Genomic DNA, 57,509 nt, shown 5'->3' on the forward strand with positions numbered 1-57,509 from the left:
TTCTCATCAATGGCCGCAAGTCCGGTCAAGGCCAGGGGCGTTCTAAAAAGCTGGCCGAGCAGGAAGCTGCTAAAAACGCATTTGAAAAGGAAAGTTCTTCATGTTTTTAAAGGAAATTGAAATTCAGGGCTTCAAGTCGTTTGCTGATAAGACTAAAGTTGTCTTTGATCAGGGAGTGACAGCGGTTGTTGGGCCAAACGGTTCCGGCAAGTCCAACATTACAGAGAGCCTGCGCTGGGCCTTGGGAGAGTCCAGTGTGAAAAGTCTGCGGGGCGGCAAGATGCCCGATGTGATTTTTGCGGGAACAGAAACCCGCAAGCCACTTAATTACGCATCCGTGGTAGTGGTTCTGGACAACAGTGACCAATTTATCAAGGATGCTGCCAATGAGATTCGGGTGGAGCGTCACATTTACCGCAGCGGTGATAGTGAGTATAAGATTGACGGCAAAAAAGTCCGTCTGCGCGATATCCACGATCTCTTCATGGATACTGGGCTGGGACGAGATTCCTTCTCCATCATTTCCCAAGGGAAGGTCGAGGAAATCTTCAACAGCAAGCCGGAGGAACGCCGGGCAATTTTTGAAGAAGCTGCTGGAGTGCTTAAGTATAAGACACGTCGTAAGGAAACGGAAAGCAAGCTTAGTCAAACTCAGGATAATCTGGACCGTCTGGAAGACATTATCTACGAGCTGGAGAGCCAGGTCAAGCCCTTGGAGAAGCAGGCTGAAACTGCTAAGCGTTTCTTGAGTCTGGATGGCCAGCGCCGAGAGCTTTACTTGGATGTTTTGGTAGCTCAGCTGACAGCTAACAAGGAAAAGTTGACCCAGTCTGAAGAAGATTTAAGGAATATCCAGCAGGAGCTGGCAGCCTACTACAGCAAGCGCGATGAGCTGGAAGTTGAAAACCAAACCTTGAAGGCCAAGCGCCATGAGCTCAATCAAACTTTGTCTGATGATCAAGCTAGTTTGCTGGAATTGACCCGCTTAATCAGTGATTTGGAGCGGCAGATTGACCTCTCTAAGCTGGAGTCCAGCCAGGCAGCGACGAGCCGCCGGGAAAATGAAGAGCGCTTGGCTGCTCTGTCAGAAAAACTGGCTCAGATAGAAAGCAACATAGAAGACAAGCAGGCTGAATTGAGCCAAATAGCTGCCAAACTGAGTGACAATGAGCAGTCTATCGCTGCTTTGGAAGCAGAATTAGCAGACTTTTCAGATGATCCAGACCAGCTGATTGAGCATCTGCGTGAGCAGTATGTCAAGCTCATGCAGGAAGAGGCAAATCTTTCTAATGACTTGACTTCTCTGGAGAGTCAGCTGGCTAGTGAGCTTAAATTGGCTGAGAGCAAGAAGGCTGACTATGCTAAGCTACAGGCTGATTTGGAGGCTAGTCAGATTCAGGAGCAGGCTGGTTTGGAGGAGTTGGAAATTGCTCGCCAAGCTCTCAAGGGCCTACTGGCTGACTACCAAAGTCAGATCCAGTTAGTAGAGAAGCTAGAGGCAGATTATAAACATCAGCAGACTAAGATGTTTGAGCTTTTGGACGACCTCAAAAACAAGCAGGCACGTTCCAATAGCTTGGAGGCCATTCTCAAAAATCACAGTAATTTCTATGCTGGTGTTAAGAGTGTGCTACAAGAGGCTGGCCGACTGGGCGGTATTGTAGGAGCAGTCAGCGAAAAGCTCAGTTTTGATCCTCACTATCAGACAGCGCTGGAAATTGCCTTGGGAGCCAGCAGTCAGAATATCATCGTAGAAGATGAGGCGGCTGCGACTCGGGCTATCGAATTTCTGAAGAAAAATCGGGCTGGCCGGGCAACCTTCCTGCCTTTAACAACCATCAAGCCGCGTCAGCTGCCTGACCATAACCGTGCTACAATTGAAAAAAGTGCTGGTTTTCTGGGGCTGGCTTCTTCCTTGGTCAGCTATGAGTCATCGTTAGACAGTATTTTTCAAAATCTGCTGGGAACGACTGCTATTTTTGATACAGTGGAGCATGCCCGAGCAGCAGCTCGCCAAGTGCGCTATCAGGTTCGCATGGTGACTTTGGATGGAACAGAGCTTCGGACTGGCGGTTCCTATGCCGGTGGTGCCAACCGCAATAACAATACCATCTTTATCAAGCCGGAGCTAGATGCTCTGCTTGAAGAGATTAAGCAGAAAAATATCAGCTTGAAAGAGCAGGAAGAAGCAGTGCAAATTCTGCAAAACCAGCTAAGTCAGGCTAAGCAGGTATTGGAACAAATCAAGACAGATGGTGAGCAGGCTCGCTTGGCTGAACAAAAGGCTAATCTAGCCTACGAACAGTTAGCCAAGCGCGTAGAAGAACTCACAAGTCTGAAAAATCTACAGGAACAGGAGTTGGCTGGTCAGTCTGGTTTGGATATTTCAGAAGAGAAAGACCGACTGCAGACCCGCTTGACCGAAATTGAGCAAGAAAAAATGGACATCACTGCAGAAATAGAGCAGGTTAAGTCGAACAAAGATGCAGTTCAGGCTCGTTTTGACAAACTTTCCTCTCGTTTAGCTGAACTCAAGCTCCAGCGAACAGAGCTGACCTCCAATCAACGCTTTGAAAAGAATGACTTGGAACGTCTGTCCGAGGAAAAAGCCAGCCTTGCAAAAGAGCAGGCGACCTTGGAGCTCTTGATGGAGCAAAAGGAGCAGTCCAGCCTGCAAAAGGTGGACATTACGATTTTGGAAGAGCAATTAGACACTGCCAAGCAAGAAAAGACTGACCTGGATCAAAGACTGATTCGTCTGAAATTTGAGCTTGAAGATTTAGAAGGTCAGTCTGATGATATTGCTAGTCGATTGGAGCAAGCCCGTCATCAAAATGAAGAATTGATTCGCCGGCAAGCCAAGGCAGAGGCAGAAAAGGATAAGCTCATGGATGTCATGCGCCGTCTGGCAAGCAATCTGACAGATGACTATCAGATGAGTTTCGAAGAAGCAAGCAGCCAGGCTCGTCCGTTAGAAAGTTTGCCAGCTGCTGAAAGCCAGGTGAAGGATTTGGAAAAAGCCATTCGAGCTTTAGGTCCAGTCAATCTGGAAGCAGTTGAGCAGTTTGAAGAAGTCAGCAACCGTTTGAACTTCCTCAACGAGCAACGAGACGATGTCCTATCAGCCAAAAATCTGCTCTTAGAAACGATTGAAGAGATGAATGACGAAGTCAAGGAACGCTTTAAATCAACCTTTGAAGCCATTCGTGAAAGCTTCAAGGTGACTTTCCGTCAGATGTTTGGCGGTGGTTCGGCAGACCTGATATTGACAGAGGGAGACTTGCTGACTGCAGGTGTAGAAATTTCCGTGCAGCCACCGGGCAAGAAGATCCAGTCGCTTAATCTGATGAGCGGTGGCGAGAAGGCCTTGTCAGCTTTGGCTCTACTCTTCTCAATCATCCGTGTTAAGACCATTCCTTTTGTCATCTTGGATGAGGTGGAAGCAGCGCTGGACGAGGCTAATGTTAAACGCTTTGGGGATTATCTCAATCGATTTGACAAGGACAGCCAGTTCATTGTGGTCACTCACCGTAAGGGAACCATGTCAGCTGCAGACTCTATTTACGGAGTTACCATGCAGGAGTCTGGTGTTTCCAAGATTGTCTCGGTCAAGTTAAAAGATTTAGAAAGTATGTAAAATGAGTATAAAATTAGTAGCAACGGATATGGACGGCACCTTTTTAGACAGTAAAGGTCAGTTTGATATGGACCGTCTCAAGCAAGTTTTGGCTCGCTTCAAAGAAAAAGGCATGTATTTTGCTGTAGCCAGCGGGCGCGCCCTCTTGTCGCTGGAAAAGCTGTTTGAGGAAGTGCGCAATGAGATTATTTTTATTGCTGAAAACGGCAGCTTAGTTGAATTTCATGGCGAGGATCTCTATGAAGCAACCATGCCACAGGACTTTTATCTTAAGGTTTTTGATAAGCTGCAGGAATCTCCCTATGTTAATGTCAATGAGCTGCTTTTGACGGGCAAACGTGCCTGCTATGTCTTGGAGACTGTAGATCCGACCTATCTTTCTTTCAGTGCTCATTATAATGAAAATATTCAAAAAGTAGCTAGCCTCGCTGATATCAACGATGATATTTTTAAGTTTACGACCAATTTTGCTGAGGACCAAGTCGCAGCTGGTGAAGCTTGGGTCAATGAGAATATTGACGGAGTCAAGGCCATGACAACCGGCTACAAGTCCATTGACATCGTTCTGGACCATGTGGATAAGGGGGTTGCCATTGTCGAGCTGGCCAAGAAGCTAGACATAGATCTTTCTCAGGTTATGGTCTTTGGTGATAATCTCAATGATTTGCACATGATGCAGGTGGCTGGCTATCCGATTGCGACTGAAAATGCTCGTCCTGAGATTTTAGAAGTCGCCAAGGAAGTCATCGGCCACCATGATGCTCAGTCGGTTATCACTTACATGGAGGGATTATAATGGCAGATATAAAACTGATTGCTCTGGACTTGGATGGAACTCTCCTGACTTCAGACAAGAAGATTTCTGAGCGTAATTTAGCAGCTTTAAAAGCAGCTCAGGCCAAGGGAGTTAAGGTAGTTCTGACTACTGGCCGCCCTCTTAAGGCCATGGACTTTTTCCTGCATGAGCTGGGAACAGACGGTCGAGAGGATGAGTACACCATTACTTTTAATGGTGGTCTTGTTCAGCGCAACACTGGAGAAATCCTTGATAAAACAGTCTTTTCTTATGATGATGTGGCTCGGATTTACGAGGAGACAGACAAGCTCTACATACCGCTTGATGCTATCTGCGAAGGACTTGTCTATCAGATTCAGTCCGATCAAGATTCGCTTTATGCTCAGTTCAATCCTGCTCTGACCTTTGAGCCTATTGATTTCAGTGATTTGTCTAGTCAGCAGACTTATAATAAATGTGTCACTGCTTATGCTCAAGAACCACTGGATGCTGCTATTGAGCAAATTTCACCAGAATTATTTGAGCGCTATGAGATTTTCAAATCTAGAGAAATGCTACTGGAGTGGTCACCGAAAAATGTTCATAAGGCTAATGGCTTGGAGAAACTGATTGCCCATTTAGGGATTGAGAGAAGTCAGGTCATGGCCTGTGGTGATGAAGCCAATGATCTGTCTATGATTGAGTGGGCTGGTCTGGGAGTGGCCATGCAGAATGCAGTAGCCATTGTTAAAGAAGCAGCCAATGTGGTGACACCTATGACTAATGATGAGGATGCAGTGGCTTGGGCTATTGAAGAATATGTACTAAAGGAGGATTAGCCGATGGGATTATTTGACCGCCTTTTCGGCCGAAAAAAACAAGAACCGCCAATTGAAGAAGTTGTCAAGGAAGCATTGGAAAACATTGGCGAGCTTGAAGAAGAAACAGCGCCTGCTCCAGAAGCAGGAGAAAATCTTGAAGCGGAAGCTGTTCAGTCCTATCAGGACGAGCAGCAACTTGATGACCAAATTTCGGATACAAAAGATAGTTTGGCTGATGTTGAAGAGCCAGCATCTCAAGCCATCCAAGAAGAAAGCAAGGAGTCTGAGCATGAAAGAGAAATTATTACAGAAAATCAAGAAGTGGCTCAAGGAGCAAGTCAGACTGAAGAAACTCTAGAAGAGCATCATGCTGAGAGCATTGACGAAACGGTAGAAGAAGTTGTTGAACAAGCAAAGCTGTCGGATGAAGCATCATCTCATAACGAGCATGAAGCAGTTTCTTATGACGAGGTAGGAACTGATTCAAATAATGAGTTCGAGCTAGAAACAGAAGCTGAGTCACTAACAGAATCAGAACAGGTCGAACAAGCAGCTGATGTTGCTGAAGAATCAGAAGCTACAGAAGAGCCTACTGATCTTCCTCAAGAGGAATCCACTCAGGAAAAATATGACCGCAGCCTAAAGAAGACTCGGACAGGATTTGGAGCACGACTTAATGCCTTCTTTGCTAATTTCCGCTCAGTAGATGAAGAGTTCTTCGAAGACTTGGAAGAGCTGCTCATCACTAGTGATGTAGGGGTGCAGGTAGCTTCCAGTCTGACTGAGGAACTACGCTATGAAGCCCGTCTGGAAAATGCTAAAAAACCAGCTGCTCTGCGCCAGCTGATTATTGAAAAATTGGTGGACATTTATGAGAAAGATGGCCGCTTTAATGAAAAAATCAATTTCCAAAATGGTCTGACTGTCATGCTCTTTGTTGGGGTTAACGGAGTCGGTAAGACGACCTCTATCGGTAAATTAGCCTATAAGTACAAACAACAAGGCAAGAAAGTCATGTTGGTAGCAGCAGATACATTCCGAGCTGGAGCAGTAGCTCAGCTGGCTGAATGGGGTCGGCGCGTAGATGTTCCAGTAGTAACGGGGCCTGAGAAGAGCGATCCTGCCAGTGTGGTATATGACGGTATGGAGCGTGCTCAGGCAGAGCAGGTTGATGTTCTTATGATTGACACGGCTGGCCGCCTGCAAAATAAGGACAATCTCATGGCGGAACTGGAGAAAATTGGCCGTATTATTAAGCGGGTGGATCCAGAAGCGCCACATGAAACTTTCCTAGCTCTCGATGCTTCAACCGGTCAGAATGCTCTGGTTCAGGCCAAGGAATTTTCTAAAATTACTCCAGTCACAGGAATTGTACTGACGAAGATTGATGGAACAGCTCGAGGTGGGGTTGTGCTAGCCATTCGTCAGGAATTGGATATCCCAGTGAAGCTGATTGGCTTTGGAGAAAAGATTGATGATATCGGTGAGTTTAACTCGGAGAACTTTATGAAAGGCCTGCTTGAAGGCTTGGTATAAAACAAAAAACCAGTATGAGTACTGGTTTTTTTATGAACAATTTTTAAATTTTATTTGTTTGGAGACCACTGCCAGTCAGCTCCAAATTCTCTAAGGAGTTCAAAGGAAGCATCTGGTCCCATAGAACCGACAGGATACTCATGAAGAGGCACTTCGTTGCTACGCCAGAGCTCTTCAATCTGATCAATCAGCTCCCAGCTGGAGCGCACTTCATCCCAGTGGCTGAAGTTGGTTGAGTCATTGTTAAGAACGTCAAAGATTAATTTTTCGTAAGGATCAGGGGAAGCGCCACTAGCTGTTGCGTCTGTTCGATAGTCCAGAGAGAGAGGAGCTAAGCTGAAGCGCTCGCCAACCTCTTTGCCATTCATGCTGAGAGAGAAGCCCTCAGTTGGCTGGATGTGAATGGTCAGAACATTTGGTGCTAACTCCTCACCAAAGATGGACTCCATTTGCTTAAAGACGATATTGACAAGAGTGCCTTTTTCAGTGAGGCGTTTACCAGTCCGGAAGAAAAATGGAACATCACGGAAACGCTCGCTATTTACGAAGAAAGCTCCTGAAGCAAAGGTTTCAGTCATGGAGTCAGGATTGACATTAGGCTCACTCCGGTAGGAGATGTATTTCTTACCTTTGACCGTGCCTGACTTATACTGACCGCGGATAAAGAAGCGTTTTAGGTCTTCTTTATCGGGCTGTACCAAGCGCTCAAAAACTTTGACTTTCTCTGCCCGAATGTCCTCTTTGCTGAAGCTTTTCGGCTTGTCCATAGCTAAGAGTGACAGGAGCTGCAGAGTATGATTCTGTACCATATCGCGTAGAGCACCGGACTGGTCATAGTAGCCGCCACGTTCTTCGACACCTAGCTTTTCGGCAAAGGTAACCTGGACATTGTCAATGTAGTCACGATTCCAGATGTTTTCAAAGAGAAGATTGGCAAAACGAATAGCGAAAATGCTCTGAATCATTTCCTTGCCTAGATAATGGTCAATACGGAAAATCTGCTCCTCATCAAAGGCCGCTAAGAGTTCTTCGTTAAGTTGGCTGGCAGTTGCCAAGTCTGTCCCGAAAGGTTTTTCGACAATCAAACGTTCAAAGCCTTTGCCGTCTACGATATTTTCAGACTTGAGGTGTTTGGCAATGGTACCGAAAAATTGCGGAGCCATGGACAGGAAGAAGAGTTTATTGTGCTCGGCTTGGTACTGCTCATTGAGTCGATTTTGAAGCTTGCGCAGCTCAATGTAGTGCTCGGTATCCTGCACATCATGACTTTGATAGTAGAAGTGGCTGGCAAACTCTTGGGCTTGCTCTGGACTGTCAGCTAAATCAGCGATTGCTTCGACAACTACAGACTCAAAATACTCCTTGCTCCAAGGCCGGCGGGCTGTTCCAATAACAGCAAAATGCTTGGAAAGATTGCCAGACTTATAGAGTCTGAAGAGGGAGGGATAGAGTTTTCTTTTGGCCAAGTCACCGCTGGCTCCGAAAATTGTAACAATAACTTTTGAAGACATCCTGATACCTATTTTCTAAATGATGTCTCTATTTTATCACAATTTTTCTAAAGATTGTATTCAGAAATTCGGTTTCTGAAAAGGGAGATAAATAGAAAGAAATTGACCGCTGCTTGAAACATATTCAAAGATAAAAAATGAGGCTTAGACACGATTGTGCCAGCCTCGTTTTCTTTATTCAAATACCCGATAAACGTAAGGATTGTCCGGTTTTTCTACCTTATCAAAGCTTTCAACTTCTAGAGTTGGCAGGCTTTGCCCCAAACTTTTATGGTAGTGCATGGTAATTTTTCCCTTGGCATGAATCCAAGTATTATTCTCGAAATGCTGGGTATTTCCAGTCGTCAAGAGGCCATAGACACCTGAGTCGGCGATACAATGGATAATACCGAAGCGAAAGAGAAATTGGCTCTTCTGGTCGCTGGGGTCATTGTAGACAAAGCCGGTGAACTCCAGCGTTTTGCCTACAAACTCGTCGGGATAATCATAGATGACCTCCATGATTTCCATGTAGTTCTCAGTTGTGACCTGAATGGTATCTTGCTTGACATATTTCTTGGCGGCTGCCCGCATTTCTTTTTCGTAAGCTCCTTTGGTAAAGTAGGTGCTAGTGTCAGGCTTCAGGTATTGACTGGTAGTGCCTTCGTCCTGCTGAATAGCAGTTGAAGTTCCTTCAGCTAGTGGAAAATGAAATCCTTTGGCCGAAACTGTTGTCGAATCCAAGGTAACAGTTGGAAAGAAAATTCCCACAAAAAGCGGAATGACAAGGAGCATCACGCTGCCTAACTTGGCCCAGCGAGTATTTAAATGACTGTGGACCTCCATCTTCTTCATCCAAATAATGAGCTGCACAACTGCCAAGATAAAAGATAGAATCATAGACAAGTAGGCCAGATAGGAGTAGTGGAGATTGATATATTGGTTGAGCTTGCCTGTCAGCTGCAGGTACATGGTGATCTCAAAGTAGCCAACTAAGATTAGAAATCGAATCATAGCACCACCCCCACAAGCCAAGAGTAAAGAAAGACAACGACAGTAACCAGGCTGATAAATTGCCAGATAAAGCGTGTCTTAAAGTAGTTTTTCATCATCAGCAGATTCTTGACATCTAGCATAGGCCCAATGACCAAGAAAGCTAAGACTGGCGATAAGCCGAAACTAGCAATCAAGGAGCTTCCAATGAAAGCATCAGCTTCACTGCAAAGTGAGAGCAGGAAGGACAGCAGCATGAGCAGAAGAATAGCAACAGCTGGTGTTGAGCTGATGGAGGTCAGGATTCTGGTTGGCACATAGACCTGGACTAGGCTGGCAAAGAGACAGCCAAAAACCAGATAACGACCTGTATCGAAAAATTCGTCAATGGCCTGCACAAAGACCTGAAAAAGCTTTTGTCCCTTACTGAGATGTGAAAAGTCATGTTCATGGACTGCTTTGCGATTTTCTTTTTGAATATTGCTATCCGCAAAGAAGCCCAGAAAAATCCCTAAAAGAATAGCCACGACCATAGAACCTAAAGCACGAAGCAGAGCCATTCGGAGGGAATTTCCAAAGGCTGAGTAGGTCGCAAAGAGCACGATGGGGTTGATGACTGGAGCCGTTACCAGAAAGGGCACAGCCGTGTAACTGGGAACTTTCTTTTCTAGAAACCGATTTATAATGGGGACGATCCCGCACTCGCAAGAGGGGAAGACAAAACCAACCAAGCTTCCAAAGAAAATCCGAGTCCATTTGTTCTTGGGCAGGAAACGATAAACCTTGTCTGGCGTGACATACACCTCGATAAAGCCAGAAATGATACTTCCGATTAAGACAAAAGGCAGGGCCTCAATGATAATGGAGAGAAAAATGGCACCAGCTTGCAGGACACTGGCCGGTAGCTGAGAGAAGAAGTTCATTCTTTCTTATCCTTCTCATTTTTAGATTTTTTCTTGTCTTCCTCAGGGAACTCTACCTTTTCCATCTTGGGCAGGGTCGCAAATTCCTCGAACATTTTGTCCAAATCATCTGATCTAGTAAATTTAACAGCCATAAAGGCACCTCATTTCTAAAATAATAATTCTATTATACTACCAATTATCAAAAAATGAAATTTTGAGACATAAGAGACCCTTTGTCGTTAATTTACCCTAAATTTTTTTGTACAAATAGTACTAAATAGTTCTAAAATAGCCTATCTTTCAAAGCACTTGTGATATAATAGGATTGTTATGGAAAATATAAATATTGAAAAAATTGCCCAGAAATTGGGCCTTAAAGAAAGCCAAGTATCACAGGTTCTAGATCTGACCGCTGAGGGAAATACAATTCCTTTTATTGCTCGTTACCGTAAGGAAATGACAGGAAATCTGGATGAGGTCGAAATTAAGGCAATCATTGACTTAGATAAGAGCATGACTGCCTTGGCAGAGCGTAAAGCGACGGTCTTAGCTAAGATTGAGGAGCAGGGCAAACTAACGGATGCGTTGCGCTCTGAGATTGAGGCTGCTGAAAAGCTGGCTGATGTGGAAGAACTTTATCTGCCTTATAAGGAGAAACGCCGTACCAAGGCTACAATTGCCCGTGAAGCAGGTCTCTTTCCTTTGGCCCGCCTAATCCTACAGGATGCGGCTAACTTGCAGGAAGAAGCTGAGAAACTGACTAGTGAAGCCTTTCCGACAGCAGAAGCTGCTCTAGCAGGAGCAGTGGATATTCTGACTGAAGCGATTTCCGAAGACACCAAGTTACGGGCTTGGACCTACCATGAGATGCAGACCAATTCTCTTATCGTGTCCAGTCTCAAAGACGGTGATTTGGATGAAAAGCAGGTCTTCCAGATTTATTATGATTTTTCCGAAAAAGTAGCGACCATGCAAGGCTACCGTACCTTGGCTCTTAACCGTGGTGAGAAGCTAGGTATTCTCAAGGTTGGTTTTGAGCACAATCTTGATAAAATCCTGCGCTTTTTTGAAGTACGTTTCAAGGTGAAAAATGCCTATATTAGTGAAGCTATCCAGCAAGCAGTTAAAAAGAAAATCATTCCAGCCATGGAGCGCCGTATTCGGACCGAGCTGACTGAGGTGGCTGAGGATGGAGCGATTCAGCTCTTCTCAGATAACCTCCGCCATCTCCTCCTGATTGCTCCTCTCAAAGGTCGCGTAGTACTGGGCTTTGACCCAGCCTTTCGGACAGGAGCCAAGCTGGCTGTTGTTGATGCGACAGGCAAGATGCTGACGACTCATGTTATTTATCCCGTTCCACCAGCAAAGCCAGCTCAGATTGAAGCTTCTAAGAAAGAGTTGTCAGAGCTGATTGAGCAGTTTGGCGTGGAAATCATTGCCATCGGAAACGGAACTGCTAGCCGAGAAAGTGAAGCTTTTGTAGCAGAAGTCTTGAAATCTCATCCAACTGTCAGCTATGTCATCGTCAATGAGAGCGGGGCGTCTGTCTACTCTGCTAGTGAACTGGCTCGTCATGAGTTTCCAGAGTTGACCGTTGAAAAGCGCTCAGCTATTTCCATAGCCCGCCGTCTGCAGGATCCATTGGCTGAGCTGGTCAAGATTGATCCTAAGTCTATCGGGGTTGGTCAGTACCAGCATGATGTCAGCCAGAAAAAACTGTCTGAAAGTCTGGACTTTGTCGTTGATACAGTGGTTAACCAAGTCGGGGTCAATATCAACACAGCAAGTCCTGCCCTGCTTGCCCATGTAGCTGGTCTCAATAAGACTATTTCAGAAAATATTGTCAAATACCGGGAAACGGAAGGCTTGATTCGGTCTCGCGAGGCCATCAAGAAAGTGCCGCGTCTAGGCGCAAAGGCTTTTGAACAGGCGGCCGGCTTCCTGCGTATTCCTGAAAGTGATAACCTGCTAGACAATACAGGCGTTCACCCAGAGTCTTATAAGGCAGTGGAGGAGCTCTTTAAGCGTCTGGAAATCAGCAGTTTGGATGAAGCTGCCCAAGTCAAATTAAAGGCTGTTCAGACTGCTAGTTTGGCTGCAGAGCTAGGATTGGGAGAAGAAACCCTCAAAGATATTATTGCTGATTTGCTCAAGCCTGGCCGGGATTTGCGTGATTCCTTTGACGCGCCAGTTCTGCGGCAGGATGTCTTGGATATCAAGGATTTGCGCATCGGTCAAAAGTTGGAAGGTGTTGTCCGAAATGTTGTCGATTTTGGAGCCTTTGTGGATATCGGTATCCACGAAGACGGTCTTATTCATATCTCCAAGCTGAGCACGGACTATATCAAGCACCCTAGTCAGGTCCTATCTGTTGGCGACTTAGTCACAGTCTGGGTGGATAAACTGGATGTGGAGCGGGAGAAGGTCAACCTCTCTCTGATAGCACCAAATGAATCTAACTAACTATGTCAAGCGGGTTTCGCTTGAGGATTTTGGCTGGGAATTCCGCCACCAAGCTTATTGGAACAAGCGTCTCCGCACTACAGGGGGACGCTTCTTTCCTAAAGATGGTCATTTGGATTTCAACCCAAAAATCTATGAAACTTTTGGGCTGGAGACCTTCCGAAAAATTGTTCGCCATGAGCTGGCTCACTATCACCTCTATTATCAGGGTAAAGGATACCGCCATGGGGATCGAGATTTTAAAGAACTGCTCAAGCAAGTTGATGGTCTGCGCTACGCTCCTTCCTTGTCCGACTCGCAATCTTTTCTCGTCTATGAATGCCTGAGCTGCGGAGCACTTATCCGTCGTAGACGTAGAGTCAATCTTCAAAAATACCGTTGCGGACGCTGTATGGGCAAGCTCCGTTTGTCAGAGAAAGCTTGATAGATTAGCGAGAGAGTTCCTTGAAGAACTCTCTTTTTCAAAAGAATGAATATTCTAATCCATAATCAGCCTTTGGCCCGATTGTTTTCTCATGAAATATGGTAGAATAAAGTAAATATGATCATTGAGGTCTCTATCATGAACGTGAAATTCTATAAGTTGAAAAAGAATCGACTGATTTCCGGTGTCTTGTCCGGTCTATGTGATAAATTTGATTTTGATCTGAGCCTGGTGCGCTTCCTCTTTATTATCTTTACTGTGGTCAATTTCGGCTTGGGAATTCTCATCTATATCCTGCTGGCTATGGTTATGCCCTATAAAGAAGACATAGAAGAAGAAATGTATGGAACCGGCCCGCGCAAACGAAAAGAAGCTGAAGCTATCAAAGACGATAAAGACGGTTGGTTTTGGTGATTCTTAATAAAATAGAAAATTTCGGGATGCGCTCCCGATTTTTTACTTGAAGTAGGGAATGTTTTAGTAAGACATTTCTATGCCGTGATTTATTTTCTGCTTGCTTCTTTTAGAAAAAATCTAAAAAAGAAGCAGGATAGAAAACCAGGTAAATTGACACTTAAAAACATCACCAAAATATTAGCAATTTATCCAAGGAGGAAATATGACAGAAATTTGGAATGCCTATGACTTAAATCGAAATCAACTCCCTCATCTCCTGGTTCGAGGAGAAAAAATTCCTGAAGGACAGTTTCATCTATGTGTTAATGTCTTGGTTCGCCATCTGGATGGTGATATTCTCTTTATGCGGCGGTCAGCCAATAAAAGTCTCTATCCTGGCTATTATGAGTTCGGAGCGGGAGGCAGTGTGCTGGCTGGAGAGGATAGCCAGACAGCCGCCTTACGTGAATTAAAAGAGGAAACTGGTCTGGTTCCTGACAGCATCAGACTTTTGGAGCAGGTGTGCTCTGTCAATGATCAGTGCCATTTCGACTACTATGAGGTGGTTGTGTCTGGCGATAAGAGTCAAGTCCGCTATCAGGAAGGCGAAACAGATGCTCATGTCTGGTTGCCTCTGAAAGAGGTCCCAGATTTTGTAGAAAACCATCCTTGTTTTAAGAACCAAAAGAAGATTCTTAACAGCCTGCTTGACTAAGACCGTGGCTGTTTTTCTATTTTTACTAAAAAGTTGATTTAAATCAAAATATTTTTTCGCTCTAAAATCAATCTTAAAGATTCTTTTGAGGTAAAAATTTGCTATAATAGAAGCAGACAAATTTGAAGGGAGAAGACAATGTCAGTAAAGGTCAAAGACCTCTTAAAAATGTCTCGTCTGTCTCAGGAGTACGGAGATAAAGTTTTACTGGAGAAAGAAATTAAAACTTCAGATATTTCTCGGCCTGGACTTGAAATGACTGGATATTTTGATTTTTATACACCCGAGCGGATACAGCTGATTGGGATGAAAGAGTGGTCTTATCTGATGAAGATGAGCTCTCATAATCGCCATCAAGTACTGCTGAAAATGTTCCAGCCTGAGACGCCGGTGGTTATCATTGCTCGAAATTTAGAGATTCCTAAAGAAATGATTGATGCGGCTGATGAGAAGCAGGTTGCTATTCTTAGAAGCAAAGCCTCTACTAGCCGCTTGTCTGGAGAAATTTCCAGTTATCTTGATTCTCGGCTGGCTGAGAGGACCAGTGTTCATGGGGTTCTGATGGATATTTATGGCATGGGGGTTCTCATCCAAGGGGACAGTGGAATTGGTAAAAGTGAGACAGGGCTTGAATTGGTTAAGCGTGGCCATCGTTTGGTTGCGGACGATCGAGTGGATATCTATGCTAAGGATGAAGTGACCCTTTGGGGAGAGCCGGCTGAAATCCTGCGACACCTATTAGAAATTCGTGGTGTTGGTATCATAGATGTTATGAGCTTATACGGAGCCAGTGCAGTTAAAGATTCTTCTCAAGTTCAGATAGCTGTTTATTTGGAGAATTACGACACTCAAAAAACTTTTGACCGTCTAGGTAATGATACAGAGGAGCTGGAGGTTGCCGGTGTCAGAATTCCACGTATTCGGATTCCTGTAAAGACTGGCCGCAATATCTCGGTCGTAATTGAGGCTGCGGCGATGAACTATCGAGCTAAGCAAATGGGCTATGATGCTACTAAGATCTTTGAAGAGCGCCTCACCGATTTAATTAGCCGGAATGAGGTGAAACATGATTGATCCAGTAGCTATCCAACTAGGGCCTATCAGTATTCGCTGGTATGCCATCTGTATTGTCACGGGCTTAGTTTTAGCCGTTTATCTTGCCATGAAAGAAGCTCCGCGTCGGAAGATTATTCCTGATGATATTTTGGATTTTATCCTAGTGGCTTTTCCCGTAGCCATCGTGGGTGCCCGGCTTTATTACGTGGCCTTCGAGTGGGATTATTACGGTAAGAATCTGATAAAAATCATTGATTTCTGGAATGGCGGAATAGCAGGTATTGCTATTTACGGCGGGCTGATAGCTGGTGCTATCGTTCTCTACTTTTTTTGTAGGAGAAGGCTGATTCACCCAGTTGATTTTCTGGATATTGCAGCACCAAGTGTGATGATTGCCCAGAGTATTGGTCGCTGGGGAAATTTTGCCAACCATGAGGCCTATGGTGCGGCAGTTAAGAGTTTGGACTATCTGCCTAGCTTTATTCGTGAAAATATGTATATCGAAGGCAGCTACAGACAGCCAACTTTCCTCTATGAATCTCTATGGAACCTACTTGGTTTTATCTTGATTATTGTTCTCCGCCGTCGGCCTAAGTTGCTGAGACAGGGAGAAATCGCCGCCTTCTATCTAATTTGGTATGGATTTGGTCGGATGATCATTGAGGGGATGCGGACAGACAGTCTCATGTTTGCTGGTCTGCGTGTTTCCCAATGGTTATCTCTGATTCTTATTTTTGTCGGAATCGGCATCATCATTTACCAAAGAAAAAAGAAAGCCCCTTACTATCAAGAATAAGAAATAATAGATCCGTTGACTCTTTTATAAGAGATGTCAGCGATGAAAGGAGAGAAATATGATAATTGAAATTGCTTATGCTTTACTGGCAGTTGCCCTTATTATCTTCGTGATTTACTTGACGATAACAGTCAAAAATCTGGGCGAGAAAGCTGGTAAGATGCTAGATGAAACAGAAAATACCATCAAGGTCTTGACTTCTGATGTCAACGTGACCCTTCACCAAACCAATGATTTACTGGCCAAGGTCAATGTCTTGACTGACGACATCAATCAAAAAGTCGCAACTATTGATCCTTTGTTTACAGCTGTAGCGGACCTGTCTGAGTCTGTTTCAGATTTAAACGTTCAGGCGCGCACGCTGAGTAAAAAAGCTGTGTCTGTTGGCAAGGGATCTGTCAAGACAACAGCTGGTTTATCTGCTTTGCGTTTTGCTTCAAAATTGTTTAAAAAATAAGAAAGAAGGTCTATTATGGGAAAATTTTCATCACTGTTATTGGGCGCCGTTACAGGTGCAGCTGCTGCCTATTTTCTGACCAGTAAGAAAGGAAAGGAAACGACAGATAAGGTTCGGGACTTTGTTAAGGAATACCAAGAAAATCCTGATGATATTCACGAAGCTGTCGTTCAGTCTGCTAAAGACTTTTCAAATCAAGCTGTCAGCGCAATTCAACAAACCAAGGAAAAAGTTGAGAAAGGCGAGATTACAACTGAAACAGTCATCGAATCTGTCAAAGAAACGACAAAATCAGTCGTGGACTACTCGCAAGATAAGTTTAACGAAATCAAAGAAAAATTTGATAAAGAAGAAAGTAACTTTGCAGAGGAAGAGCCTGTGATCTTCCAAGAGGAAGAAGAGGAACCTTCAGAAGAAATCATAATTGACTTCGGAGCAGAAGCGACAGAAGGTCAAGAAGAAAAGACTGCTGAAACTGATAATCAAGAAGAAAAATAAAATAAAGAAGATTAGCAAAATTGCTAGTCTTCTTTGTTTGCAAGAACGAAAAAAAGAACCGAGGATAGAAAGCATCTTCGGTTTTTTCTTATATTTTAAAATCGTAGAATCACAAGGTTGGTTTATTTGCTAGTTTGGCGTTTCTTTGCGAACAGGCGATAAGATTGAATGCTAATCAGGCTAGAAGCAATGGCCAAAGTGAAGGACATAAATGTATTCATTTTTAAACTCAAAAATACAAAGCTAAACAAAACTGTCAAGACACAGAAAACAGCAATATTTAAGAAGAAAAAGAGTTCGCTTAATCTTGGTGATGTTTCTGCTTCAGGTAGGTATTCTTGATAGAGTGGTGTTTGTTCAGATTCAATTTCTTGGTAGTAGTAGTCAGTTGGGTCATCATATTGTTGGTATTTTCTTACGTGCATAATTCTCTCTCCTTACAGTACCCTCTAATTCTACCATTTTTTTGCAGTTTTAAATATTACAAAAGGATTACAAAACGAATAAATTCGAATGAAAAACCACTCCTTTATATTTTTTTGCTATAATGGTTGTATGAAAAAGATAATTATTACAGCAACAGCTGAAAGTATAGAACAAGTTGAGGAACTTTTAGAGGCAAATGTCGATCGAATTTATGTCGGTGAGAAAAATTATGGCCTTCGGTTGCCTCATAATTTTAGTTTAGACGAATTAACTCGAATTTCTGACTTGGTTCACCAAGCAGGAAAAGGGTTGACTGTTGCGGTGAACGCGCTCATGCATCAGGAAATGATGGATAATATTAAGCCTTACCTTGATTTCTTGCAGGAGATTGGGGCAGATTATATTACGGTTGGAGATGCTGGTGTTTTCTATGTGCTGCAGCGCGATGGCTATAAATTAAAAACCATTTACGACGCATCGACCATGGTTACCAGCAGCCGTCAGATTAACTTTTGGGCTAAGAACGCTGGTGTTTCAGAAGCTGTCTTGGCGCGTGAGATTCCTTCTGCTGAGCTTTTTAAGATGCCAGAAATTCTGGAAATTCCTGCTGAAGTCTTGGTTTACGGAGCTAGTGTCATCCATCACTCCAAGCGTCCTCTTTTGCAGAATTACTATAATTTTACTCGTATCGATGATGAGAAGACGAGAGAACGAGACCTCTTTCTGGCGGAACCAAGCGATCCGCAGAGCCATTACTCGATTTTTGAGGACAATCATGGTACTCATATTTTTGCCAATAATGACTTGGATTTGATGACCAAGCTGATAGAGTTGGTTGACCATGGATTCTGCAACTGGAAGCTAGAAGGTCTATACACGCCAGGCCACAACTTTGTTGAGATTGCTAAGATTTTTGTCGAGGCGAGGGATTTGATTGAAGCAGGCAAGTTTAGCTCAGATCAAGCCTTTGTTCTGGATGAGGCGATTCATAAACTGCATCCGAAAAATCGTTTTCTCGATACAGGATTTTATGACTATGATCCCGATATGGTAAAATAAACATTGAAACTAGAGCTCCTTTTAGGAGTTCTTTTTTGAAAACAAAAATAATATTTCTAAAACATGAGTAAAAAATAGATGTTTCAAACTATTTTTTGAATTAATTCGAAAAATCCGAAAATTAGAATTGTGAAAATAATTCAAAGAACCTTGCTTTTAGGGGTAAATTACTATAAAATAATAAGGATTAGACATCAACACTTTTATATTGCAAATAGGAGAAAATGATGGCAAGAAAATTGAAACGACCAGAAGTGTTATCACCTGCTGGTACTTTGGAAAAGCTAAAAGTAGCTGTTCGATATGGAGCAGATGCTGTTTTTATTGGCGGACAGGCCTATGGACTGCGCAGTCGGGCTGGGAACTTTACCTTTGAACAGATGGAAGAAGGGGTTCAGTTTGCGGCTCGTTATGGTGCTAAGGTCTATGTCGCGGCAAATATGGTCATGCACGAGGGGAATGAAGAGGGTGCTGGTGAGTGGTTCCGCCGTTTGCGAGATATCGGGATTGCGGCTGTCATTGTTTCAGATCCGGCTTTGATTGCTATTGCAGCATCGGAGGCTCCTGGTCTGGAAATCCACCTATCGACTCAGGCCAGTGCGACCAACTATGAAACGCTGGAGTTCTGGAAAAATCTAGGACTGACTCGCGTTGTCCTAGCTCGCGAAGTTTCTATGGCTGAGCTGGCAGAAATTCGCCGACGGACTAACGTTGAAATCGAAGCTTTTGTTCATGGAGCCATGTGTATTTCCTACTCCGGCCGCTGTACGTTATCCAATCACATGAGTATGCGCGATGCCAATCGTGGAGGCTGCTCGCAATCCTGTCGTTGGAAATACGACCTCTATGATATGCCTTTTGGACAAGAACGTAAGAGCTTGAAAGGTGAAGTTCCAGAAGAATTTTCCATGTCCGCTGTTGATATGTCCATGATTGACCGCATACCAGACATGATTGAAAACGGAGTGGATAGCTTGAAGATTGAGGGACGGATGAAGTCTATTCATTACGTTTCTACTGTGACCAACTGCTATAAAGCAGCTGTGAATGCTTATCTAGAAAGTCCTGAAAAGTTCGAAGCTATCAAGCAGGATTTGGTCGATGAGATGTGGAAGGTTGCTCAACGTGAATTGGCTACAGGATTCTACTATCATACTCCAACTGAAAATGAGCAGCTTTTCGGAGCGAGACGTAAGATTCCAGAATACAAATTTGTAGCAGAAGTAGTAGCCTATGACGCAGACAGTCAGACAGCGACTATTCGTCAGCGAAATGTTATTCATGAAGGGGATCAAGTTGAGTTTTACGGACCAGGCTTCCGTCATTTTGAAACCTTTATCACAGACCTTCGAGATGCTGAAGGGAATAGAATTGATCGGGCTCCTAATCCGATGGAGCTTCTGACTATTCACTTAGAGCAGCCAGTAGAGGCAGGTGATATGGTGCGGGCTCGCAAGGAAGGCTTGATTAATCTATACAAGGAAGATGGCACTAGCGTGACCGTCCGAGCTTAATCTTATATTCATAGGTGGCTTTTTAATCTAAAAGTCATCTTTATGAATACAGGTTTTCAGAGAGGAAGTAGCATGATCCAGGTTTACGGAGATATTCTTGATGAGGAGACTCGATGCCAGCATTATCACAGTGAGAGAGATATCATAGCCCTTAAGTGCTTTGCTTGTCAGAAATACTATCCTTGCTTTCTCTGTCATGACCGCTACGAAGATCATGCTTTTCTGGCCTATCCTGTGAGACGGTCAGAAGATCGAGTAGTCCTTTGCGGCCATTGCAGGACTGAGCTGACTATTTCTCAGTACCTTGGCTGTGAGGATACCTGCCCTTTCTGCGCTCATCCTTTTAATCCTGGATGCAAGAAGCATCGATCAATTTATTTTCAGACAAATAAATAACTCTTCCATCCAGCTGGATGGAAGAGCTATCTTTTGAAACGACGATTGGTGATGCGAATGTCCTTCTTTTGGGCTTCACGGATATTATTGGGTACGAGACTGATTCGCTTTATGTCCTGCACGCGGATAATAGTGGTCATACTTTTCTTGAAATTCTTGATAATCAGCTGCAGGCGCTCGCGATCGTATTTAACAATATCGCCAGTGAAGCTTTTATCCAGAAAGATAACGTGGACACCAGATTGTTTTCGCAGAGCTAGCTCGATGGTACGCAGGATGCGGCCGCTGTCCTCTGGTCCTTGTTCATTCTTTTTGCCACTGATAAATTCGTTGGCTCTTTGTAAAATCATTTCGAGATATTTTTTCATAGCTAAAATCTCCATAACTTGTTACAATATATTATATAACAAAATTCCCTAAATTGTAAATTCTTTTACGAATTATTAGTTGGAAAATAAAACAAGAGGTGAAATATGGCAGAATTTACATTCGAAATCGAAGAAAAACTTCTGGTCCTGTCTGAAAATGACAAGGGCTGGACCAAGGAGCTCAACCGCGTTAGCTTTAACGGAGCACCAGCTAAGTATGATATTCGGACTTGGAGTCCAGACCACAGCAAAATGGGCAAGGGAATTACACTATCTAATGAAGAATTCCAAGTTCTCGTGGATGCATTAAAAAACTGATAGAGAAAGCTCTATCAGTTTTTTCTATTTCTCTGAAAAGTAGGGATGGAATTTCAGACTCTTAAAAATAGGAATGCTGATGATGGTGATGACAACCATTTTTAGCAAGTCTGGCAGGATAAAAGGAGTAAGACCAACCGCGACCGACTTAGAGAAATCAAAGCCTCCCAAAAAATGGAGTCCTAGGATACCACCGACAAAGACGAGAGCATCACCCAATACATTGGCTATAAAAACCATATAGAAAGGACTGTCCTTATGGGTCAGACTGGATGTCACAAAGGCAAAGAGTAAGTAGAACCAGAGATAGCCGGCGCTTGGGCCCAAGAGAGCCTGGAAACCACCGCTTCCTCCAGCAAAGACCGGCAGACCAATAGCTCCCAGCAGCAGATAAATAAAGACTGACAAAACAGCTTCGCGAGGTTTGAAAATCGTTGCAATCAAACCGACAGCAAAAGTCTGCAGCGTGATGGGAACAGGGCCGATGGAAATAGTTAATTGGGACAGGACAGCTAGGAAGGCAGCTCCGATAGCTGGGAGGGCAAGAAGAAAAGCTTTGTTCTTGTTCATAAATAGTAAACCTCTTTTTAATTTTATGGTAACTATTTTAAAGGCTAAATAAAAAAAGTCAAGTCCTTCTTAATCGGACGAGACAATTATACAGACAGATTCTTATTTTAGTTTCTTGCTTCTGATGAGCAAGACGAAGAAGGCGATAAGACCAAAAATATTAAAGAAAAGGATGCCCAAGGCCGCAAGAAGTTTTTTTGTTTTACTCATCAGTTTTCCTCATTTCTGGATTACTTTGTACTATCATATCAAAATTTTCAATGTTTGAATAGGCTTCATTAGAAAAATTAGCTATAGCTTCAAACTATATTCTTATCAATAAAAAAGGATTATCTAAAAGTGCTATAAAGAATTGCAGCAGCACACTTTGATTGATATAATAATGCAAAAGTAAATAAGAGTTTTTGCTAGAGGTGTGGGTGCGTAATCAACATCTTCCCAAAGCAAGACTGACTAGATTGGAGAAGGCTATGACAGATTTATTAAAAATTTATCAGGAACTACAGGAGAAAAAATGGGTTAACTTGTCCCATCAGATCAAGGAAGATAGTCCGCATTTTCCAGCTCTGCCTGCCTTGGAGAAGAAGGATATTTTCACTTTGAAAGACGGTTTTCATGTTCAGCAGTTTTCTGTAGTTGGCCAGTACGGGACTCATATTGATGCTCCGATTCACTTTGTGGAGGGTGGTCGCTGGTTGGAAGAGATTGAACTAAAAGATCTTTTCCTGCCTTTGGTGGTTATTGATAAGTCTAAGGAAGTAGCAGAGAATCCAGACTTTATTCTGGGCAAGCAGGATATTTTAGATTTTGAAGCGGAGCAAGGGCAGATTGAGCCAGGAACGTTTGTTGCTTTTCGCTCAGACTGGTCCAAGCGTTGGCCGAGTCAATCAGCTATGCGCAATCTGGATGATCAGGAGATTCAGCATACTCCTGGGTGGGGACGGGATGCTCTAGAGTTCCTTATCCATGAGCGTGGTGTTAAGGCGGTAGGTCACGAAACCTTTGATACAGATGCAGGTATTCCTACAGCAGAGCATGGATTGCTTAATGAATACTATCTTTTGGAGCAGGACATTTATCAGCTAGAAGTTATGACCAATCTAGATCAGCTGCCGGCTAAGGGTGCTCTCATATCAATTAGCTTTCCCAACTGGCATCAAGCCAGCGGTTCACCAGTTAGAGCTGTAGCTATTTTACCATAAAGAAAAAGGAGTCTGAGATTTCATTTCAGGCTCCTTGTCGCATATAATAACTAATAAAAAGATCGCTTTTTATAATCTTTGGAATTTCTTGATGGATATTTCAAAGGAATGTCAAATGAAGTTGAAATAGCTTTAATTACAATCTTACAAAAATGTAAGATTCGTCTGTAAAATGAAAGATTAGGTTATGGAATGGTCATGATCTTTATTATAAAATGGTAGCAGAAGTCAAAAAGAGGCTGGAATACCAAACCTCTTCTGATTTTGAATTTTTTATCGCATGGTCACGAATTCTTCGGAACCTGTCGGGTGAATAGCAACTGTAGCATCAAAGTCAGCCTTGGTAGCGCCCATCTTGATAGCAACTGCGAAACCTTGAATCATCTCGTCTACTCCGTAGCCAATGCCGTGCAGGCCAACGACCTTTTCGTCCTCACCGGCAGTGATGAGCTTGAACTTGGCCTGTTGGCGGTGCTGGGTGACAGCTGAATACATGGATGTGAAGCTAGATGTGTAAACGTGAATATTTTCAGCTCCGTAAGTCTTGATAGCCTCTACCTCAGTTAGGCCGACTGTCCCAATAGCGGGATGGGAGAAGACGACAGTTGGAATAGTTGAGTAGTCCATCTTAGCATTTGTTTTACCATTGAAAAGACGCTCAGACAGAGTTCGTCCAGCCTTGATAGCAACAGGAGTTAATTCTTTTTCGCCTGTTACATCGCCGAGAGCATAGATGCCAGGAACCACAGTGTTTTGGTACTCATCTACAGCGATAAAGCCACGTTCATTGAGAGTGACGCCAGCTGCTTCCAGATTGAGGTCTTGAACGTTTGGCTTACGACCGATTGCCCAGATAACATGCTGGGCTGTGTGACTGCTGCCATCTTCAAAGTAGAGCTTGAGCTGACCATCAGGCAGTTTTTCCAGCTTTTGTGGAATCTTATGAGTATGAAGCTGGAGTCCAGACTTTTCCATTTCTTGGAGCAAACCGTCAATCAGATAGCTGTCAAAGTTGCGTAGTGGTCGATCCTTACGGACAAAAAGGTCTGTTTTAACTCCTAGAGCATGGAGCACGCCGGCTAGCTCAACTGCTATATAGCCTGCTCCAACAATGGCCACAGATTCAGGTAATTCTTCCCAAGCAAAGACATCATCAGAATTTTCTCCGTAGCCTGCGCCAGGGATCTTGGGGATAGCTGCATGAGCACCCGTCGCAATGACAATGTGCTTGGCACGAATAAGTTCACCGTTGACTTGGACAGTGTTTGCATCTACAAAGCGGGCACGGCCTTCGATCAGCTCAACCCCATTCCGCTTGAAGCTACCATCGTAAGACGAACGTGCTCTGTCAATATAAGCTTCACGATTTTTCCGAAGGGTAGCAAAATCAAAAGTTTGATTGTCAGAAGTAAAGCCGTAGTCCGGTCCATAATGCTGGATAGCTTCAGCGATTTGAGCTCCGTACCACATAATCTTCTTTGGGACACAGCCGACATTGACACAGGTGCCACCCAGTTTCTTTTCTTCAATAACGGCAACCTTGGCACCGTATTCGCCGGCCCGATTCATGGTAGCAATTCCCCCGCTGCCACCGCCAATAGCAATCATATCAAATTCTTTCATCTTTTTAGAATCTCCTTCTATTATATGAGGTAATTGTACCTTTTTTAGCAGGTGAATGCAAAAATCTGCTACGGATTTAAGTGGAGTGACTATCTGAGATAAAATAGCAACCATTTGTGAGAAACTGTAAATTTTTTTAGAAGAATTATGATAGCCTTGTGATATAATATAACAAAAGAAAATCGTTTTCATCAAGAGGAGGAAAAAAGATGAAAAAGTTAAAGAAATGGCAATTATTTAGCATTATTGGAGCTACGATTGCAGTTGTTGCAGGAGCAGTTCTCTTCATGTTTCTAAATGGAGGGAATCCTTCTGAGGCACCGATCGATACGACTCCCTTAGTTCAAAAGGCCAAGGAAGGATCAGTGGCTTCTTCAGTCTTACTGACAGGCAATGTCACAGCCAGCAACGAGCAGTACATCTACTATGACAGCACCAAGGGTGACTTGGAAAATGTACTGGTCAATGTTGGTGACCAGGTGACTGCCGGTCAAGCTTTGGTAACTTATAAAAGCGCAGAGGCTCAGGCTGCTTATGATGCGGCTGCTCGGGCGGTTAGCAAAGCCGATCGTCAATTGCATGACTTGCAAACCAATGGTGTGACTGTAAATACGACTGGCGATGAAGAAGCAGATGGGGCGTCTGAAGCTCAGGCACAGCGTTCTGTCGAGTCTCAGGCAGCTGACCTGCGCGATGCTCGGGCTGATGCAGTAGATAATATGAACAAAGCGCAAGCTACTCTCAATGCCTTAACAGTAACCAGCACAGCAGATGGTACGGTCGTAGAAGTCAACCGCGATGTTTCAAAATCAACAACTGGTGCCACTCAAACCTTGGTTCATATCGTCAGCAATGGTAATCTGCAAATTAAGGGAGAATTGTCCGAATACAACCTGGCTAACTTGTCTGTCGGTCAAGAAGTGACCATTACATCAAAAGTTTACCCAGACAAGAAATGGACTGGTAAAATCAGCTACATTTCCAACTATCCAAAAGACGGCCAGCAGGCAGCAGCTCAACCGTCTGGAACAGGTGGCAGCGGAACAGCTTCAGGTTCTAAATATCCATTTACAATTGACATTACCAGCGAGATTGGTGAGCTCAAGCAAGGTTTCTCTGTCAACATTGAAGTTAAAAACAATACTCAGGGACTCATTGTGCCAGTCAGCAGTGTGGTAATGGACGGAGACAAGAACTATGTTTGGGTTCTGGAAAAAGGAGTTGCTAAGAAGACAGAAGTGACGCTCGGAAATGCTGATGCTGAAAATCAAGAAATCTCATCTGGTTTGACAAAGGATAGTAAAGTTATCATCAATCCGACAGATAGCTTGAAAGACGGTCAAGAGGTGAAATCTTATGAAGAAGCTAATTGAGTTAAAAAATATTAATAAGAGCTATCGCAATGGAGATCAGGAACTACAGGTATTAAAAGACATCAGTTTGGAGGTTGAAGAGGGCGAGTTTGTTGCTATCATGGGACCGTCTGGATCTGGTAAGTCTACTCTGATGAATATCATTGGGATGCTGGATCGTCCGACCACTGGTGAATACCATCTAGGAAGCGAAGAAGTAGCTAAGCTAGGTGATAAGAAGCTGGCCAAGGTTCGAAATAGGCAAATCGGCTTTGTCTTCCAGCAGTTCTTTCTCTTGTCTAAGCTTAATGCCTTGCAAAATGTGGAACTGCCCTTGATCTATGCAGGTGTTGGTCAGTCTAAACGGAAGTCCTTGGCCGAGCAGTTTCTGACCAAGGTGGAGCTGGACACGCGGATGCACCATCTGCCTTCAGAGCTCTCTGGAGGACAGAAGCAGCGGGTTGCCATTGCTCGTGCTTTGGTCAATAATCCCTCTCTGATTCTGGCTGACGAACCGACGGGGGCCTTGGATACCAAGACTGGTGAGCAGATTATGGAGCTCTTAACTGAGCTCAATCGAGAAGGGAAAACCATTATCATGGTAACCCACGAGCCTGAGATTGCTGCCTATGCCAAACGGCAGATTGTCATTCGTGACGGTGTCATCTCATCTGATAGCGCTAAGGAAGGAGGACTAGCCTAATGCAAAACTGGAAATTTGCCATTAGCTCCATTCTTGGACACAAGATGCGGTCTTTCCTGACCATGATTGGGATTATTATCGGAGTGGCTTCGGTTGTGGTTATCATGGCCTTAGGAGATTCCATTACCCGACGGGTCAATGAGAGTTTTACCAAAAGTCAGAAAAACATGCGCCTCGTCTTTTCTCCTAAAAAGAGCAAGGACGGCTCCTATACACAAACGGCTGATCTCTATTCTGTAAATGTGGAAGATGAAAGCGAAGAAGTGGTGGAACCACCCAAGGCCCAGGAAGCATGGGTTAAGGAATTGACCCATATCAAGGGAGTGGACGGCTACTATGTGACCAACTCTGCTATGGAAACCTTTAGCTACGAAAATAAGAAGGCTGAGCGCGTCAACTTTGTCGGAGCAAACATGACCTATATTCAGGTAAAAAAATACAAAATCATTGCTGGTCGTGCTCTGAGACAGCAAGACTATCAAGGCTTTGCCAGTGTTGTGCTGCTAGACGAAGGTCTGGCTGCGACCCTTTTTTCTTCCGCTGAAGAGGCAATCAATAAGATTGTGACAGTGGGTGCCAGTAACTATCGGGTGATTGGGGTTTATAGAGATCCTGAAACTCCTGCTGCATCTGGCTCCATGCAGGTCTATGGTGGTAATGCCATTACAACTAATACTCTCATAGCTGCAAACTTTGGAGTAGATGAAATTTCAGAGATTGTTCTTCGGGTGAATGATACCAGCTTGGTTCCAGAACTTGGCCCTAAGGTTGCCAAGAAATTAACAGAAATTGCTGGTCTGCAACAGGGCGAATATCAAGTGACAGATGATAGTGCCCTCTATCAGGAAGTACAAAATATTTATGGTGCCATGACAGGAGTTATCGGTGCCATCGCCGGAATCTCACTTTTTGTTGGTGGTATCGGCGTTATGAATATCATGTTGGTATCGGTCACTGAGCGGACTCGTGAAATCGGTCTGCGGAAAGCTCTGGGAGCAACACGTGGTAACATACTAATGCAATTTTTGATTGAGTCTATGATTTTGACACTGATTGGTGGTTTGATTGGACTGGTTCTAGCTGCGGGACTTGCGTCTGTACTAGGCTCAGCCATGAGTCAAATGCTGGAAGGAACACCAGTAACGGTATCTCTACCAGTCAGCATCGTCAGCCTTCTCTTCTCAGCAACCATCGGTGTTCTCTTCGGTATCCTGCCAGCCAACAAGGCCTCTAAACTAGATCCAATTGAAGCACTGAGATATGAATAATACAACAAAAAGTCTGGTTTCCCAGACTTTTTTGTGATGTAAAAATCCTGCTGGGCTTCCAGCAGGATCTGTTTTCTTAAGATTGTATAAAATACAGATTATTTCATTGTTGGGAAGAGCAGGACATCGCGAATGGTAGTCACGTCTGTTAGTAACATGACCAGCCGGTCGATACCGATTCCTAGACCTCCAGTTGGTGGCATACCGTATTCCAGAGCTTCAACAAAGTCATAGTCAATGCCAGTTGCTTCGTCATCCCCCAGTTCTTTGGCTTTGGCCTGTGCTTCAAAACGAGATAATTGATCGATTGGATCGTTCAATTCGGTGAAGGCATTGGCATATTCTTTGGTCATGATGAAAAGCTCGAAGCGGTCCGTGAAGCGTGGATCTTCTGGATTTTTCTTAGCCAGAGGTGACACTGCTACAGGGTGGCCGTAGACAAAGGTTGGCTGAATCAAGGTTTCTTCCACAAATTCTTCAAAGAAAGCATTGATAACATGACCAACTTCGGTGAAGTGCTTTTCAAGCGGAACTTTCTTTTCCTGAGCCAAGGCAGCAGCTTCTTCAAAGCTCATATCTTGCCAGAAATCAACACCCGTAATTTCCTTGATGGCGTCAACCATGTGAACGCGTTTAAACGGTTCGTTGATTTTGATTTCAGTTCCTTGGTAGTTGACTGGTCCATCTCCATTGACAGAGACAGCAGCATGTTGGATAATGCCTTCAGTCAAGTCCATGATGTCTTGGAAATCTGCATAGGCTTGGTAAACCTCGATGGAAGTGAACTCTGGATTGTGAGTTGCGTCCATTCCTTCGTTACGGAAGATACGCCCAATCTCATACACTCGCTCCATACCGCCGACGATAAGACGTTTAAGGTGAAGCTCGGTTGCAATCCGCAGTACCATGTCAATGTTTTGGGCATTGTGGTGGGTAATAAATGGACGGGCAGCAGCACCGCCTGCTTCGTTATGGAGAACAGGAGTTTCAACTTCAAGGAAACCTTGTCCATCCAAGTAACGACGGATTTCTGAGATAATTTTTGAACGAGTGACAAAGCGCTCAAAGCTTTCGCGGTTGGAAATCAAATCCAAATAACGTTTACGGTAGATGGTTTCGACATCTGTCAGGCCGTGGAATTTTTCAGGTAGGGGACGCAGAGCCTTAGACAAATGAGTAAGGTGGGTCGCCTTGATAGAAAGCTCACCCATATCTGTCCGCATAATCTCACCTTCGATACCGAGGAAATCCCCTAAGTCAGCCTTTTTGAAGATTTCATAGTTTTCTTCACCAACAGCATCTTTACGAACATAAATCTGGATTTGGCCTTCACGGTCTTGGATGTGGGCAAAGCCAACTTTTCCTTTGCCGCGCTTGGTCATGAGACGGCCAGCGATAATAGCTGTTTCATTGAGTTCGTTTAATTCTTCTTTATCTTTATCGTTGTATTTTTCTTTTAGTTGAGCAGAGTTAGCAGTCCGCTCGAAGCGTTTGCCAAAAGGGTCAATTCCCTGCTCAGCCAGCGCAGCCATTTTTTCACGGCGGATAATCTGCTGGTCGTTTAATTCCTCAATATGTTCAGTAGTCATGTTTTTCCTCCAAAAGTTTTCCTACCTATTTTATCACAAAAGATAGGGAAATTCATCTATATTTGGCTATAAAGTAAGAAAAAAAGCTAGAAATCCAGCCTTAATTTTCTGCTTTTTCAACTAAATAATCCGTATTATTCCAAGTGATCAGCTCAAAATTCTCAAAGTCTTCTGTTTCAAGGATGGTGATGCTGGCATTGGTCAGGCCGCCATTCTTGCGTAGGAGGGGTGTGTCATAGCCCAGCATGGTTCGAATACTGGCGGTTAAGTTAGCACCGTGCCCGACAATGAGCACTTGCTCATAGTCCTTGTCTTTTAAGGTCTTGATAAAGGAAATGGTCCGGTGGGTTGTATGGTAAACCGACTCAGCGTCAAAAAACGTATGATTAAATTGCGAAAGGTTGTGGCGGAAGGCAGTCATCTGGTGCGGATAGATGGCTTCTATGGTAGAGATTTTTGCGCCTTCCAGTTTTCCCAACTGCCATTCTCGCAGTTCAGGTACTGATACGATTTCAGTCGGAAACTGGCTTTCTTCTTGGATAATCTCAGCAGAGCGAATGGCGCGTGGGAGATCGCTGCTGTAAATCTTGTCAAATTGTGTCTGAGCCAGATGTTTTCCTAAGGTTTGCAGTTCTTCAACGGCGGTTGGCAGCAGTGGCGAATCACCGCTGGCTCCCTGAAAGCGACCTTCCTGATTCCATTCCGTTCTTCCGTGTCGGACAAAGTATAATTTCATAGTGGTTGATTGTTTCTTTCTTATTAGGGTTTATTGAGAATATTAGGTGCAGTATTGAAGAATTATGAGCTAGGATTCTCCTTGAGGTCTGCAAAGTTAGCTTGAACAAAATCTGCCAAATCTTGAGCCTTGATTTCGATACTGCGGCCGACTTCGCCAGCAGAAACGATGATGCTATCTCGCTCTAGAGCTGACTGGTCGATATAGATTGGAAAGTTGTGCTTTTGACGGATACCGACAGGATTATTGGCTCCGTGAATATAGCCCGTTGTCTTTTCCAAGTCTTTCTGGGGAATCATACTGACTTTTTTATTACCGGAAATCTTGGCCATTTTCTTTTCGGATAGATGTTCTGTGATTGGTAGGATACCGATTAGTGTGCCAGTCTTGTCTCCTGTCAAGGCCAAGGTTTTATAAATCTGCGAACGGTCCAAGTCATTGGCTGGCTGTTCAGCTAAGGCATTTAGCTGCAGACCTCGATGTTCAATCTTAGCCTTGCTTAAAATTTGCTCGACCAGTGTTTTTTTGATTTTTGTTTTTTTAGCCATTAGTGTATCTCTCTTCTAATTGCGACATCCAGAGTCCCAGCCAGGTTCCCAGACCGAAGAAAAAGGCCGCAAGGACAAGTGTCAATACAGAAACTCCATGATAGCTGATGCTTTCACTGTTTCCTGCTTGTGGCACTACAATGAGAAGTGTACTGGATAGGACAATGCCAATGATAAAGTGATAGACACGGGAGTAGTAGTTTTTCAAAATATGATCCATGAGCTTAGAGAAGAGAATCAGTGCCAAAGCTCCTCCGATTCCAATAGGAAGAAAGGTTCCCAGGAGATCCAGTTTGCGAAAGCCATTTAGCATAGGGGCATAGAGTCCTAAAATCAGGAGAAGGTTGGACGGACTGAGTCCGGGAATTAAAATGCCCAGTGCAATCAAGGCCCCTGCTAAGATGAAAGAGAGGAAGTTGGCTGGCAAGGTGCCGACCATCCCATTTAAGGAATAAAGAAAGATTCCTGAAAGGATGAGGCTGACCCAGAAAACGAGAATATCAACCCGATCACGCTCACTTTTAGCGACAGACTCTTTAATGAGGCTGGGAACAGTCCCGATGATAGCTCCAGCAAATCCCCAAAGGACAATCACTTTGTAGTTATCCAGCAGCAGATTGACAGGATAGGAGAAAGCGGCAATTCCTAAAATCATTCCGATTCCAACTGGTATGAAATAGAGAACATTTTCGACGAAGTTTTCTTTTAAATGTGCTAAAAAATGAATCAGGCGCTCGTAAATACCTAGGATAGCTGCTAAAACACCGCCTGAAACTCCCGGCAAAATAAAGCCAAGTGCAATGACCATTCCTTTGAAAATTCTATTCAACCAAGAAATCATTGTATTTTCCTTTTCTAATTTCATTTATCAAATCATTATATCATAAAATATAGGCTTTATTAAGAGGAAACGGCTGGAAATTTCCTATTTTGTGACAATAAAAAAACGACAGCAGTCTTTGAGACTTGAGCTGTCGCTCTGAGCTATTGACTTTCTTTAGGAACTGTAAATAGCTTTTGATAAGTAGCTGTCTGGTCTTTCAAGGTTGACAGCTGGTTCAAATCAAGATAATGGGAGAAACCAGTCAGCTGACCTTGTGATGTGTACTGATGCAAGTCATAATCTTGCTCAGTATTTGGTGCGGCATTGTAGTAGCCGTCGTCATTACCATAAGTCGGAATCCAAATTGCTGTGAACTTATCGGTAGAGATGCTATGCTCCTCCATAAAATAAGTTCCAATATAGATACCAATATTTTTAACACCAAGTGACTCTAGCTTGGCTCTGAAAGCTTCAACTCCCGCATTCATGTCAGACATGGTCTTTTCTTCGACATCTAGCCAATAATAGGTTGGATGGTACTTGGCAGAAGCCTTGTAGAAACTTTCAGCTTCTTTTTCCATTTCCTTTTTGCTATTGGCAGCTACATATGCATAGACAGCAACAGGGATGTTACGCTTTTGAAATTCTTTGATATGTTTTTCATAAGACTTGTCCAGACCATTCAGGTGGGTTGCTGCGTTTTCTTTTTTTGCTTGCGCTCCACTATGAACACGGACAATTACTCCTGAAACATTCTGTGCGAGTAAGTCGTAATTAATCTCACTTGGCAGCTGCCAGCCAGAAATGTCAATGATTGGTCTGGAAATAAACTCTTCATCCAAGGACGAATCGTCAGATGTTTCCTCTTTTTTTGAGGAACTTGGAGTTTGTTTAGTTTGTGAAATTTTTGCCTGTGCTTGCTTTTCCTGAGAGTCAGTAATTTGCTTGCTTATCAAAATAAAAGCGATAAAAGAAGCAAAGAAAATTAGGATTGCAAGCGGTTTAATCCTCTTCCTCATACTGGTTTATTTTAACTTAAAACAAATAAAAAAGCAAAAAATATCCCCAGAATTGCTAGAAAATGAATAAAATGTAATATAATTGAAATATTATAAAGCAAAAACAAGACATTTTGAAAGCTCAAAATGTCTTGTTTTTTTAAAAGAGCTTAGCTAAGCTGTGGACGGTGAGTTGCCGTTGGATAAATCATTTTGCTTTTTCTTACCTTTTATAATAGCTTTTGAATGAGCTCTTCAATCTTTTTGGGAGAAGTTTGCGGAGAGAAACGTTTGACAACTTTGCCATCTCGACTGACCAGAAGCTTTGTGAAGTTCCATTTGATTTTCTCGCCCAACAGACCTCCCTTTTCTTTTTTGAGCCAGTCAAAGAGAGGAGCAGTTTGAGGACCGTTGACATCAATCTTAGCAAATCGAGGAAAGCTCGTTCCGTAGTTAAGGTTGCAAAAGTTGTTGATTTCTGCAGCGTCTCCAGGTGCCTGCTGGCCAAACTGATTGCAGGGGAAATCTAGAATTTCAAATCCGTCTTTCTGATAGCGCTCGTAGAGTTCCTGCAGTTCTTGATACTGAGGAGTGAAGCCGCAGCCGGTCGCTGTATTGACAATCAGCAGAATCTTTTCTTTATAATCACTCATTTTTTGCAGACTTCCGTCTTGTTTTTGGATTTCGATATCATAAATGTTTGTCATGTTATCCTCCTCTATCTGACCTCTATCTTAACACTTTTTCATGCAAAAGATAGAAAGCAAGGCTATATTGTTCCAGTCTCTGCACTAATGCTTTTTTTTCAATCCAAAAGGTGGTATAATGAGAATTGAATTTTTAGAAGTTTGATGGTGAAATATGAAAATTGACAAGAAGCACTTGTTGAATTACTCCATCTTGATTCCCTATTTGATTTTATCTGTTTTGGGATTGATTGTGGTCTATTCAACGACGAGTCCTACCTCGATTCAGGCCGGAGGAAATGGTTTTGGCATGGTCTTGAATCAGGGGATTTTTTGGGTAATAAGTCTCTTTATAATTGCGCTCCTATATAGAATCCGCTTGGGTTTCCTGAAAAAAGGAGGCATCCTGACTATAGTTATCTTTGCTGAAATTATCCTCTTGCTCTTATCTCGTTTTATAACAGGGACTATTAATGGTGCCCATGGTTGGCTCAAGCTTGGAGCTTTCAGTATTCAGCCTGCGGAGTATTTGAAGATTATTTTGGTCTGGTATCTAGCTTTTCGCTTCACTAAGAGGCAGGAGGAGATAAAGGTCTATGATTATCAAGCTCTGACTCATAACCATTGGTTTCCTAAAGCCTTTAACGACTGGCGGACCATGGTGGCTATTCTGATTGGGATTGTAGCGATTATGCCAGACCTTGGAAATGCGACTATTCTATTTTTGACCGTCGTAATAATGATAGCTGTCAGCGGGATTGGCTATCGATGGTTTTCTACGATGCTTGGAGCCATTGTTAGTGTTTCCGGCTTGGTTCTGGCGAGCATTTGGTTGATTGGGGTTGAGCGCGTGGCCAAGATTCCAATCTTTGGGTATGTGGCCAAGCGTTTCAGCGCTTTCTTTAATCCCTTCAAGGATCTGTCTGGATCAGGCCACCAATTGGCTAATTCCTACTATGCTATGAGTAATGGCGGCTGGTTTGGTCTAGGCTTGGGTAACTCTATTGAGAAGCGCGGTTATCTGCCGGAAGCTCATACAGACTTTGTATTTTCTATCGTGATAGAGGAGTTTGGTTTCTTTGGTGCTAGTCTGATTCTGGCCCTACTCTTTTTCCTGATTCTGAGAATTATCTTGGTAGGGATTCGGGCCAAGAATCCATTTAACTCCATGATGGCTTTGGGAATTGGCGGTATGATACTCATGCAGACCTTCATCAATATCGGTGGAATCTCAGGTCTCATTCCTTCTACAGGAGTAACCTTCCCCTTCCTATCGCAAGGAGGGAACAGTCTTCTGGTCTTGTCAGTAGCCATCGCCTTGGTACTCAATATTGATGCCAACGAGCGCCGTGATGCCCTGTATGAGCAGATGGAAGCGGAGGCGCAAGACCAATCTGAGGAAGCTTAATCTCAGTTAGTGTGAACAGTTGTTGCAAAAATGAAAGGTGCTGATTATGTCATTTAACAAATTAGAAAGCTACAGCAATAAAGAAGTGATTCGAGAAGAAGTCGCCATTTTGACAGACTTGCTTGCCGACATTACTCGGAATCTTCTCAACCCTGAGACCTTTGAAAAAATCTCCCTCATGGAAGAGTTGGCTGTCAACTCCAAGTATCATGAGCTAAAAGCGATTGTAGAAGAACTGACGACGGATGAAATGGTTTATATTTCTCGTTATTTCTCTATTTTGCCGCTTTTGATTAATATCTCAGAAGATGTTGACTTAGCTTATGAAATCAACCATCAGAACAATATCAATCAAGATTATCTTGGGAAACTGTCAACAACTATTGACTTGATTTCAACGCGGGAAAATGCTCAGGAGATTCTGGAAAATCTGAATGTTGTGCCAGTACTGACAGCTCACCCGACCCAGGTCCAGCGCAAGACTATTCTGGACTTAACCAATCATATTCATAGTTTACTGCGTCAGCATCGTGATGTTAAGGCTGGCCTGGTAAATGAGAAGAAGTGGCTCGGAAATCTCCGCCGTTATATTGAGCTCATGATGCAGACAGATATGATCCGTGAGAAGAAGCTGAAAGTGACCAATGAGATTACCAATGTCATGGAGTACTACAACAGCTCTTTCCTACAAGCGATCACTAACTTTATGGTCGAATACAGACGCTTGGCGGAAGAGCGGGGCATCAAGCTGGATAATCCTAAGCCTATTACCATGGGAATGTGGATTGGTGGAGACCGAGATGGCAATCCTTTTGTAACCGCAGAAACCCTCAAACTATCAGCTACCCTCCAGAGTGAAGTCATCCTCAACTATTACATTGACAAGGTTTATACACTCTATCGCACCTTCTCGCTCTCGACCAATCTCTCAGAAACAAGTCAGGCAGTAGCAGAAATGGCAGCACTGTCTACTGACAAGTCTGTTTATCGGGAAAATGAGCCTTACCGCCGAGCTTTCCACTATATCCAGTCCAAGCTGATTCAAACCTTACTTTATCTAAAAGAAGGCAACTTTTCAAGTGACGGTCAGCGATTGACTGACCGAGCTGAGGAAAAATTGTCTGCGAAGGCCAATCTTTCTGTCAGCAATAAAGGAAGAGAAATCATTCCTAACTATATCCAGTCTCGTATCAGCGAGACCCTGACAGAGCTGAAGAAAGAAGAGACACCTTCTTACAAAACAGCTCAGGAATTCAAGGAAGACTTGCAGGTCATTTATGATTCTCTTATCGAACATCATGGCGAAGCCTTGGTAAATGGGGACTTGACTGAACTTCTCCAAGCGGTTGATGTTTTTGGCTTCTTCTTGGCCAGCATTGATATGCGGCAGGATTCCAGCGTTCATGAGGCCTGTGTGGCTGAGCTCTTGGCTTCAGCTAATATTGTTCAAGATTATAGTAGTCTGTCTGAGGAAGAGAAGTGCCAAGTACTGCTCAAGCAGCTGCTTGAAGATCCTCGTATCCTATCAGCTACTCACGAGCCTAAGTCTGAACTCCTGCAAAAAGAACTGGAGATTTTCAAAACAGCCCGTCAGCTAAAAGATGCCATTGGTGAGGAAGTGATTAAGCAAAATATTATTTCTCACTCGACCAGTGTATCAGATTTACTTGAGTTGGCTATTATGCTTAAGGAAGTGGGGCTGATTGATGAAAATGGGGCTCGTGTCCAGATTGTTCCGCTCTTTGAAACCATTGAGGATTTGGACAATTCCTGCGATACTATGGAGAAATACCTGTCTCTGCCAATTGCGCAGAAGTGGATTGCCTCTAAGGATAATTACCAGGAAATTATGCTGGGCTATTCAGACAGTAATAAGGACGGTGGTTACCTATCTTCTTGCTGGACTCTCTACAAGGCTCAGCAGCAGCTGACAGCTATTGGTGATAAGTTTGGTGTAAAAATCACCTTCTTCCATGGCCGGGGAGGTACGGTGGGACGTGGTGGCGGCCCAACCTATGAAGCTATTACTTCTCAGCCACTCCGCAGTATCAATGACCGGATCCGTCTGACTGAGCAAGGGGAAGTCATTGGTAATAAATATGGAAACAAAGACGCAGCCTACTATAACTTGGAAATGCTGGTGTCTGCTGCCATTAACCGCATGGTAACTCATAAGAAGAGCGATAGCCATACTTCTGATAAATATGAGCGAATCATGGACCAAGTAGTCAATCGCAGTTATCAGATTTACCGTGATTTGGTCTTTGGCGACGAGCGTTTTTACGATTATTTCTTTGAATCCAGCCCGATCAAGGCTATCTCTAGCTTTAATATCGGTTCTCGTCCAGCTGCCCGTAAAACCATCACTGAAATCGGTGGTCTCAGAGCTATTCCATGGGTCTTCTCATGGTCTCAAAGTCGGGTTATGTTCCCAGGTTGGTATGGTGTTGGTTCAAGTTTCAAGGAATTCATTGATGAAGACCCAGAAAACAATCTAGCCTTCCTGCAATTTATGTATAAGAGATGGCCTTTCTTCAAGTCACTCTTATCAAATGTAGACATGGTTCTGTCTAAGTCAAATATGAATATCGCTTTTGAGTATGCGCAGCTTTGTGAAGATCAGAATGTGCGAGATATTTTCAATATTATCTTGGATGAGTGGCAGCTGACTAAGGATGTCATTCTAGAGATTGAAGGGCACGATGAGCTCTTAGCAGAAAACACTTATCTGAGGGATAGCTTGCACTACCGCATGCCTTACTTTAATGTTTTGAATTATATTCAACTAGAACTAATCAAGCGTCAGCGAAACGGCCAGCTTACACCAGATCAAGAAAAACTGATTCACATCACCATCAACGGTATTGCGACTGGTCTGCGAAACTCTGGCTAATACAAAGAGAAAATCGGAATTGTTCCGGTTTTTTCTATTTTTGTAACCAAAGGGCTACTTAATTCGTTATACTAGTGAAGGAGGGGGTGAGCTTATCAAACTAGATGAATATGAAACAATCTTGATAGGCTTTGCTCGCGAGATTGTCTCCTATCTGCAGAAGTCAGGGGCTTCTAAAGTGGAAGCAGAAGATGTAGTTCAGGACGTTTTTGTCAAGATGTTGGAAACAGAAGTTATTATTCCGGCGGAAAAGATGCGAGCTTGGATGTATCGAGTTTCCATCCGGCGCTATATCGACAGATATAGGAGAGATAAGCATTATTTGGAGATTTTGCGAAAAGAATTTTTTGGAAAAGATCTTGTCAATCCCTTTGAAAATGAAGATTATGAGCTGCTAAGAAGTATGATAGAAGCTCTGCCGCTCAAGGAAGCCACGCTTTTAGAACTCTATTATTTTCAAGATTTCACGGTCAAGGAGATTGCCCAAATTATGTCTTACTCAGTGAGCAAGGTCAAGATTCAGCTGATGCGCAGTCGTGCTAAACTCCGAAAGGAGCTGGAAAAGAAAGGATATCGAAATGGAAACATTTAAAATTATTGCAAAGAAAAGTAGGAGAAAGAGACTCTGGAAGACAGTCGTCATTAGTTCCTTTGTATCTTTAGTTCTCTTAGGTCTTCTAGGAAAGGGGCTGGCAGAATTAGCCTCTGGTAACGGACGAGACTTGCAGAAACAGTATGAAGTTATGTCCGAAATCGCCTATCCTAATGTTGACTATGACAGTCTATACTACAATCCGACCTCTTATCTTTCGGGAACATTACGTTCTGATCGTTTTAAAGACCTTGATGGAGTGATGGTGGATTATCCAGCCTATGAGGGGAACTATTCACTAACAGGTTCTTATAAAAATCCGACGTCAGAGGCGACTTATTCCTCTACCTCAGGGACCTATACGCGAGAGCTTCGTCAGAAATATCCGGTCTTTTACAATGTCAATGCCAAACAGACGAAGTCTTCAGATCCAGCACCTCAGGAACTTGTATCTGTCAAAGAAATGCCGAATCAATTGGTAGAAATAGCTCTGACTTTTGATAAACCTTACACTTATAAGGAAATCCAGCAGATGATACCGAGCAACCTCAAGATTAACTGGTACTGGATTGGCAGTCAGTCAGAAGATGGTGAAAATGGTATGGCATTGCGCACCGATCCTCAGACGACTTATGGAGCTAATAGTACGCTGCTTAATCCCTATCCGTCGGACGGCAAAAAAGAGAGCGAAGAGGCTAAGCAAGAGCAACAGACTTTCTTAGACTATTTGAAAAAGGCCGATAAAAACCTTTTCCCAACTGTCAACAAGTACAACATGTACAATGATGTTGAGTCCTATCTCAAGAAATTTGGTCGGTTAGATATTCGCGAGGAAAAGAATCGAGATCAATTGACGTTTTCAGGTGTCATCCTTACTGGAAAATCCGAAAATTTCGCCCAACTAGAAGGTAAAGAATGGAACCATGCTTCTAGTATTGGAGCCTCTATTCAAAATCAACCTTACTACAAATTAGACAAGGAATAATTCACAAAAAAGTGCTAAAAGACTTGCATTTTCATTTAAATTTGATAAAATAGTAAGGAAAGTTAGACTGTATTGCCTACTGTCTATCTATAAAATATATTTTATTGGAGGCTTTTACTCAAATGGCAAAAGAAAAATACGATCGTAGTAAACCACACGTTAACATTGGTACTATCGGACACGTTGACCACGGTAAAACTACTTTGACAGCAGCTATCACAACTGTATTGGCACGTCGCTTGCCTTCAGCAGTTAACCAACCTAAAGACTATGCGTCTATCGATGCTGCTCCAGAAGAACGCGAACGCGGAATCACTATCAACACTGCGCACGTTGAGTATGAAACTGCTAAGCGTCACTACGCTCACATCGACGCTCCAGGACACGCGGACTACGTTAAAAACATGATCACTGGTGCCGCTCAAATGGACGGAGCTATCCTTGTAGTAGCTTCAACTGACGGACCAATGCCACAAACTCGTGAGCACATCTTGCTTTCACGTCAGGTTGGTGTTAAACACTTGATCGTCTTCATGAACAAAGTTGACTTGGTTGACGATGAAGAATTGCTTGAATTGGTTGAAATGGAAATCCGTGACCTCTTGTCAGAATACGACTTCCCAGGTGACGATCTTCCAGTTATCCAAGGTTCAGCTCTTAAAGCTCTTGAAGGTGACTCTAAATATGAAGACATCATCATGGAATTGATGGACACTGTTGATGAGTACATCCCAGAACCAGAACGCGATACTGACAAGCCATTGCTTCTTCCAGTCGAAGACGTATTCTCAATCACTGGTCGTGGTACAGTTGCTTCAGGACGTATCGACCGTGGTATCGTTAAAGTCAACGACGAAATCGAAATCGTTGGTATCAAAGAAGAAATCCAAAAAGCAGTTGTTACTGGTGTTGAAATGTTCCGTAAACAGCTTGACGAAGGTCTTGCAGGGGACAACGTAGGTGTGCTTCTCCGTGGTATCCAACGTGATGAAATCGAACGTGGACAAGTTATCGCTAAACCAGGTTCAATCAACCCACACACTAAATTCAAGGGTGAAGTTTATATCCTTACTAAAGAAGAAGGCGGACGTCACACTCCATTCTTCAACAACTACCGTCCACAGTTCTACTTCCGTACAACTGACGTTACAGGTTCAATCGAACTTCCAGCAGGTACTGAAATGGTAATGCCTGGTGATAACGTAACAATCGACGTTGAGTTGATCCACCCAATCGCTGTTGAACAAGGTACTACTTTCTCTATCCGTGAAGGTGGACGTACCGTTGGTTCAGGTATGGTTACAGAAATCGAAGCTTAATTCGATTCCGTTCCCAGATAACAATTATAGTCAGACACTAAACCCCGTGAAAACGGGGTTTTTTAATATTGTAATTGTTTTAAAAAATAAGGAAGAATAGAAGGTGATTGGAAATAACCAGATTATAGAGCTAGGTTTTTCGGAAGTAACTTGAAGATGATTTAGGAAACGGAAAAAGAAGAAGTATAGATATAAGCTTGATAGAAGTTTTCCCCTTTTTAATTAGGTTGGGGAAGAAAGTATCATTTAAAAGAGAGATTCTTTCAGGAAGGATTTTCACTTTTCACTGAAAGTATAGTATAATAAGAAATAGAATACATTTGGAGAAGAAAAATGCCCTCAAAATCAGGATCATCACCTTATGCTAAAAATAATGACGGTAATAAAGAAATAGAAAAAATAATCTCAAAAGAAGGACTGAAAAATAACTATATATGGAACATGTTGGGGACAGTCTCATCTTCATTGATATCAGTCGTCTTGCTTCTACTAGCTTCTAGATTTCTAGATTCAAGAGATTCTGATATTTTTAGTATTGCCTATGCTCTTGGTCAGCAGTTTTTTGTTCTAGGTTATTTTCAAGTTAGAAATCTGCAATCTACGGATGTAAAAGAAAGATACCAATTTGCTTCTTATCATAACACGAGACTTTTTACGGTCTTTTTGATGATTTTTACATCGTTTATCTATACTCTATGGCAAGGGTATGATATTTACAAATCTAGTATTATTTTATTGCTTGTTCTTTATCGGGCTATAGATGCATATTCAGATGTTTTTCAAGGATTATTTCAGCAAAAAAATAGATCAGACTTAGCTGGAAAGGTGCAATTCTATAGGAGCTGGATTTGCATGTTAATATTTGCGATAGTCCTGTTGCTTACAAAATCATTGATGGTAGCTAGTATTGTTATTTGCTGTGCGAATTTTATTCTGACCTTCCCCTTAGATTTCAGAAACTGTAGATTATATTTTTCTCAGGAAAAGTTTTCTCCTAAACTCCATGATGACAGAAAAAATGTGTATTCTATTTTGAAAAATAGTTTCCCTTTGTTTTTAAATGGATTTTTGCTAACGTATATCTATAACGAGCCCAAAATTGATATTGACTACCTTTTGACAAATGGCTATTTTCCATCTGGGATTCAAAGAGATTTTAATGTTCTATTCATGCCTGTCTTTGTTCTATCCCTTTTATTCTTTGTCCTGAGACCGTTGACTACACAGCTTTCCATTTATTGGAATGAAAAGAAATTTACACTATTTTTCAAACAGGTCAATACTCTAAATCTAGTAATGACTGTTTTAGGACTCGTTATTGTTATTTTGGGTTATCTGATTGGTACAGAAGTTCTTAGTGCTGTCTATGGTATCCAATTACAGGAGTATAAACTTCCTTTCACAATATTACTTATAGGCGGTATTTTGAATGTTTTTGCTCTAGTGGTTGATATCATTATGACCATCTTTAGAAAACAGCATTATCTGATGATAGCCTATTTATTGACATTTGCTGTTTCAAAATTTATTACTTTACCATTTATTCGCGATCAAAAATTGCTGGGAGCTGCTAATTCCTTTTTAATCTCCATGTGCGTCTTTTATGCAACAAGTCTGATTATTTATGGCGTTGCTAAAAATCAGGAAAAAAGAAAGAAGTAGAATTCTATGAATATCTTATTTACATTAAATGATGCGTTTGTACCTCAAGTTGCAACCTGTATGTGTTCTATATTTGAGAATAATAAATCTGCAGAGAATATTACAGTATATTTAATTGGCGAGAGGATAAACCAAGAGAATCAAGACAAATTAAAAGGATTCGCTAAAAGTTACGATAGAAAAGTTTGTATTATTTCTATAAATAATATCGCAGACTATATTGACTTTGATTTTGATACAAACGGTTGGTCTTCAATTATTTTGGCACGTCTTTTTTTAGACAAACTTCTTCCACAAGAAGTTGATAGGATCTTATATCTCGATGGAGATACACTAGTTCTAGAAGATATAGGTTCACTTTTTTATAGCGACTTGGGAGATAAGGTAATAGGTATGTGTCCCGAACCAACTGTGGATAAGTCAAGAAAGGAATTTCTAGCTTTGAAAGAGCACCCCTATCATAATTCGGGTGTCCTATTGATTGATCTAAAAAAATGGCGTAAGGAAGAGATTGGTAAAAAGGTTATAGAATTTTACCAATTTCACGAAGGAAAGCTATTCGCACCAGACCAAGATGCCTTAAATGGAGCCTTGAAAGAGCAAATTTTTACTTTGCCAATTTCCTTTAATTATTTTAATATTTATGATGTTTATCCTTATAAAACGTTGAGTGAATTAAGTAAGCCAACTAAGTTTATATCACAGGAAGATTTTAATCATTTTCGGAAAGCACCTACAATTATTCACTATCTTGGTGAAGAGAGACCTTGGCGGAAGGGGAATACACATAGATTTAAAAAGGAGTATCTCCATTATCTCCACAAAACTCCATGGAAGGATACACCAATGGAAGAAGGTTGGCAGCTGTATTTTGTTTGTTTTAGAATCTTTAATATTGTTATGAAGCCTTTTCCAATGCTAAGATATAAGATTATCAATTCCCTAATCCCGAGCTTTATGAAATATAGAAAAAAACAGTTACAGAAAAACAAAAAATAATGTGATGACATGTTATAGAAAGAATAGATTAAATTAATGAAAGTTTTAATGATAATTCCTGCTTATAATGAGGAAGAAAGTATTTTAAATACGGTTATGAGCATTGTAGAATATCGGAAGAAAGTTGATTTTGACTTAGACTACGTAGTTATCAATGATGGGTCAGTTGATAGAACCAAGGATATTTTGGACAGCCATCATCTGAATGCTATTCATTTGGTTATGAATTTAGGGATTGGCGGAGCTGTTCAGACGGGTTATAAGTATGCTCTTGAGAAGGATTATGATGTGGCCGTACAGTTTGATGGAGATGGTCAGCATGATATTGAGTCGCTGGATGCTTTGCTGGAGCCTATTCGCCGTCAGCAGGCGGATTTGGTTGTTGGTTCTCGTTTTATCGGTGACAAGTCTTCGGAGTTTCAGACGACTTTTATGCGGCGTTTTGGCATTACCATTATTTCAGCTTTTATTAAATTAACAACAGGCAAAAGGATTCTGGATACCACATCGGGCTATCGATTGGCTAATCGAGACATTATTAGACAATTCGCTGCGCGCTATCCTATCAAGTATCCTGAGCCAGAATCAATCGTCCATATCTTGAAGCGGAAATATAAAGTGCTGGAAGCACCAGCCAATATGTTTGAACGTGCAGGAGGAGTCTCTTCGATCACTCCGATTAAGTCCATTCGTTATATGATTGAAGTTTGCTCTTCGATCTTGATTGCTGCTTTTATGAAAGAGAGTGAATAATGTCCATTTTGTCTATTGTTATGCTAGTGGCTTCAGTCCTATTCCTGTATTTTGTCTTTCGGAATATCAATCAAAACAATATTTTGTTTGAGCAAGCCTTTATGTGGATTATTATTGGCTTTGTACTGATTGTTATTTCTGTTTTTGATTGGATTCCCGTTTCGATTGCCAAATTGTTAGGCTTTGAGTTGACCTCAAATTTTGTCATGTCCGTGGCTATCTTTTTCCTGCTGGTTATTGTTTTTTTACATACTATTTCCATTTCCAAACAAAAGGAGCAAATCAAGCAGTTGGTGCAAGAACTGTCCATCATGAAGCAAAGAATGTCCAAGTTAGAGAGTGAAAAAGATGAAAAATAACCATACCTGGGTGATTTGCGCCTATGGCGAAAGCGAATTTTTAGAAGCTTGTATCTTGTCTTTGCAGGCTCAAACCTTGCAATCAAAGATTATCTGCTATAGCTCAACACCGTTGGGTTCAATTAAGCAGCTGTGCCAGAAGTACGGTATTCCTTTTTACACGAAAGAAGGCGGTGGTATCGGTAAGGACTGGAATAATGCCCTTACCTTTGTTGAGACTTCTTATGCTACCATTGCTCATCAGGATGACTACTATGAGCCAACTTATTTAGAAGCAGTGATGCAGAAGATAGAGCAGTCTAAGGATATTCTCATTGCCTATACAGACTACTTTGAAGAGAAAAATGGAGTCAAAATTCCGGCTAATACCAATCTGAAAATCAAGACTCTCATGCTTAAAACCTTAAATCTGATGCCATCCAGTCGTTTTTGGAGAAATCGGGTTCTAGCTTTTGGCAATCCCATTTCCTGTCCGGCGGTGACATACAATTTAGAGGCATTAAGGGATTTTCGATTTGATGAGGAAATGCGCGTGAGTCTGGATTGGTACGCTTGGTACAAGATTAGCGCCTATAAGGGTCGCTTTGCTTATATTTCTGAGAAGCTTATGTGCCACCGGATTCATGGAGAGTCGGAAACAACCAAGACCATTTCAGATAATACTCGAACCAAAGAGGACTTGTTTATGTATCAGCTTTTCTGGCCAAAGTGGGTGGCTAATCTGATAAATAAAGCATACATGAAGAGTCAAGATGCTAACTCAAACTAATAGAGTTATTTACAAGGAAAGTATATGAAAGATTTAATATCTGTTGTTGTAACTTGTTACAACCATCAAGATTACATTGAACAGTGTTTGCGCAGTATTTTTGCTCAGACCTATCGAAATATTGAGTTACTGGTATTGGATGATGGCTCCTCTGACCATTCTGCTGAAATCATAGAGTCTGTCTTGGTGGATTCCCCTTTTCCGACGCGGTTTGAAAGCCATGAAAACATGGGGGTTGTCAAGACAAGAAACAAGGCTTTGCAGCAAATTCAAGGCACTTATTTTATTTTTGTGGATAGTGACGATTTTCTGGATTCAGACTATATTGAGAGCTTCTACACAACCATGGTGCAAGAGGAAGCAGATATTGTCTATGGGGATTTGTATGATCCTGATAAAAAGGAGTTTTACCTTAAATCACGGCCATTTGACAAGCTAGCTTTCTTAACAGAGAATTATATTTCCAACTGTTCCCTCATTCGTCGTTCGGTTGCTGATGGTATTTATTATGATGAAGCGCTGAATCGTGAAAAACTGGAGGACTATGATTTCCTTTTAAACTTAATTATCAATCAAGGAGCGAGACCAGTTTATGATTCAAAAACAAAGCTGAATTACCGGGTCTTTGATAAGGAATCAATCTCTAAACGGGATTCTACGAGATATCATTACGAAATGTATCTGAAAATTCTGCGTAAGTATGTAAAACAGATACCAGATGAAATATATCAAGCTCTGGGCAAAAACATATTCACACTGGAAGGTCGTTTGGATGAACTGATTCAGCATATGGATAAAGTGAACGACTATGTTCTTGAACTGCAGGAGGATCAGCGGCAGTTACATAAAAATCTAGACTCCTTGAAATCCAGACTGAGAACGATAAAGGAACAGCGGGATGATGCTATTCAGGAGCAGTTTCGTATTCGACGCTCTATTTCCTATCGCCTGGGGAATGGTGTGATTACGCCATTGAAACGTCTGGCTCGATTAGTCAAAAATCCTCGCAGTATCAAAGCTGTTTTAAGTCGGATTAAGCAACAGCTGGTTCGTTTGAAACGCCAAGTTAAGTCTCCTAAGGTTTATTATTATCAATGGCTGCGGAACTCTCAAAGGGAAAAAGCTCTTGCTTCAGTTTCAAGCGGCGAAAAAGTCTTAGTCTATGTCATTTTTGAATCCGAGCCACGCTTACAGCAGTACAAACTTATCTTTTTAGAAAAGTTAGCAGCGTTGGCTGATAAGACTCTCATCGTCGTTAATGGTGGACTGGCTGCAGAGGATTTAGAAACTATAGAGCATTATGGGCAAGTCTTGGTGCGGGATAATAGTGGTTATGATACGGCAGCTTTTCGTGAAGGCATTCTTTCCTTAGGAAAGGAAAAGCTGCAACATTGTTCTCAGCTGATGCTCGTCAATGACACCAATATCGGACCTATGAGTGATTTGGCGGCTGTCTTTCAAACTATGGCAGGCAGAAATCTTGACTTTTGGGGAATTTCCTATGGTGAGACCCAGGAAGATATCACTGGATTTAACCGCTATGGTTACATTCCCAATCATCTACAGTCTTATTTTTTGGTGATTGAGCCTTTGCTGCTTCAGTCCGAAGAATTCTACGACTATTGGCAAGTGCTGACTGATACGGATTCAAGGGAAGAAGCAATCGGAAAGCATGAAACGACTTTTACCAAGTACTTTGCTGACTTGGGCTATCGTTACGATGCCTTGGTTCACGAAAATCAGGATTCTGCTATGTATATTCATCCATTAAGGATGTTAAAGGCGGGCAGTCCTCTGATTAAGTATACTTCTTTGAAGAATTATGATGATCAGCAGTTTTTATGGCAGGGTCTGGAAAGAGAGTCAGAGGTTCCTGATGTATTGGACTATGTTCGGGAGAAGACAGACTACCCAGTAGAAATTCTTGAGAACATTGTTCAAAAATTCAAAGATGTGCCTCGTGATCAATATATCCTCATCATTGACGGTGTAGAGAATATCATTCCGCAGTGTACGCGCTACCGTGTACTCAATAAGGCAGAGCAGCTTAGAAAGAATGGCTTTGCAGTAAAAGCGGTCAATGCGTCTGAGTTTAGTCTGACTCAAGCCCAGTATGCCAGCCACATCATTATCTACCGCGCTCCTTGGTCCGCTCAACTCCAGCTTTTATGTGATTTGGCTCGGGAGGAGCATAAGCCAGTTTATTTTGATATTGATGATTTGGTCTTTGATACCCTTTATACCGACCAGCTAAGCTATACTCAAGGCTTGTCTGAGAAGGAAAAGGGCAATTACGATGCTGGTGTCAAGAATTACGGGAAAATGTTGGCGGCTTGTGATGGGGCGATTACCTCTACGAATCAGCTAAAAGAGGAATTGTTCAAATACAAGGATACAGTTCTGCTGAATCGTAATCTGGCGTCCAGCGAATTGATTGCGGTTAGCTCGCAGTTCTTGAAGGAAGACTTTGGTGTAGACGACAGAATCAAAATCGGTTATTTCTCTGGCTCCATCAGCCACAATGAGAATTTTGAGCTCATCAAGCCAGCTATCAAAGAAGTGCTGGACAACTACCCAACCGTGGAGCTTCATATTGTAGGGCACTTAGATATCCCGCAGGATATGAAACAATATTCGCGGCGTATTATCGTCCATGAGTATGTGGACTGGAAGGCCTTGCCTCAGTTGATTAGTCAGGTTGATATTAATCTAGCTCCGTTGGTTGACTCAGTCTTTAATCGGGCCAAGTCAGAAATCAAGTGGATAGAAGCAGCTCTAGTAAAGGTACCAACGATTGCCAGTCATATCGGGGCCTTTGCGGACATGGTGATTGACGGTCAGACGGGACTTTTGGCTAAAGATAGTGAATGGAAAGAAAAGCTAGAAAGCCTGATTCTTTCTGCGGATTTACGTAGAGAACTGGCGGAGAATGCCTACGCTTTTGTATTAGAAAATTGCAGTTTAGATAAAAAAGATGAAATGGTGACTTATTTTGAAAAGAAATAAAGAAGTCAAAGTCGAGAATATTTTCTTGTTACTGGCAAGTGTATTTGTCTTGACTTTTATGATTGCACAGCCGATTAATCGGGTGCCTGATGAGACCAATCATGCTCGTATGACATGGGAAATCTTCCATAAACCGACCAATCGAACATATAAATGGATGGACAAAATCCCATCTACTCCGAATGTTTCGCCGGCAGAGTACAAGCAGCTGTTCTCAGAGAAGATAGATTTGGCGCAAGAAGAGTTTGCCTTTGGCTTTAATCTCAAGGCTGTCTCTTTCCTGCCTCAGCTGCTAGGTATGACCTTAGGAAGCTTGCTTTATCCGTCAGTAGGCTTCATCGTGATGATGGGGCGGTTCTTTAATGCCTTAGCATACATCATCGGGGTTTATCTGCTGATTAAATATTTCAAATATGGCAAAAAAGCTCTACTTTTCCTATCTCTTTTGCCTATTATGGTCCAGCAGGCAGCTTCTCTCTCTTATGATGTGATGAGCTATCTGGAGATTATGCTGGCGGTTGGCTTTTTGACCAATATTGCCTACCATAAGAAGTTCACTAATAGAAATGTACTGGAGCTTTTGGTGATTTCTATAGGACTCTTTGTCACCAAACCGAATAATGTCCTTTTATTAGGCTTGCTGCCTTTTGTTGACTTTGAGTTTGAAGGATTCCTTGCGGTTCTGAACAAGCCTTTTCTTGCAACCAAAGCTTTTGTAGCTCGTTATCGCCCTATCTTCTATGTACTTGGCTTTTCAGCTTTCTTTCTTGCCTTGCATCTGGCATTTCGCAATCAGGGAGGGCTATTGCACTATGGCCAAGTCTTGCTGAATACGCTCTTTAAGCAAAGTGTTAATGGCGACTTGAATACAATTTTGACAATCGGTATGTTTGGCTTTTTGGGGAATTTTACTATCCAGCTGCCGCTTTGGTTGATTTTTATCGATGTGGTAGTCTTGGCGCTTATCTTCTTGCAATCGCAGAAAGATTTTATGACCAAGGGTTATACAGTCATGTCGCGTTATCTGTTTCTGGTTCAAGTGATTGCTGTTGTGTCAATTATGTATCTGCAGTGGACGCCCATTGTCCTCGGTAAAGGTGCTATGATATCAGTTGGTGCTCAGGGACGTTATTTTACACCCTTCCTGATTTTACTGCTACCAACTGTTGCTAATCTAGGAACCTTGGACATTAAAGACAGAGTGGTGAATCGAATGATGGTTGGGACTCTGGTAGCTAACTTCTTGGTTTCCCTCTACTTGATGGTGCCCTTTTATTGGAATGTATTAGGATAAGCTATGAAAAAAAAGATATTATTCATTTCGCCGACTGGAACGCTGGATAATGGAGCTGAAATCTCTATTGTCAATTTGATGGAATACCTGGTAGAGACGGGCCATCAGGTTATCAATGCGATTCCGGATTATCATGTAGCCGTTCAGCAGGACTATATCTCCAGCCTGGCGGCCTTGGGTATTGAGACTGTAGCCTTGCCGTCAGTTAAATGGTGGTGGGAGGACTCGCCTGGTGGCCTGCCAGGTAGTCCTGAGTCTAGAGCTCGGTCTTATCAGGATAATACCTCAGCGCTCAGAAAGATACTAACGGAGCGAAAGATTGATTTGGTTATTACCAATACGGTCAATATGTTTCAAGGAGCAGTGGCAGCGGCCTGCGAGGATGTTCCGCATTTCTGGCTGATTCATGAATTTCCTGACGGAGAGTTTGGCTACTATAAGGAAAAGCTAGATTTTATCAGTGATTATTCGCAGGAAATATTTGCAGTTAGAGGAGCCTTGCAGAGACAGCTGCAGAATCTGCTGCCAGACAGAAAAGTCTTGTCTTTTGCCCCTTTTACGAAAATTTATCCTACTGATACAGGAGAAAGGGATGGAGTCGAAAGGCGTATCGTGTCAGTTGGACGTTTGACAGAGCGGAAAAATCAATTAGAATTGATAAAGGCCTATAACCAGCTATCTCAGCCAAAACCGGCCTTAGTTTTTATCGGTGCCTGGGATGAGGAGTACAAAAAAAGATGCGATACTTATATCTCTGAACACCAGATAAAAAATATTAGCTTCCTGGGACACAAGGACAATCCTTGGGCAGAGGTGACGGCAGCAGACCTAGCGGTATTTCCGTCTGCGATGGAAACCTTTGGTTTAGTCTATATTGAAGCGATTATGAATGGCCTTCCGACCATTTTGTCAGACAATCCTGGTCACCTATCCGCCTATGAAATCTTTGAAGAAGGTCAGCTCTATTCATCTGGTAATATCGAGGAGTTGGCTGATAAGATAAACCTTGCCTTGGCAAACTTTGAGGGATTAAAAGACCAGTCGGTGGCCAATCTTGGCAAAATCCAAGAGCGCTACACAGTTCAGAGTGTTTACCAGACCTTATTGGATAAGATTGAAAACACTGAGATGTACAAGGCTAACTCCTTGCGCCATGTCAAGTGCTTATTGGATACAAATTTACCTTCTCAACAAGCCAGCTCTTTCTTACGCAAAGTGAAAAATAAGCTGCTTTCTGGTAGAAGAGGTTAAAGAAAGAAAAGGACAAGTGCAGCCGTGGCTCTACCTGTCCTTTTTGTATTATACAAACACACTAGAAAGTGGTATAATAGAATGGATTGTAAAATCTTGAATTGAGGGAAATCATGAAACATGTCTTCATTATCGGGAGTCGGGGACTTCCTGCCAAATATGGAGGGTTTGAAACCTTTGTCGAGAAATTGACAGAGCATCAAATCTCTTCTCAAATCCAATATCATGTGGCTTGCTTATCAGATGATGAAGCTTTTCATCATTTTGACTACAAGGGAGTCGACTGCTTTACAGTCAAGCCACCTAAGCTTGGCCCAGCCCGCGTAATTGCCTATGATATGATGGCTGTCTCCTACGCCCTCAAGTTTGCTAAGAAAGAGCAGATTGAGCAGCCTATTTTTTACATTCTTGGAAATACGATTGGTGCTTTTATCTTTCCTTTTGCTCGTCGTATCCATCAGGCAGGCGGTAAATTCTTTATCAATCCTGACGGGTTGGAGTGGAAGCGGGCCAAATGGTCTAAGCCAGTCCAAGCCTATCTCAAGTATTCTGAAAAGGTCATGACCAAGCATGCAGACTTGGTTATTGCGGACAATCAAGGTATCGAAAGCTATATTCAAAAAGCTTATCCTTGGTCTAAAACGACCTGTATCGCTTATGGAACCGACCTTTATCTGTCCAATCTGACGGAAAACGAAGGCAAGGTCAGAGTCTTCTTTGAAAAGTGGGCCAGTAAGGAAAAAGACTATTACCTCATTGTCGGACGCTTCGTTCCGGAAAACAACTATGAAACCATCATTCAAGAATTTATGAAATCCAAGACCCAACGTGATTTGCTGATTATCTGCAATCATGAGGGCAATCCCTATTTTGAAGAGCTTAAGAAGAAAACAGGCTTTGACCGTGATTCTCGCATTAAGTTTGTCGGTACGGTCTACGATCAGAATCTGCTCAAATATATCCGTAATCATGCTTTTGCATACATACATGGCCATGAGGTTGGCGGGACCAATCCGGGACTCTTGGAAGCACTGGCTCAGACAGATGCCAATCTGGTGCTGGATGTGGACTTTAACCGTAAGGTAGCAAAAGAAACGGCTCTCTACTGGCAAAAAGAACCCGGCCAGCTGACTCAACTGATTGACCGAGTAGATGCTCAAACAGAGTTTACGGAGCTAGGTCAAGCCGCCAAAGAAAATATGAAAGAAAACTACACCTGGGAAAAAATTGTGGGTGAATACGAGGATTTATTTTTATCATGAAAGTGACCATTCTTCTGTCCACCTATAATGGGGAGCAGTTTCTGGCCGAGCAGATTAAGAGTATTCAAGAGCAGACATATAGGGACTGGCAGCTGCTGATTCGTGATGATGGCTCTACAGATGGGACGCGGGCTGTCATCGAAGACTTTTGCTGCAAGGATGACCGCATTGCCTTTATCAATCGGGAAAATCCACAAAATCTAGGTGTCATTCAGAGTTTTCATAGCCTGCTTCAATACCAAGATTCGGATTTCTATCTCTTTAGCGACCAAGATGATGTTTGGCTGCCAGACAAGATTGCCATGCAATTGGCTGAGGCAGACAAGTATGATAGCAGTCAGCCCTTGCTGGTGTATACTGACTTGAAGGTCGTGGATCAAGAGCTACAGGTTGTTCACGAAAGCATGATTCGCACTCAGTCAGATCACGCTAATACAGAACTAGTCCAAGAGTTGACGGAGAATACGGTGACGGGTGGAGTTTCTATGATAAATCGCGCCTTGGCCCAACTTTGGACTGGGAAGGAAGAGCATGAACTGCTCATGCACGATTGGTATCTGGGCTTGCTGGCTGCGGCTTTTGGCAATCTAGTCTATATTGACAAGCCGGGTGAGCTCTATCGTCAGCATTCGAATAATGTGCTGGGAGCTCGAACGCTCAGAAAACGCGTAAAAAATTGGGTTCGCCCCCATGTTCTTTTTGCCAAGTATTGGAAATTGATAAAAGACAGTCAGACCCAGGCTAGAAATTTGCTGGTCCTGCCGCTGACTGCTGAAAATAGAGAGTTAATTGAGAACTTTGTGACCATTATGGAGGTGCCTTTTAAGGAGCGCTGGTGCAGGATTCACCAGTACGGCTATCGTAAAAACCGCACTTTCCATACCCTTGTTTTTACGAGCCTCATTCTCACAAAGTTTGCTTATAAGGAGTAATATTCATGGATTTTTTTAGTAAAAAAAACCGTATTCTTTTGAAAGAATTAATCAAGACGGATTTTAAGTTGCGTTATCAAGGGTCCTTGGTCGGCTATCTCTGGTCGATTTTGAAGCCATTGATGATGTTTACTATCATGTATCTGGTCTTTGTCCGCTTTTTGCGCTTTGATGATGGGACACCCCACTATACAGTAGGGCTTTTGCTGGGGATGGTCTTTTGGTCTTTCTTTACCGAAGCCACTAATATGGGCATGCTTTCCATCGTTTCTCGGGGAGATTTGCTGCGTAAATTAAACTTTCCTAAGCATACCATCGTCTTTTCATCAGTTCTTGGAGCAGCTATCAATTTTCTGATTAATCTAGTCGTTGTTTTCCTCTTCGCTTTGATTAATCAGGTGGAGTTCGGCTTGCATACGCTGATGATTATTCCTCTTTTTCTGGAGGTATTGGTCTTGGCAATGGGCTGTGCCCTCATGCTGTCTTCCTTGTTTGTGAAGTATCGGGATATTGGACCGATTTGGGAAGTGGCTCTTCAAGCAGGAATGTACGCCAGCCCTATTATCTACTCTCTGAACTTCCTTTTGGATGGTAAAAAACTTTTTGTAGCTAAAATTATGATGCTCAATCCGATTGCTCAGATGCTGCAGGATATGCGCCATTTCATCGTTTCTCCTGTCAATGTCAGAGGCTGGGATATTGTGAACAACAAACTAATCGCCCTCATTCCTTACTTGATTCCTTTTGTGATATTGGCTCTAGGTTTGTTCTTCTTTAATAAAAATGCTAAGAGATTTGCGGAGATTTTATAATGTTAAATAATATTGCAGTAAAAGTCGACCATGTAAGTAAATTCTTTCGATTGCCTACTGAAGCTACTCAGAGTTTGAGAACCAGTCTAGTCAATCGTTTTAAGGGAATCAAAGGCTACAAAGAACAGCATGTTTTGAAAGATATTTCCTTTGAGGTCGAAAAGGGTGACTTCTACGGGATTGTCGGGCGCAATGGCTCTGGTAAGTCTACCCTCCTGAAAATTATCTCTGAGATTTATATTCCGGAGAAGGGCAAGGTAACTATTGATGGTAAGTTGGTTTCCTTTATTGAGCTGGGTGTCGGATTCAATCCAGAACTAACTGGCCGCGAAAATGTCTATATGAACGGTGCCATGCTGGGATTCTCAACAGAAGAAGTAGACGCAATGTACGATGATATCGTGGAGTTTGCTGAGCTGGGAGAGTTTATGAATCAAAAACTCAAGAACTATTCTAGCGGTATGCAGGTGCGTTTGGCCTTTTCTGTGGCCATCAAGGCTCAGGGTGATATTCTGATTTTGGACGAGGTTTTGGCTGTCGGGGACGAAGCCTTTCAGCGTAAGTGTAATGACTATTTCAAAGATCGCAAGGAGTCAGGTAAGACGACCATTCTGGTGACCCATGACATGGGAGCTGTTAAAAAATATTGTAATAAGGCCGTCTTGATTGAAAATGGCTTGGTCAAGGCTATCGGCAATCCAGATGATGTGGCCAACCAGTATAGTCTGGACAATGCGACTGAAACAAAAGCCATGAACGAAGGATTTCAGGTTGAGAATGCAGCGGTTTCTGATTTGAAGGTTAAGCTCTTGCATTCGCCTCAGATTTCACCTGAACAAGAGATTGAATTTGAAATTTCTTATCAGGTTAATCAAGACCTACCGACTTATGTTTCCTTTTCTCTGACAGATATCGATCGAACTATCTGGCTTTACAATGATAATTCCATGGATCAGCCGACAGAAGGACCTGGACAGAAGCGCTTGACTTACAAGTGTCATGTAACACAGATAAATAACGCTAAGTTAAAACTGCAGGTTTCGGTGCGGGATCAGGAAGAACAGATTTTAGCCTTTGCAGACTCTCAGAACAACCCAGTTATCTTAGTCAATCGCCAGGATATTAAGGATGACGATGTCTCTGCTAAGGATTCTGCTACTGGCTTAATCCAGCGTAATGGCAGTTGGAAGATTTCTCAATCATAAAGAATAAGGTATTTTCATGGAACGAATATTACTCTATGTTCATTTCAATAAATGCAATCATATAAGCGGTCATGTCTTCTATCAATTGGAGCAGCTAAAGCCGCTTTTTTCTAAGATTCTTTTTATTTCAAATAGTCCTTTGAGTAATGAGGACAAATGCCGGCTGAGAGAAGACTTGGGAATTTCTGACTTGCTTGAGCGGGATAATCGAGGCTTCGATTTTGCTGCCTGGCGTGATGGCATGAACTGGCTGGGTTTTGACACTTTGCAGAACTCAGACTCCCTGACTCTCATGAACGACACTTGCTTTGGTCCACTATGGGATTTGGCGCCCATTTATCAGCGCTTTGAAGAGGATTCGCAAGTCGATTTTTGGGGAATGACTAATTTTCGCAAGACCAGGTACTTTGAAGAACACCTGCAGAGCTACTTTGTCACCTTTAAGCAGTCAGTTCTTAAAGACAAGTCTTTCCGTGAATTTTGGTCTCAGGTAGAAGATTTTACTGACGTTCAAGATGTGATAGACCATTACGAGACCCAGTTTACCAAACGTTTTGTAGAGGCAGGATTCAAATATCAAGCTCTCCTTGATACCCGTCAGGAAGAAGCAGGAGAATTGGTTCATCCAGATTTTTCATACTATAAGCCTCTTAGGATTCTGGAAGCAAAGATTCCTTTTCTAAAGGTGAAGGCTCTCACGGGCAATCCTTTTTTGGCTAGGTATTTGCTGGAAGATCTTGAAACCAACTCATCCTATCCAACTTCGCTTATTAGGGAACACCTGTTCTATCATTTTGGTCCAGACCTTCCTTGTTTGCTGCAGGACAAGTATTTGTCTCAGGCAACTTCGAACTATCGGACAGATCAGCCTGTCCTCCTGCATATTCATGTAACGGATTTTCCTATTTTTCAGCAGTATCAGGACAAGCTATTCTCTCTATCGTCTCAGTACGAGTATTTATTGACAACAAACCAGCCAGAAGTTTTGAAACAGCTGCAGACAGCTCTTGGTCATCTGGGTAATAAAGTTCAGCTTGTCCTAAGTCAGAAATCTCGCGCCTGGCTTGCCATGCTAGAGCAGAAGGAAATTCTGCAAGACTATGCTTATATCGGTCATCTATCTACTCATAGATTGGTGGGGAATCAGGCAGTTTTTGATCAAGCTATGCGTTCTGATTTGATAAATATGATGGTTGATTATGCAGATGCAAGCATAGAAGCGCTAGAGCAGGAGTCTGCTGTAGGGCTGGTTATTCCAGATTTGCCGCGCCTAGTCAGAGATGGCTTGTTTGAGTCAGAACCGCCGCTTCCAAGTCTGACTGCTGTCTGGCAGGAAGCTGTTTTGCATAAGTCTTTTGACTTTATGACCGCCCCTTCTCTAACGAGAGTCTATGGCGGCTTCTTATGGTTCAAATATTCTGCTTTGACTAGTTTGTTCCGAATGAAGAGCTTAGAAAGCTTGCCATCCTCTGAGCAGGAGTTGTCTGATGTTTTAGAGCATTTATTGGTTTATATAGCTTGGGACAGTCATTATGATTTCAAGATTATGCCCTTATCTTCCCTCCCCTCTTTACTGGACTTGCAGAGGAAAAGGGAAGAGTTGACCGAGCAAAAAGAAAAATTAAGTCAGAAAAATTTATCTCAAAAGATTAGAAATCGTTTGTCCAATCTTTTAAAGAAAAAGTGAGATTCTTGGTTTACAAAAAATCTCGCTAGAGAATATAACTATTTACCAGAAAGAAAAATGAAATTTTTACTCAACCACTATAAGCAGTTCTCATACCTGCTGATTAGTTTTTTATTTTTAGATATAGTCGCTGTCACGACAGTCTTATTATTGGAGGAAGGCGAAGATTTGCGGAGCTATCCAGCCTTGTGGCTGGCCTTTCTGATGTTGCTTCCTCTTTTGTTTGGCTTGGGCAAGCTTTTGTCTCAGCTCTTCAGCAAAAGATTCTTTATATGGTCAGCTATTATTTACGCTCTTTATACAGGATTTTCTTACTTACTGACAGTAACGCAGCATGTCAATGATTTTGAGTTCAAAGTAGATAGAGTGTTTAGCAATCATTTTTGGCAGCTTAACTCCCTGCCTGGCTTGCTTTTGATTTTCTTATTTGCGTATATTTTTATCCATTTTCCAAAGCTTAAAAAACGCTTCCCAGGTAAGTTCTTGCAGGTTAATAAGAAAAATAGAGAGGTACTGGAAAATCTTTTTCTATCCCAACTCTTCCTATTTCTTGCTTTGATGGACGATAAGATGCCGGAATTGCTGCATCACCAAAGCTATTTAGTGAATTTCCTTGAGGAAGGCAAGTTGGATATAACGCAGAACTTTATGCTAACTTTCCTCTGCCTTATCGCACTTATCTTTATCCTGCTTTCTCTCCCTAGCTTTCTAGCTGTGAAGGGATTGCGCGATCTTGCTCAGAATAAAGCTAGTGTGTCTGTAGCTTTTGTGTTGAGTGCAGTGTTTGCTCTTATCTTTAATTACACCATTCAAAATAGTATCCGAGGAGACGTGATTGTTTTGGATCAGTATCTTTTCACTGGAGCCAGTCTCTTTCAAATCATCGTTTTTTTCATGATTTTTATGGCTCTTTACCTGATTTTCAATCATTTTCTCCTGCCAACCATGCTGATAACAGCGCTAGTAGTGGTTGCTACCATAGCCAGTAGTCTGAAATTTCAGTATCGCCAAGAGCCAATATTGCCTAGTGATATGGTCTGGCTGAGAAATCCCAAGACCCTCTTTGACTTTCTCGGAGGCAATTACGGATTTTATGCTATCTTGGGACTAGTTGCTTTAGGCGCTCTCTACTGGTATTTGCGTAAGAAAATCTTGCCAGGCAAGCTCATTACCGTTCTTA

At 42.5% G+C, this 57,509-nt stretch carries 54 protein-coding genes (2 of these 54 running past the window's edge); 40 read left to right on the top strand and 14 right to left on the bottom strand.

What is annotated here, in order from left to right; genetic code table 11:
• The 5 genes in view from rnc to ftsY are tightly spaced (at most 3 nt apart) and all read left to right on the top strand, a layout consistent with a single transcriptional unit that may run on beyond the window.
• A protein-coding gene (rnc, locus tag HMPREF9378_RS09680; protein WP_002913383.1) for a ribonuclease III crosses the window boundary here: on the top strand, positions 1-110 show its 3' end. The gene continues 589 nt to the left of window position 1, outside the view; only the last 110 of its 699 coding nucleotides appear in the window; its start codon lies beyond the left edge, outside the window; its stop codon occupies positions 108-110.
• Positions 101-3,637 (top strand): chromosome segregation protein SMC, encoded by a 3,537-nt coding sequence (smc, locus tag HMPREF9378_RS09675; RefSeq protein ID WP_002913384.1) that lies wholly within the window; start codon positions 101-103, stop codon positions 3,635-3,637. The genes rnc and smc overlap by 10 nt, the downstream gene beginning before the upstream one ends.
• A gap of 1 nt (position 3,638) precedes the next feature.
• A complete protein-coding gene (locus HMPREF9378_RS09670) occupies positions 3,639-4,433 on the top strand; it encodes a Cof-type HAD-IIB family hydrolase (RefSeq protein ID WP_002913385.1) in 795 nt (264 codons plus the stop codon).
• The gene (locus HMPREF9378_RS09665; RefSeq protein ID WP_002899944.1) at positions 4,433-5,251 is read left to right on the top strand and encodes a Cof-type HAD-IIB family hydrolase; all 819 of its coding nucleotides are present in this window, start codon (positions 4,433-4,435) and stop codon (positions 5,249-5,251) included. Before HMPREF9378_RS09670 ends, HMPREF9378_RS09665 begins: the two co-directional genes overlap by 1 nt.
• A gap of 3 nt (positions 5,252-5,254) precedes the next feature.
• The gene (gene ftsY, locus HMPREF9378_RS09660) at positions 5,255-6,769 is read left to right on the top strand and encodes a signal recognition particle-docking protein FtsY (RefSeq protein ID WP_002899945.1); all 1,515 of its coding nucleotides are present in this window, start codon (positions 5,255-5,257) and stop codon (positions 6,767-6,769) included.
• A 50-nt stretch (positions 6,770-6,819) separates the two neighbouring features.
• On the opposite strand, the gene zwf is transcribed toward ftsY, so the two are convergent.
• The 4 genes from zwf to HMPREF9378_RS11640 all read right to left on the bottom strand — a co-directional run bounded on the left by zwf (position 6,820) and on the right by HMPREF9378_RS11640 (position 10,309).
• Positions 6,820-8,280: a glucose-6-phosphate dehydrogenase gene (gene zwf / locus HMPREF9378_RS09655; protein ID WP_002899946.1), complete on the bottom strand. Its 1,461-nt coding sequence runs from the start codon at positions 8,278-8,280 to the stop codon at positions 6,820-6,822.
• Between the two features lie 174 nt (positions 8,281-8,454).
• The gene (locus HMPREF9378_RS09650; protein ID WP_002897211.1) at positions 8,455-9,273 is read right to left on the bottom strand and encodes a TIGR03943 family putative permease subunit; all 819 of its coding nucleotides are present in this window, start codon (positions 9,271-9,273) and stop codon (positions 8,455-8,457) included.
• Positions 9,270-10,175, bottom strand: a complete 906-nt coding sequence (locus HMPREF9378_RS09645; protein WP_002897212.1) for a permease — start codon at positions 10,173-10,175, stop codon at positions 9,270-9,272. The genes HMPREF9378_RS09650 and HMPREF9378_RS09645 overlap by 4 nt, the downstream gene beginning before the upstream one ends.
• The gene (locus HMPREF9378_RS11640) at positions 10,172-10,309 is read right to left on the bottom strand and encodes an SPJ_0845 family protein (protein ID WP_002897213.1); all 138 of its coding nucleotides are present in this window, start codon (positions 10,307-10,309) and stop codon (positions 10,172-10,174) included. Before HMPREF9378_RS11640 ends, HMPREF9378_RS09645 begins: the two co-directional genes overlap by 4 nt.
• 178 nt (positions 10,310-10,487) lie before the next feature.
• Between HMPREF9378_RS11640 and HMPREF9378_RS09640 the strand changes: the two genes are divergently transcribed.
• From HMPREF9378_RS09640 to HMPREF9378_RS09605, 8 genes are all read left to right on the top strand, one after another.
• Entirely contained in the window at positions 10,488-12,620 is a 2,133-nt protein-coding gene (locus tag HMPREF9378_RS09640; RefSeq protein ID WP_002903146.1) for a Tex family protein, read from the top strand.
• Positions 12,607-13,044 (top strand): SprT family protein, encoded by a 438-nt coding sequence (locus HMPREF9378_RS09635; RefSeq protein WP_002903144.1) that lies wholly within the window; start codon positions 12,607-12,609, stop codon positions 13,042-13,044. The genes HMPREF9378_RS09640 and HMPREF9378_RS09635 overlap by 14 nt, the downstream gene beginning before the upstream one ends.
• Before the next feature lie 138 nt (positions 13,045-13,182).
• Positions 13,183-13,458: a PspC domain-containing protein gene (locus tag HMPREF9378_RS09630; protein WP_023916493.1), complete on the top strand. Its 276-nt coding sequence runs from the start codon at positions 13,183-13,185 to the stop codon at positions 13,456-13,458.
• Between the two features lie 205 nt (positions 13,459-13,663).
• The gene (locus HMPREF9378_RS09625; protein WP_002903142.1) at positions 13,664-14,155 is read left to right on the top strand and encodes an NUDIX hydrolase; all 492 of its coding nucleotides are present in this window, start codon (positions 13,664-13,666) and stop codon (positions 14,153-14,155) included.
• A 138-nt stretch (positions 14,156-14,293) separates the two neighbouring features.
• Positions 14,294-15,229: an HPr(Ser) kinase/phosphatase gene (gene hprK, locus HMPREF9378_RS09620; protein ID WP_002894971.1), complete on the top strand. Its 936-nt coding sequence runs from the start codon at positions 14,294-14,296 to the stop codon at positions 15,227-15,229.
• A complete protein-coding gene (gene lgt, locus HMPREF9378_RS09615) occupies positions 15,222-16,007 on the top strand; it encodes a prolipoprotein diacylglyceryl transferase (protein WP_002897218.1) in 786 nt (261 codons plus the stop codon). Before hprK ends, lgt begins: the two co-directional genes overlap by 8 nt.
• Positions 16,008-16,065: 58 nt before the next feature.
• A complete protein-coding gene (locus tag HMPREF9378_RS09610; RefSeq protein ID WP_002894975.1) occupies positions 16,066-16,464 on the top strand; it encodes a DUF948 domain-containing protein in 399 nt (132 codons plus the stop codon).
• A gap of 15 nt (positions 16,465-16,479) precedes the next feature.
• Positions 16,480-16,962, top strand: a complete 483-nt coding sequence (locus tag HMPREF9378_RS09605) for a YtxH domain-containing protein (RefSeq protein WP_002906111.1) — start codon at positions 16,480-16,482, stop codon at positions 16,960-16,962.
• Between the two features lie 122 nt (positions 16,963-17,084).
• Here the strand turns inward: HMPREF9378_RS09605 and HMPREF9378_RS09600 are convergent, their stop codons facing one another.
• Positions 17,085-17,387, bottom strand: coding sequence for a DUF3270 family protein (locus HMPREF9378_RS09600; protein WP_002894977.1), 303 nt, complete (start codon positions 17,385-17,387; stop codon positions 17,085-17,087).
• 130 nt (positions 17,388-17,517) lie between these two features.
• Between HMPREF9378_RS09600 and HMPREF9378_RS09595 the strand changes: the two genes are divergently transcribed.
• The 3 genes from HMPREF9378_RS09595 (at position 17,518) to HMPREF9378_RS11050 (ending at position 20,357) form a co-directional block, all read left to right on the top strand.
• Entirely contained in the window at positions 17,518-18,447 is a 930-nt protein-coding gene (locus tag HMPREF9378_RS09595) for a peptidase U32 family protein (protein WP_002913386.1), read from the top strand.
• 227 nt (positions 18,448-18,674) lie between these two features.
• On the top strand, positions 18,675-19,961 hold the full coding sequence (locus HMPREF9378_RS09590; protein WP_032911126.1) for a peptidase U32 family protein: 1,287 nt from the start codon (positions 18,675-18,677) through the stop codon (positions 19,959-19,961).
• Between the two features lie 72 nt (positions 19,962-20,033).
• Positions 20,034-20,357, top strand: coding sequence for a CHY zinc finger protein (locus HMPREF9378_RS11050; protein WP_049547907.1), 324 nt, complete (start codon positions 20,034-20,036; stop codon positions 20,355-20,357).
• 26 nt (positions 20,358-20,383) lie between these two features.
• Here the strand turns inward: HMPREF9378_RS11050 and HMPREF9378_RS09585 are convergent, their stop codons facing one another.
• Positions 20,384-20,740: a hypothetical protein gene (locus HMPREF9378_RS09585; RefSeq protein WP_002899965.1), complete on the bottom strand. Its 357-nt coding sequence runs from the start codon at positions 20,738-20,740 to the stop codon at positions 20,384-20,386.
• A 90-nt stretch (positions 20,741-20,830) separates the two neighbouring features.
• Here HMPREF9378_RS09585 and HMPREF9378_RS09580 point away from each other — a divergent pair, with 90 nt between their 5' ends.
• Entirely contained in the window at positions 20,831-21,043 is a 213-nt protein-coding gene (locus HMPREF9378_RS09580; protein WP_002913390.1) for a YdbC family protein, read from the top strand.
• Between the two features lie 24 nt (positions 21,044-21,067).
• Here HMPREF9378_RS09580 and HMPREF9378_RS09575 read toward each other — a convergent pair whose 3' ends face one another.
• On the bottom strand, positions 21,068-21,613 hold the full coding sequence (locus HMPREF9378_RS09575) for a biotin transporter BioY (RefSeq protein WP_002913391.1): 546 nt from the start codon (positions 21,611-21,613) through the stop codon (positions 21,068-21,070).
• Positions 21,614-22,083: 470 nt separating this feature from the next.
• On the opposite strand from HMPREF9378_RS09575, the gene HMPREF9378_RS09570 reads away from it, so the two are divergent.
• Complete coding sequence (locus tag HMPREF9378_RS09570; protein WP_032911127.1) at positions 22,084-22,815, top strand: cyclase family protein; 732 nt, start codon at positions 22,084-22,086, stop codon at positions 22,813-22,815.
• Positions 22,816-23,088: 273 nt separating this feature from the next.
• Here the strand turns inward: HMPREF9378_RS09570 and gorA are convergent, their stop codons facing one another.
• Positions 23,089-24,438 carry a glutathione-disulfide reductase gene (gene gorA / locus HMPREF9378_RS09565; RefSeq protein ID WP_032911128.1) on the bottom strand — a complete coding sequence of 450 codons (1,350 nt, stop codon included), beginning with the start codon at positions 24,436-24,438 and terminating at the stop codon, positions 23,089-23,091.
• A 209-nt stretch (positions 24,439-24,647) separates the two neighbouring features.
• On the opposite strand from gorA, the gene HMPREF9378_RS09560 reads away from it, so the two are divergent.
• Genes HMPREF9378_RS09560 through HMPREF9378_RS09550 form a run of 3 tightly spaced genes read left to right on the top strand, consistent with a single transcriptional unit; the run spans position 24,648 to position 27,761 of the window.
• Complete coding sequence (locus HMPREF9378_RS09560) at positions 24,648-25,811, top strand: efflux RND transporter periplasmic adaptor subunit (RefSeq protein WP_002913394.1); 1,164 nt, start codon at positions 24,648-24,650, stop codon at positions 25,809-25,811.
• On the top strand, positions 25,795-26,493 hold the full coding sequence (locus HMPREF9378_RS09555) for an ABC transporter ATP-binding protein (RefSeq protein ID WP_002913395.1): 699 nt from the start codon (positions 25,795-25,797) through the stop codon (positions 26,491-26,493). The genes HMPREF9378_RS09560 and HMPREF9378_RS09555 overlap by 17 nt, the downstream gene beginning before the upstream one ends.
• Positions 26,493-27,761, top strand: coding sequence for an ABC transporter permease (locus HMPREF9378_RS09550; protein WP_002913396.1), 1,269 nt, complete (start codon positions 26,493-26,495; stop codon positions 27,759-27,761). The genes HMPREF9378_RS09555 and HMPREF9378_RS09550 overlap by 1 nt, the downstream gene beginning before the upstream one ends.
• 98 nt (positions 27,762-27,859) lie before the next feature.
• On the opposite strand, the gene lysS is transcribed toward HMPREF9378_RS09550, so the two are convergent.
• The 6 genes from lysS to HMPREF9378_RS09520 form a co-directional block, all read right to left on the bottom strand.
• Complete coding sequence (gene lysS / locus HMPREF9378_RS09545) at positions 27,860-29,350, bottom strand: lysine--tRNA ligase (RefSeq protein ID WP_002894992.1); 1,491 nt, start codon at positions 29,348-29,350, stop codon at positions 27,860-27,862.
• Positions 29,351-29,450: 100 nt separating this feature from the next.
• Entirely contained in the window at positions 29,451-30,086 is a 636-nt protein-coding gene (locus HMPREF9378_RS09540) for a histidine phosphatase family protein (RefSeq protein ID WP_002899972.1), read from the bottom strand.
• 62 nt (positions 30,087-30,148) lie between these two features.
• Entirely contained in the window at positions 30,149-30,634 is a 486-nt protein-coding gene (locus HMPREF9378_RS09535) for an aminoacyl-tRNA deacylase (RefSeq protein ID WP_002899975.1), read from the bottom strand.
• The gene (locus HMPREF9378_RS09530; RefSeq protein ID WP_032908757.1) at positions 30,627-31,475 is read right to left on the bottom strand and encodes a DUF368 domain-containing protein; all 849 of its coding nucleotides are present in this window, start codon (positions 31,473-31,475) and stop codon (positions 30,627-30,629) included. The genes HMPREF9378_RS09535 and HMPREF9378_RS09530 overlap by 8 nt, the downstream gene beginning before the upstream one ends.
• 143 nt (positions 31,476-31,618) lie before the next feature.
• Positions 31,619-32,476: a glycoside hydrolase family 25 protein gene (locus tag HMPREF9378_RS09525; protein WP_002899978.1), complete on the bottom strand. Its 858-nt coding sequence runs from the start codon at positions 32,474-32,476 to the stop codon at positions 31,619-31,621.
• Positions 32,477-32,685: 209 nt separating this feature from the next.
• A complete protein-coding gene (locus HMPREF9378_RS09520) occupies positions 32,686-33,162 on the bottom strand; it encodes a glutathione peroxidase (RefSeq protein ID WP_002899979.1) in 477 nt (158 codons plus the stop codon).
• A 154-nt stretch (positions 33,163-33,316) separates the two neighbouring features.
• Between HMPREF9378_RS09520 and ftsW the strand changes: the two genes are divergently transcribed.
• From ftsW to HMPREF9378_RS09425, 19 genes are all read left to right on the top strand, one after another.
• A complete protein-coding gene (gene ftsW / locus HMPREF9378_RS09515; RefSeq protein ID WP_002899980.1) occupies positions 33,317-34,549 on the top strand; it encodes a cell division peptidoglycan polymerase FtsW in 1,233 nt (410 codons plus the stop codon).
• Positions 34,550-34,595: 46 nt separating this feature from the next.
• Positions 34,596-37,442, top strand: coding sequence for a phosphoenolpyruvate carboxylase (ppc, locus tag HMPREF9378_RS09510; RefSeq protein WP_002899981.1), 2,847 nt, complete (start codon positions 34,596-34,598; stop codon positions 37,440-37,442).
• Between the two features lie 121 nt (positions 37,443-37,563).
• Complete coding sequence (locus HMPREF9378_RS09505) at positions 37,564-38,034, top strand: RNA polymerase sigma factor (protein WP_002899982.1); 471 nt, start codon at positions 37,564-37,566, stop codon at positions 38,032-38,034.
• The gene (locus tag HMPREF9378_RS09500; protein WP_002899983.1) at positions 38,021-39,019 is read left to right on the top strand and encodes an anti sigma factor C-terminal domain-containing protein; all 999 of its coding nucleotides are present in this window, start codon (positions 38,021-38,023) and stop codon (positions 39,017-39,019) included. Before HMPREF9378_RS09505 ends, HMPREF9378_RS09500 begins: the two co-directional genes overlap by 14 nt.
• Positions 39,020-39,141: 122 nt before the next feature.
• On the top strand, positions 39,142-40,338 hold the full coding sequence (tuf, locus tag HMPREF9378_RS09495) for an elongation factor Tu (protein WP_002895003.1): 1,197 nt from the start codon (positions 39,142-39,144) through the stop codon (positions 40,336-40,338).
• A gap of 333 nt (positions 40,339-40,671) precedes the next feature.
• A complete protein-coding gene (locus HMPREF9378_RS09490) occupies positions 40,672-42,000 on the top strand; it encodes a lipopolysaccharide biosynthesis protein (protein WP_002899984.1) in 1,329 nt (442 codons plus the stop codon).
• Between the two features lie 6 nt (positions 42,001-42,006).
• Positions 42,007-42,999: a glycosyltransferase family 8 protein gene (locus HMPREF9378_RS09485; RefSeq protein ID WP_002899985.1), complete on the top strand. Its 993-nt coding sequence runs from the start codon at positions 42,007-42,009 to the stop codon at positions 42,997-42,999.
• A gap of 36 nt (positions 43,000-43,035) precedes the next feature.
• On the top strand, positions 43,036-43,752 hold the full coding sequence (locus tag HMPREF9378_RS09480; protein WP_002899987.1) for a glycosyltransferase family 2 protein: 717 nt from the start codon (positions 43,036-43,038) through the stop codon (positions 43,750-43,752).
• On the top strand, positions 43,752-44,111 hold the full coding sequence (locus HMPREF9378_RS09475; RefSeq protein ID WP_002899988.1) for a DUF2304 domain-containing protein: 360 nt from the start codon (positions 43,752-43,754) through the stop codon (positions 44,109-44,111). The genes HMPREF9378_RS09480 and HMPREF9378_RS09475 overlap by 1 nt, the downstream gene beginning before the upstream one ends.
• Positions 44,101-44,880, top strand: coding sequence for a glycosyltransferase family 2 protein (locus HMPREF9378_RS09470; protein ID WP_002899990.1), 780 nt, complete (start codon positions 44,101-44,103; stop codon positions 44,878-44,880). The genes HMPREF9378_RS09475 and HMPREF9378_RS09470 overlap by 11 nt, the downstream gene beginning before the upstream one ends.
• Positions 44,881-44,904: 24 nt before the next feature.
• Positions 44,905-47,886 carry a rhamnan synthesis F family protein gene (locus HMPREF9378_RS09465; RefSeq protein WP_002913397.1) on the top strand — a complete coding sequence of 994 codons (2,982 nt, stop codon included), beginning with the start codon at positions 44,905-44,907 and terminating at the stop codon, positions 47,884-47,886.
• Positions 47,873-49,180: a DUF2142 domain-containing protein gene (locus HMPREF9378_RS09460; protein WP_002899995.1), complete on the top strand. Its 1,308-nt coding sequence runs from the start codon at positions 47,873-47,875 to the stop codon at positions 49,178-49,180. The genes HMPREF9378_RS09465 and HMPREF9378_RS09460 overlap by 14 nt, the downstream gene beginning before the upstream one ends.
• Before the next feature lie 3 nt (positions 49,181-49,183).
• Positions 49,184-50,431 (top strand): glycosyltransferase family 4 protein, encoded by a 1,248-nt coding sequence (locus HMPREF9378_RS09455; RefSeq protein WP_002899996.1) that lies wholly within the window; start codon positions 49,184-49,186, stop codon positions 50,429-50,431.
• A 113-nt stretch (positions 50,432-50,544) separates the two neighbouring features.
• A complete protein-coding gene (cps2T, locus tag HMPREF9378_RS09450) occupies positions 50,545-51,693 on the top strand; it encodes a beta 1-4 rhamnosyltransferase Cps2T (RefSeq protein ID WP_002899998.1) in 1,149 nt (382 codons plus the stop codon).
• Positions 51,690-52,625: a glycosyltransferase family 2 protein gene (locus tag HMPREF9378_RS09445; RefSeq protein ID WP_002903120.1), complete on the top strand. Its 936-nt coding sequence runs from the start codon at positions 51,690-51,692 to the stop codon at positions 52,623-52,625. The genes cps2T and HMPREF9378_RS09445 overlap by 4 nt, the downstream gene beginning before the upstream one ends.
• A 5-nt stretch (positions 52,626-52,630) precedes the next feature.
• On the top strand, positions 52,631-53,437 hold the full coding sequence (locus HMPREF9378_RS09440) for an ABC transporter permease (protein WP_002900002.1): 807 nt from the start codon (positions 52,631-52,633) through the stop codon (positions 53,435-53,437).
• Complete coding sequence (locus HMPREF9378_RS09435; protein WP_002900003.1) at positions 53,437-54,642, top strand: ABC transporter ATP-binding protein; 1,206 nt, start codon at positions 53,437-53,439, stop codon at positions 54,640-54,642. Before HMPREF9378_RS09440 ends, HMPREF9378_RS09435 begins: the two co-directional genes overlap by 1 nt.
• 16 nt (positions 54,643-54,658) lie before the next feature.
• A complete protein-coding gene (locus HMPREF9378_RS09430) occupies positions 54,659-56,329 on the top strand; it encodes a rhamnan synthesis F family protein (RefSeq protein ID WP_002913398.1) in 1,671 nt (556 codons plus the stop codon).
• Between the two features lie 57 nt (positions 56,330-56,386).
• Positions 56,387-57,509 carry the 5' portion of an LTA synthase family protein gene (locus tag HMPREF9378_RS09425; RefSeq protein WP_002900005.1) on the top strand. It continues 1,346 nt past the right edge of the window, so only the first 1,123 of its 2,469 coding nucleotides appear in the window; the start codon lies at positions 56,387-56,389; its stop codon lies off the right edge, out of view.

The organism is Streptococcus sanguinis SK1 = NCTC 7863, from assembly GCF_000194945.1.
Classification (GTDB): domain Bacteria; phylum Bacillota; class Bacilli; order Lactobacillales; family Streptococcaceae; genus Streptococcus; species Streptococcus sanguinis.

What these genes read in the sequence shown, in the direction of transcription:
- smc (WP_002913384.1), top strand. Translation starts at nt 101, where the DNA reads ATGTTTTTAAAGGAAATTGAAATTCAGGGCTTCAAGTCGTTTGCTGAT.
- HMPREF9378_RS09670 (WP_002913385.1), top strand. Translation starts at nt 3,639, where the DNA reads ATGAGTATAAAATTAGTAGCAACGGATATGGACGGCACCTTTTTAGAC.
- HMPREF9378_RS09665 (WP_002899944.1), top strand. Translation starts at nt 4,433, where the DNA reads ATGGCAGATATAAAACTGATTGCTCTGGACTTGGATGGAACTCTCCTG.
- ftsY (WP_002899945.1), top strand. Translation starts at nt 5,255, where the DNA reads ATGGGATTATTTGACCGCCTTTTCGGCCGAAAAAAACAAGAACCGCCA.
- zwf (WP_002899946.1), bottom strand. Translation starts at nt 8,280, where the DNA reads ATGTCTTCAAAAGTTATTGTTACAATTTTCGGAGCCAGCGGTGACTTG.
- HMPREF9378_RS09650 (WP_002897211.1), bottom strand. Translation starts at nt 9,273, where the DNA reads ATGATTCGATTTCTAATCTTAGTTGGCTACTTTGAGATCACCATGTAC.
- HMPREF9378_RS09645 (WP_002897212.1), bottom strand. Translation starts at nt 10,175, where the DNA reads ATGAACTTCTTCTCTCAGCTACCGGCCAGTGTCCTGCAAGCTGGTGCC.
- HMPREF9378_RS11640 (WP_002897213.1), bottom strand. Translation starts at nt 10,309, where the DNA reads ATGGCTGTTAAATTTACTAGATCAGATGATTTGGACAAAATGTTCGAG.
- HMPREF9378_RS09640 (WP_002903146.1), top strand. Translation starts at nt 10,488, where the DNA reads ATGGAAAATATAAATATTGAAAAAATTGCCCAGAAATTGGGCCTTAAA.
- HMPREF9378_RS09635 (WP_002903144.1), top strand. Translation starts at nt 12,607, where the DNA reads ATGAATCTAACTAACTATGTCAAGCGGGTTTCGCTTGAGGATTTTGGC.
- HMPREF9378_RS09630 (WP_023916493.1), top strand. Translation starts at nt 13,183, where the DNA reads ATGAACGTGAAATTCTATAAGTTGAAAAAGAATCGACTGATTTCCGGT.
- HMPREF9378_RS09625 (WP_002903142.1), top strand. Translation starts at nt 13,664, where the DNA reads ATGACAGAAATTTGGAATGCCTATGACTTAAATCGAAATCAACTCCCT.
- hprK (WP_002894971.1), top strand. Translation starts at nt 14,294, where the DNA reads ATGTCAGTAAAGGTCAAAGACCTCTTAAAAATGTCTCGTCTGTCTCAG.
- lgt (WP_002897218.1), top strand. Translation starts at nt 15,222, where the DNA reads ATGATTGATCCAGTAGCTATCCAACTAGGGCCTATCAGTATTCGCTGG.
- HMPREF9378_RS09610 (WP_002894975.1), top strand. Translation starts at nt 16,066, where the DNA reads ATGATAATTGAAATTGCTTATGCTTTACTGGCAGTTGCCCTTATTATC.
- HMPREF9378_RS09605 (WP_002906111.1), top strand. Translation starts at nt 16,480, where the DNA reads ATGGGAAAATTTTCATCACTGTTATTGGGCGCCGTTACAGGTGCAGCT.
- HMPREF9378_RS09600 (WP_002894977.1), bottom strand. Translation starts at nt 17,387, where the DNA reads ATGCACGTAAGAAAATACCAACAATATGATGACCCAACTGACTACTAC.
- HMPREF9378_RS09595 (WP_002913386.1), top strand. Translation starts at nt 17,518, where the DNA reads ATGAAAAAGATAATTATTACAGCAACAGCTGAAAGTATAGAACAAGTT.
- HMPREF9378_RS09590 (WP_032911126.1), top strand. Translation starts at nt 18,675, where the DNA reads ATGGCAAGAAAATTGAAACGACCAGAAGTGTTATCACCTGCTGGTACT.
- HMPREF9378_RS11050 (WP_049547907.1), top strand. Translation starts at nt 20,034, where the DNA reads ATGATCCAGGTTTACGGAGATATTCTTGATGAGGAGACTCGATGCCAG.
- HMPREF9378_RS09585 (WP_002899965.1), bottom strand. Translation starts at nt 20,740, where the DNA reads ATGGAGATTTTAGCTATGAAAAAATATCTCGAAATGATTTTACAAAGA.
- HMPREF9378_RS09580 (WP_002913390.1), top strand. Translation starts at nt 20,831, where the DNA reads ATGGCAGAATTTACATTCGAAATCGAAGAAAAACTTCTGGTCCTGTCT.
- HMPREF9378_RS09575 (WP_002913391.1), bottom strand. Translation starts at nt 21,613, where the DNA reads ATGAACAAGAACAAAGCTTTTCTTCTTGCCCTCCCAGCTATCGGAGCT.
- HMPREF9378_RS09570 (WP_032911127.1), top strand. Translation starts at nt 22,084, where the DNA reads ATGACAGATTTATTAAAAATTTATCAGGAACTACAGGAGAAAAAATGG.
- gorA (WP_032911128.1), bottom strand. Translation starts at nt 24,438, where the DNA reads ATGAAAGAATTTGATATGATTGCTATTGGCGGTGGCAGCGGGGGAATT.
- HMPREF9378_RS09560 (WP_002913394.1), top strand. Translation starts at nt 24,648, where the DNA reads ATGAAAAAGTTAAAGAAATGGCAATTATTTAGCATTATTGGAGCTACG.
- HMPREF9378_RS09555 (WP_002913395.1), top strand. Translation starts at nt 25,795, where the DNA reads ATGAAGAAGCTAATTGAGTTAAAAAATATTAATAAGAGCTATCGCAAT.
- HMPREF9378_RS09550 (WP_002913396.1), top strand. Translation starts at nt 26,493, where the DNA reads ATGCAAAACTGGAAATTTGCCATTAGCTCCATTCTTGGACACAAGATG.
- lysS (WP_002894992.1), bottom strand. Translation starts at nt 29,350, where the DNA reads ATGACTACTGAACATATTGAGGAATTAAACGACCAGCAGATTATCCGC.
- HMPREF9378_RS09540 (WP_002899972.1), bottom strand. Translation starts at nt 30,086, where the DNA reads ATGAAATTATACTTTGTCCGACACGGAAGAACGGAATGGAATCAGGAA.
- HMPREF9378_RS09535 (WP_002899975.1), bottom strand. Translation starts at nt 30,634, where the DNA reads ATGGCTAAAAAAACAAAAATCAAAAAAACACTGGTCGAGCAAATTTTA.
- HMPREF9378_RS09530 (WP_032908757.1), bottom strand. Translation starts at nt 31,475, where the DNA reads ATGATTTCTTGGTTGAATAGAATTTTCAAAGGAATGGTCATTGCACTT.
- HMPREF9378_RS09525 (WP_002899978.1), bottom strand. Translation starts at nt 32,476, where the DNA reads ATGAGGAAGAGGATTAAACCGCTTGCAATCCTAATTTTCTTTGCTTCT.
- HMPREF9378_RS09520 (WP_002899979.1), bottom strand. Translation starts at nt 33,162, where the DNA reads ATGACAAACATTTATGATATCGAAATCCAAAAACAAGACGGAAGTCTG.
- ftsW (WP_002899980.1), top strand. Translation starts at nt 33,317, where the DNA reads ATGAAAATTGACAAGAAGCACTTGTTGAATTACTCCATCTTGATTCCC.
- ppc (WP_002899981.1), top strand. Translation starts at nt 34,596, where the DNA reads ATGTCATTTAACAAATTAGAAAGCTACAGCAATAAAGAAGTGATTCGA.
- HMPREF9378_RS09500 (WP_002899983.1), top strand. Translation starts at nt 38,021, where the DNA reads ATGGAAACATTTAAAATTATTGCAAAGAAAAGTAGGAGAAAGAGACTC.
- tuf (WP_002895003.1), top strand. Translation starts at nt 39,142, where the DNA reads ATGGCAAAAGAAAAATACGATCGTAGTAAACCACACGTTAACATTGGT.
- HMPREF9378_RS09490 (WP_002899984.1), top strand. Translation starts at nt 40,672, where the DNA reads ATGCCCTCAAAATCAGGATCATCACCTTATGCTAAAAATAATGACGGT.
- HMPREF9378_RS09485 (WP_002899985.1), top strand. Translation starts at nt 42,007, where the DNA reads ATGAATATCTTATTTACATTAAATGATGCGTTTGTACCTCAAGTTGCA.
- HMPREF9378_RS09480 (WP_002899987.1), top strand. Translation starts at nt 43,036, where the DNA reads ATGAAAGTTTTAATGATAATTCCTGCTTATAATGAGGAAGAAAGTATT.
- HMPREF9378_RS09475 (WP_002899988.1), top strand. Translation starts at nt 43,752, where the DNA reads ATGTCCATTTTGTCTATTGTTATGCTAGTGGCTTCAGTCCTATTCCTG.
- HMPREF9378_RS09470 (WP_002899990.1), top strand. Translation starts at nt 44,101, where the DNA reads ATGAAAAATAACCATACCTGGGTGATTTGCGCCTATGGCGAAAGCGAA.
- HMPREF9378_RS09465 (WP_002913397.1), top strand. Translation starts at nt 44,905, where the DNA reads ATGAAAGATTTAATATCTGTTGTTGTAACTTGTTACAACCATCAAGAT.
- HMPREF9378_RS09455 (WP_002899996.1), top strand. Translation starts at nt 49,184, where the DNA reads ATGAAAAAAAAGATATTATTCATTTCGCCGACTGGAACGCTGGATAAT.
- cps2T (WP_002899998.1), top strand. Translation starts at nt 50,545, where the DNA reads ATGAAACATGTCTTCATTATCGGGAGTCGGGGACTTCCTGCCAAATAT.
- HMPREF9378_RS09445 (WP_002903120.1), top strand. Translation starts at nt 51,690, where the DNA reads ATGAAAGTGACCATTCTTCTGTCCACCTATAATGGGGAGCAGTTTCTG.
- HMPREF9378_RS09440 (WP_002900002.1), top strand. Translation starts at nt 52,631, where the DNA reads ATGGATTTTTTTAGTAAAAAAAACCGTATTCTTTTGAAAGAATTAATC.
- HMPREF9378_RS09435 (WP_002900003.1), top strand. Translation starts at nt 53,437, where the DNA reads ATGTTAAATAATATTGCAGTAAAAGTCGACCATGTAAGTAAATTCTTT.
- HMPREF9378_RS09430 (WP_002913398.1), top strand. Translation starts at nt 54,659, where the DNA reads ATGGAACGAATATTACTCTATGTTCATTTCAATAAATGCAATCATATA.